Raw genomic sequence first — 44,078 nt, forward strand, 5'->3', positions numbered from 1 at the left:
CGGCGCCTTCGCCTGCGACACCGGGTCGGCGAGCGCCCGCTGTCGCGAGTTCGACAGCGTGTCGAAGGCCGCACGGACCCCGGCCTCCTGCAGTGCAGCCGCCAGGTCGTCGGGCAGGTCGATGACCCGGGGCTGCGTGTCGACGACGAGCGTGACCTCGACGGTGTCCCCGGCAGCGATCCCGGCGGACTCGCGGTGTGCTGCGGAGAGCGGCACCAGGAACTGCTCGTCCATGACCCCGACGGTGGACCGGTAGGTGTAGCCGCCGTTGATCGTGACGACCACGGGTGGGCGCTTCCCCGAGCCGAGCGCATCGATCACGGACGACGGGACCGGGAGCCCTGTTGCCGTCTTCCTCGCCAGCAGGACCGTCGTCGTGAACTGCATCCGTGCCTCCAGGCCGTGAACCGGAGCACGCACCGAGCGTGCCGCCAGGCGAGATCGTACCGGCGTACCCGCTGTTCCGCAGCCGTTCACCGGCGCAGCACGGGCCGGAAACCGGCCGCCTCCAGGATCGTCCCGGGCCGAGAACCGCGGCCCGACCCGAAGCACCCGCAGCACCCACCCGAAAGGCACCTCCCGTGCAGCACAAGCGCACCATCGCCGGCATCGCCCTCGCCGCAGCAGCGATCGTCACCCTCGCCGGATGCTCGGCCACGAGCTCGGCCAGCACGACGAAGGACGACACGAACTGGAAGACCGCCACGAGCGCCGAGGCCTCCGGCGGCATGGACGCCCTGGTGAAGGCCGCGAAGGCCGAGGGACAGCTCAACGTCATCGCGCTGCCGCCGTCGTGGGCCAACTACGGCAAGATCATCGACGGCTTCACCAAGAAGTACGACATCAAGATCAACTCCGCGAACCCGAACGGCTCCAGCGCCGACGAGGTCGCCGCGGTGAAGTCGCAGAAGGGGCAGTCCACCGCTCCCGACGTGCTCGACCTCGGCAACGCCGTGCTGCAGGAGAACCTCGACCTGCTGACGGACTACAAGGTCGCGAACTGGAGCGACATCCCGGACACGCTCAAGGCCAAGGACGGCGCCTGGACCCGCGACTACACGGGCCTGATGTCGATCGGTTACGACTCGTCGAAGATCACGGACGCCCCGAAGGACCTGTCGGACCTGCTCGGCTCCGAGTACAAGGGCAAGGTCTCCATCGCGGGCGACCCGACGCAGGCGAACCAGGCCGCATCGGCCGTGTACCTGGCAGCGCTCGAGAACGGCGGCTCGGCCGACGACATCACCAAGGGCGTCGACTACTTCGGCAAGCTCAAGCAGGCCGGCAACTTCCAGAACGTGCTGCCCACGCAGGCCACGGTCGCCTCGGGTGAGACCCCCGTGGTCATCCAGTGGTCGTACAACAACCTCGCGTGGGGCCCCGCAGCGGGTGCGAGTGGCAACAAGGACTGGAAGACCGTCGTGCCCGAGGGTCAGGCGCTCGGCTCGTACTACTCGCAGGCGATCAACAAGGACGCCCCGCACCCCGCCGCCGCTCGCCTGTGGCAGGAGTACATCGCGAGCCCCGAGGCGCAGAACCTGTACCTGCAGGCCGGTGCGTTCCCCGCGACGCTCTCCGCGATGGAGAAGTCCGGCAAGGTCGACCAGGACGCCCTGGACGCCGCCGGCGGTGCGCCGAAGGACTACGTCGAGCTGACCGACGACCAGGTGGCAGACGCCGCGAAGGTGCTGTCGGCCAAGTGGTCCTCCACGATGGGGTCCTGACCAGCATGACCACCGCATCGGCGGGCGCGCCCGCGCCAGCGGCGAGCGCGCCGGCGACGAGCGCGACGAGCCCCGTGCTCCCGACGTCTGCACGAGCGTCCGCCGATGCCACCCGCGGCGCCGGACCCCGTGTTCGGCGCCGCGTCGGCCTGGCCTGGCTCGGCCTCACCCCGTTCGCCGCGTACGTCCTGCTCTTCCTCGCCGTCCCCGCGGTGATCGCGGTCGGCAGCGGGTTCTTCACCGACGCCGGCGCGTTCACCCTCGCGAACCTCGCAGCGTTCGCCGATCCGTCCGTCCTGCGGGCCTTCGGCGGCTCGTTCGGCCTGTCCGCCGTGTCCGCCGTGATCGGCGCCGTCATCGGAGCGCTCGTCTGCTGGGCGCTGTCGGCACTGCGGCCCGACGGGCTCGTCCGTTCGATGATCGACTCGGCCGCGAGCGTCCTCGCCCAGTTCGGCGGCGTCATGCTCGCGTTCGCGTTCATCGCCACGATCGGCGTGCAGGGCCTCGTCACGACGTGGCTGGTGTCCCTCGTCGACGTCGACCGCAACGCGACCGGCGCCTTCCTCTACACGGTGCCCGGTCTCGTGATCCCCTACGTCTACTTCCAGGTGCCGCTGATGGTCCTCACGTTCATGCCCGCGCTCGAGGGCGTGAAGACGCAGTGGGGCGAGGCCGCCGCCACCCTCGGTGCCTCCCGCGCCACGTACTGGCGCCGGATCGCCCTGCCCGTGCTCGCACCGGCGTTCTGGGGCTCGTTGCTCCTGCTCTTCGCGAACGGCTTCTCGTCGTTCGCCACCGCCGCGGCGCTCATCTCGCAGGGCGGCATCGTGCCGCTCACGATCCGCACGCAGCTCACGAGCGAGACCCTCATCGGTCTGCAGAACGTCGCCGGGGTGCTCGCGTTCGGCATGGTCGTCGTGATGGCGGTCGTGATGGGCGCGTACTCGCTGCTGCAGCGCCGGGCTGCCCGGTGGCAGCGATGAGCGCGGCAACGCCGGTGGGCCCGTCGCGTCCGGCGGCGGTCGCGTCCGGTCGGACGGGAGGCCCGTCCCGCGTCGGCCGCTTCGGCACGGCCCCGTCACGGGGCACCGCCACCGCCGTGCTCACGGTCGTCGGTATCGTCTTCGCCGTCCCGCTGGCCGCGTTGGTGCAGTTCACCTTCCGCCAGGGCACCGACGACGGTCTGACCTTCGCGCACTGGGCCGCCATCGTCGACCCGGTCAACGCGTTCACCTACCAGCCGGTGTTCGACGGCCTCGGGGCATCCCTGCTCATCGCCGCCATCACCGTGGGCATCGTGCTGTTCGTCCTGCTGCCCGCCCAGATCATCACGGCGCTGCGGTACCCGAGGCTCCGCCGCGTGCTCGAGTTCGTCTGCATCGTGCCGATCACGGTCCCCGTCGTGGTGCTCGTCGTCGGCTTCATCCCCGTGTACCAGGTGGTCGCGCAGGTCTTCGGATCCGGCGCGTGGACGCTGGCCTTCGCGATCGGCATCGTCACGCTGCCGTTCGCGTTCCGCCCGATCGCCGCCGCCATCACCGCGACGGACATGACGGTGCTGTCCGAGGCTGCCCGGTCGCTCGGCGCCTCGTGGTGGACGGTCACCTGGCGGGTGCTCCTGCCGAACCTCCGCCGGGGCATCACCGCCGCGTGCTTCCTCACCATCACGGTGGTCCTCGGCGAGTACACGCTCGCAGCGTTCCTGTCCCGCACCACCTTCCAGACCGCCCTCGTGCTCGTGCAGCAGACCGACCCGTACGTCGCCGCGATCTTCTCCGTCGCGGCCCTCGTGTTCGGCTTCGTCCTGCTCGTCGTCATCGGCCGCATCGGGACCGGCCGTCGTGCCGGCCGTGCCCGCACCGTCCGCACCACCCGCGTCAAGGAGTCCGCATGACCGTCACCGCACCGGCAGCCCCGGCGTCCCTCGCCTCCACGGGCGCCGTCGTCGAGCTCGAGGCCGTCGAGAAGCACTACGGCACGCACCGGGCCCTGGCCGGACTGTCGCTCCGAGTCGAACCGGGCGAGTTCGTGTCCCTGCTCGGCCCGTCCGGCTGCGGCAAGACGACGGCGCTCCGAGCACTCGCCGGCCTCGAGGCCATCGACGCCGGAGCCATCCGAATCGACGGCCAGGACGTCGCCGCCACCCCGGTGAACAAGCGCGACATCGGGATGGTGTTCCAGCAGTACTCGTTGTTCCCGCACATGACGGTGCGGCAGAACGTCGCGTTCGGCCTCGAGATGCGCCGCGTCCCCGCCGCCGAGCGCAGGAGCCGCGTCGTCGAGGCGCTCGACATGGTGCACCTGGGCGAGTTCGCCGAGCGCTTCCCCCACCAGCTGTCGGGCGGTCAGCAGCAGCGCGTCGCCCTCGCCCGCGCCCTGGTCACGCGGCCCCGCGTCCTCCTGCTCGACGAGCCGCTGTCCGCCCTCGACGCCAAGGTGCGCGTCTCGCTCCGTGAGGAGATCCGCCGCATCCAGAGCGACCTCGGCATCACCACCGTGTTCGTCACCCACGACCAGGAAGAGGCGCTCGCCGTCTCCGACCGCATCGCCGTGATGAACGCCGGCGACATCGAGCAGATCGGCACGCCGGAAGAGCTCTACCGGTCCCCGTCGTCGGCGTTCACGGCGGACTTCGTCGGCCAGTCCAACCGGCTGCAGGGCGACCTGCGCGGCGGCGACGTGTTCGTGTACGGGTTCCGTGTGCCCGCGCTGGACGCCTCGGTCGCCGACGGGCCGGTGCTCGCCTACGTCCGACCGGAGGACGTCGCCTTCGCCCCGGAGGGCACCACCGGCACCGTCGTGTCGTCGAGCTTCCTCGGCTCGATCCGCCGCACCACCGTCCGGCTCGACGACGACACCGTCGTGACCGTGCAGCACGAGGTCGGCGACCGTCGCGCCGCCGGCGAGTCCGTCGCCGTCCGCCTGCTCGGCGCCCCCGTCGCGGTCGCCCCGCTCACGTAGCACCCGCCCCGCTGCCCCACCGCAAGTCTCGCGACAGGTGCGCCCAGACTCGGCCAGGGCGACAGTTCTCGCGACGAAACTGGCGAGAACAGTCGCTCACCCCGAGTCTCGGGGACGACGCGACGCGACGGGGCCGGGCGGTCAGCGCTGGAAGCGCGCCTCGCGCTCGTCGGACAGGGCGGCGGAGACGCGCGCACGCATGTTCGGGTGCATGTCCGGCAGGGCGTCGAGCCGGGCCCAGAACGCCTCGGTGTTCTCGCCGTCGGCGGGGTTCGGCGTGCCCGAGACGTACCGGCAGGCGAACACCAGGTCGAGGTACTGCGCCCGGTCGCCGTTCGCGTACGTCAACTCCGGCAGCACCTGCACCCACGCCAGCCGTTCGGCGACGGCGACGACGTCGGCCTCTTCCAGGACCTCGCGTTCGGCGGCGACGGCCGGTTCCTCGCCCGGGTCGATGATGCCGGTGACGGGCGTGAGCGCACCGTTGTCCGCACGCCGGACCACGAGGAGTTCGCGATCGTCCCCGTCGCCCCGGGTGACCACCGCCGTCACGCCGGTCATCCAGAGGGGATCGGTGCCGATCTTCGAGCGGAGGGACAGGACGAAGTCGGGGGTGGGCATGTCCCCACGCTACCGATCCCGCCCTGTCGGAGACTGGTCATGACCAGTAGCATGGGCGCGTGGAGATCATCATCCTGCCCACGCCGGCTGAGGTCGGTCGCGTCGCCGCGGCCAAGATCGCGTCCGTCGTCGCCAAGAAGCCGTCCGCCGTCATCGGTCTCGCCACCGGATCCAGCCCGCAGGGGATCTACACCGACCTGCAGCGCCGGGTCGGTGCGGGCGAGCTCTCGTTCGCCGAGGCTCGCGGGTTCGCCCTCGACGAGTACGTCGGCATCCCGCTCGAGCACCCGGAGTCGTACGCCAGCGTCATCGCGCGCGACGTCGTGGCGCCGCTCGGGTTCGACCCCTCGCGGGTGCGGGTGCCCGACGGTCGTGCCGACGACCTCGAGTTCGCGGCGAAGGAGTACGACGCCGCGATCCGTGCCGCCGGTGGGATCGACGTGCAGATCCTGGGGATCGGCGCGAACGGACACATCGGGTTCAACGAACCGACGTCGTCCTTCGCCTCGCGCACCCGGATCAAGACCCTGGCGCCGTCGACCCGTGACGCCAACGCGCGGTTCTTCGACTCGCCCGAGCAGGTCCCGACGCACTGCATGACGCAGGGGCTCGGCACCATCCTCGACGCCCAGCAGCTCGTCCTCGTCGCGCAGGGCTCCGCCAAGGCCGACGCGGTCGCCGCAGCGGTCGAGGGGCCGCTCAGCTCGTTCGTCCCCGGTTCGGCGCTGCAGCTGCACGAGCACGCGACGGTCGTCGTCGACGAGGAAGCCGCGGCCGGCCTGCAGCTCGCCGACTACTACCGCTACACGTACGCGAACAAGCCGGCCTGGCAGGTGTTCGAGTAGGACCGACGATCAGCCGTCTGCGCGCTGCCGGAACGCGGTGTGCAGGCGGCTGAGCCCGTCGTCCAGGGTCTCCGCCGAGCACCCGAAGTTCAGCCGCGCGAACCCCTGACCCTGGCGTCCGAACGCCGGGCCGGAGGCGAGTGCCACCTTCGCCTCGTCGACCAACAGTGCCGCGGGGTCGTCGCCCCACGGCAGGGCGCGCAGGTCCAGCCACGCCAGGTAGGACGCCTGCGGCTGCCGGTACTCCGCTCCGGGCAGGACGTCACCGATCCGCTCGGCCAGGGTGCGGCGGTTCGCGGCCAGTTCGGTGAGCAGTGACGCGAGCCACGGCCCTCCTTCGCTGAACGCGGCGACGCTCGCGGTGTACCCGAGGATCCCGGTGCGCTCGACGACCTCGGTCGGCAGGGCGTCGAACCAGGCACGGGCCCGCTCCGAGGCGCCGACGATCAGCGCGCACTTCGTGCCCGCGAGGTTCCAGGCCTTGCTCGCGCTCGTCAACGAGACCCCGATCGCGGCGGCCTCGGCGCAGGACTCCAGGAACGGCGTGAAGACCGCGTCGGCGTGCACGAGCGGCGCGTGGATCTCGTCCGAGACGACCACGGCGTCCCACTCGGCGGCGAGCTTCGCGAGTGCGACCAGCGACGCGCGGTCGTGCACCAGGCCGAGGGGGTTGTGCGGGTTGCAGAGCAGCACGGTGCGGGCCCCGTCGGCGAACGCCTGCGCGAGGCCGTCCAGGTCCATCCGCCAGCCTGCCGTGGTGTCGAACGGGTCCGCAGGGCCGTCGGGTGCGAGCAACGGGACGTCGGTCACGGTGCCGCCGGCTTCGGACACGTACTCCCAGAACGGTGGGTACACGGGTGGCATGATGACGACCTGGTCGCCGGGCTCGATGATCCGGCGGAGCATCTCGACCGCGGCGACCGACACGTCGGTGGTGGTGCGGACGAGGTCGGGGTCGACGCGCCAGGCCCACCGGCTCTCGGCGAAGTCCGCGAACGCCTCGGGCAGCGCACGACCGTGGCCGACGTACCCGGTGTCACCGTTGGTGACCGCGGCGACGAGGGCGTCGCGCACCGGTTCCGCGAGCATCGAGTCCATCTCGGCGACGAACATCGGCAGGACGTCCGGCGGGTACGCCGTGTACTTCTCGCTCGTACGGCTGCGGTGCGCATCGAACACGGAGACCATGACGCTCATGCGCCCATCCTGACAGTGCTCGCTGCCGCCCGGCAGGATGGACCCGTGGAACACCGCTCGCGTACCGTGCTCCGGGCCGTCCGTGACGCGGTGCTGGTGGTGGTCGGCAGTGTCGCGATCGGCGTGGTGATCGTGGTCGCCGGACTGGGATGGCTCGACGACATGCCCTACCGGGGTTCCTCGACCGAGGCGGCCTACGTCGCCGTCGCGGTCGCGGCGGTGACCGTCTGCGGGTTCGGCGCGCTCGTCGGCCTCGGCGTGCTCCGTGCGTCGGTCAGCTCGTCGGACGCAGGCCGGCGAGCAGGATCTCGACGTAGCGCTCCGGATCGCTGACCCGGGTGCCGCCGGCGACGGCCGCCTCGCGCAGCCCGCACAGCAGCCGACGGAGGTCGTCGGCGTCGACGTCCGTCCGGACGATCCCCTCGGTGCGTCCCCGCGCGAGCAACGCGTCGACGGACACGACCAGGTCGCCGGCGAGGGCGGCGGTGTCCGCACAGGAGAACCCGCCGTTCGTCAGCAGGTCGCCGAGGGCTGCGTCGTCCACCATGCTCCGGAACGCGGCCGTGACGACCCCGCGCAGCGCATCGGCTGCGTCCGGCAGCACGACGGCGTCGCGGACCTGGTCGAGCATGTCCTCGAGCGCATCGATCGCGAGCGCTTCGAGCAGGTGCTGCTGGCTCGGGAAGTGCCGGTAGGCGGTCCCGACCCCCACTCCGGCCTCGTGCGCGACGGCGTTGAGCAGGGCCGGTTCGCCCCGGTCGACGAAGGTGCGGGCGACGTCGAGCAGTGCCGTCCGGTTGCGCTGGGCATCGGAGCGCAGCGCCTCGGGTCGGGCCATCGCGATCGTCATGTGGACACTCTATCCGGTTGTGCTAGTGTTCCGGATGAATCATCCGATTTGGCACGGTGAGCGAGCAGGAGACGACGATGGACAGCTTCGAGTGGGAACTGGCAGCGATGCCCGACCAGCACGGCAGGACCGTGGTGGTCACCGGCGCGACCGGTGGGCTCGGGCTCGTCGTCGCCACGACCCTCGCGTCGGCCGGCGCCCGTGTCGTCGCCGGCGTGCGTGACCTCGACAAGGCGGCTCGCGTCCTCCCCGTGGGCTTCGACCTGGAGGCGCGACTCGTCGACACCGCGTCCGTCGCGTCCGTCACGGCGTTCGCCCGGCAGCTCGCCGAGGACGGCATCGTCGTGGATGCCCTCGTCAACAACGCCGGTGCGACGATCGGCACGTTCGGGCGTACCGACGAGGGCATCGAGCGCACCTGGGCGACGAACGTCGTCGGGCCGGCCGTGCTCGCCGAGGCGATGCTCCCGCTGCTCGGCGGGCCGTCGCCCCGCATCGTGCTCGTCGGCTCGAACCTGTCGCAGCGCACCCGCCGCGTGCCCGGTCCCGGCGGGGTCGACGGTCCGGACGACTACTCGCAGTTCGGTGTGTACACCGACTCGAAGACCGCGGCCGCTGCGCTGAGCGTCGACCTCGGTGAACGACTCCGTGCTGCCGGTTCGGACATCCGGTCGGTGATCGCGCACCCCGGCATCTCGGCGACGGGGATGAACGACCAGGCGGAGACCCTGACGCAGCGCCTCGGCGGCATGGTCGCACGCAGCCTGGCCCGGACCGCCACGGACGGCGCTCGTTCGACACTCTGGGCAGCCACCGCCCCGGACGTCACCGAGGGGGTGTTCGTCGGACCGGCACTCCGTCGTGGCGACCGGCGGCTGCACGTCGTGCCGGTGAAGGGCCCGGCGGCGGACCCGGCGTTCCGAGCTCGGGTGCGGGCGTTCGTGGACCAGGTCGCGGTGCGCGCCGGAGCCTGATCATCAGTTCACGTGGACAGGAGGTGCCGGACTGCCGCTTGCGCGATGCGCGGCGGCATCGCGTGGCCGCCGTCGAACAACTCGGTCTTCGCGACGCCTGGACGGAACGCGTCGAGGACGCGCTGCACGCCGGCGAGGGGGAACAGTCCGTCGTCCCGTCCCGCCGTGACGAGCACCGGTTGACGGACGGCAGACGCGACCAGGGGGACGTCGCCGGCGGCGGTCAGCCCCGGGACGAACCACGCTGGGTTGTGGTGGATCCGAGCGGCCTCGAACGAGGCCAGCGTCCCGAGCCCGCAGCTCACCACGCCCCGCGTGAACCGGGCGTCCACGGCGAGTGCGAACAGTGCCACCTGGCCGCCGAGGGAGTGCCCGATGACGCCGAATTCGGTGTCTGCGGCGCTCGTCTCGATCATCCAGGACGTCACCGTGGCGATGTCGTGCGAGTGCTTCGCCTGCAAGCTGCTGCCGTTCGCCACACGGAAGAGCGCGTCGAGACGTTCGTCGGCCGCCGGGTCGTCCGTCCAGTCCCGTCGGCGTTCCTCGAAGCCGATCAGATCGGGGATGACCACGCGTGCCCCGCCGCGAGCGAGCATCACGCCGTACGCGAGGCTCGGGTCCCCGACTCGTCCGGCGGCCTCGCTCTTCCCGGAGGCGAAGTCGCCCGCGTGCTGGTGGACGGCGATGACGTCTGTTCCGGTGCCGTGGTCCGGTGTCAGGACAAAGCACGGGATGGTGTCGCCGTCGGCGGTGTCCAGCTCGATGCGTGCCCACTGGACCGACCCGTCGCGACCGAGCGGTTCCAGACGGACTGCGACCGGACGGAGTTCGTCAGGGGACGGCAGCCCGAGCAGTTCTCGTACACGTCCTCGGGCCGGTTCGTCGGTCGTCGACACCATGCCCGGACGCTACCAGCGGCGATGGGACCTGCCGGTGAGTCCCGGACACGTCGACTGTGGTGAACAGCGGGAGGCCGCTCGGTGACGGATCGCGCGTCCCCCGTCCGAGGGGGCTAGCGTCGCCGACGTGAACCGTTCCCGCGTGCACCGTCGCCCGCTCGTCCGTCCGCTCCCGCTCGCCGCGGCGGCCACGATCGCCGCACTGCTGGGGACGGGGATCGTCGCCGCTCCGGCCGTCGCCTCGCCCTCGGGACAGGCAGTGCGGGCGGGCCGCACGGTCTCCGATCCCGCCCGGTACGTCGACCCGTTCATCGGCACGAGCGGCGACGGCAACACCTGGCCGGGCGCGACCGCCCCGTTCGGCATGCTCCAGTGGAGCCCCACGGGCACCGCGGGTGACCAGACCTCGACCCCGGTCGCGAACGGCTACTCGTACGACGTGGACCGGTTGCGCGGCTTCAGCCTGACGCACCTGAACGGCGCGGGCTGCGCACCGGGAGCCGCGGGCGACGTCCCGATCATGCCGGTCACGACCCCGATCACGACGTCGCCGTCGGCCGACTCCACCGACGCGGTCTACGCCGCCGGCTACTCGCACGACGACGAGTCCGCGAGCCCCGGTCGGTACAGCGTCGCCCTCGACAACGGCGTCCGCACCGACCTCGCCGTCACCACCCGGGCGGGCGTCGGCGAATTCGCGTTCCCCGCCGGGAAGGCAGCGAACCTGCTCTTCCGCACCTCGAACTCGATCAACGGCAGCGAGGCCGCGACCACCCGCGTCGACGCGCGCACCCGCACCGTCAGCGGCAGCGTCCTGACCGGCGGCTTCTGCAGCCGCCGGGCGAACGGCGGCGGGGCCACCAACCCCGACCGGCGCAGCTACTACCGCCTCTTCTTCACGGCCACCTTCGACAAGGCCTTCACGAGCACCGGCACCTGGCAGGACGGCACGGTCCGACCGGGAGGCACGTCCTCCTCCGGTGGGGAGGGCTACCTGACCGGCGCCGACCGTGCCGGACGCGGCTCCGGCGCGTGGGTCGGGTTCGACGCGCGTCGCGGTGCGACGGTGCACGCGAAGATCGGCATCTCGTACGTGAGCGCCGCAGGAGCGATCGCGAACCGCGACGGCGAGGTGACCCAGCGCTCCACCGTCGCCAGCGTGGCGGCCGGCACACGGGCCTCCTGGAACCGCGAACTGTCGCGTCTGCGCGTCGGAGGCGGCACCGCGGACCGCACCACCCAGCTGTACACGTCCGTGTACCACGCGCTCATGCAGCCGAACACGTTGAACGACCGCGACGGCCGCTACCTGGGGCCGGACCAGCGGGTGCACCGCAGGGACCGAGGGCACCGGGCCGTCTACGGCACGTACTCCGGGTGGGACCAGTACCGGGCGCAGATCCAACTGCTCGCACTGCTGCGGCCGGACGTCGCCGGGGACATGGCGCAGTCGATGCTGCGGTTCGCCCAGCAGAACGGCGGGGTGTGGGACCGCTGGCTCCACCTCGGGGCGCCGACGCACGTGATGACGGGTGACCCCTCGGCCGCGACCCTCGCCACCTGGTACGCGATGGGGGTCCGGAACTTCGACGTGCGAGCCGCCTACGCCTCGCTGAAGCACCAGGCGACCGTCGAGAACGCCGACGCCGAGAGCGACATCGGGTGCCCGGGCCAGTGCCTGGCGCAACGCCCGGCGCTCGACGAGTACCTGCAGCGCCAGTACGCCGCGAACGACGACTGCTCGTGCTGGGGCGGTGCTGCCGAGACGCTCGAGGACTCGATCTCCGACAGTGCGCTCGGGTACTGGGCGGGTTCCCTGGGGCTGCGTGCGGACGCCCGGATTTTCAGCGTTCGTGGCGAGTACTGGAAGAACACCTTCAACGCGGCCGTCGGCTACCAGGCCGCTCGTCAGGCCGACGGATCGTGGACTCCCGACTGGTCGCCCTCGACCGGCACCGGGTTCGCGCAGGGGACGAGCGCGCAGTACACCTGGCTCGTGCCGCAGGACGTGCAGGGGCTGTCGGCCGCGCTGGGTGGCGACGACGCGGCGGTCGCGCGACTCGACGCGTTCTTCCACGACAGCACTGGTGCGTTCGCGGTGACCGGCGGCGACGCCACGAAGTTCGACCCGACCAACGAGCCCGACATCCACACGCCGTGGATGTACAACGCGCTCGGCAAGCCGTGGAAGACGCAGGAGACCGTGCGCCGGGTCGTCGACGACGCCTACACGACCGGGCCGAGCGGGCTGCCGGGCAACGACGACCTGGGCACGATGAGCGCCTGGTACGTCTTCGCGTCGATCGGGTTGTTCCCGCAGACGCCGGGGCGGGCGGAGATGCTCATCGGGAGCCCCACGTTCAGCACGGTCGACATCCGGCGGTCGAGCGGGGAGCGGATCGTCGTGCGGGCCTCCGGCACGGCGCCCTACGTGCACGGTGCTCGGTTGAACGGGCGAACCCTCGAGAAGTCGTCGGTGCCGGCGTCGTTCGTGAACCGTGGCGGCACACTGTCGCTCCGGGTCGGGGACACGGCTGACACGACCTGGGCGACCGGGCAGCAAGGGCGCCCGATCGACCGCTGAGTCGGGCCGGACACGTCGGGGTCTCGCCCTCTGGTGGTGCGGTCAGCGGCTGGGTCTGCGCCGCGCGGTGCCGAGTGGCCGCGCGGTCTCCGCGCGTCGACGCTTCCATCGCGCGCGGCGCAGTTCGACCAGCAGGCCGACGGCCACGAGGGCGAGGCCGACCGCTCCGACCGTGCTCGCGCTCCGCACCTGTCGCTCCAGGGCGGCGCGAGCATCATCTCCTGCGAGCGCGACCGTCCAGTGGTGGTCGGGATCGTAGAGCACCTCGATGCGGCGCCCACGCTCGTAGACATCGGGATCACGCGTGGAGTACCGGCGCAGCGAAGCCGTGAACACGTCGCCGTCGACGGTCTGCTCGGTCACCGGCCAGTACTCGTCCCAGGAGCCGCCCCGGTATCCGCTGTGGTGCTCGTGCCTGACTTCGACGACGACCGCTTGCGCCGTTCGGCCGCGCTGCTGGAGGTCGGTGTTCTGCCGGAGCGAGGACACGTCGCCGGCCAGATGGAACACCGTCAGCAGGATGGCGAGGCCGCCGATGATCGTGAACCAGCGTGACCAAGTGTCGCGTGCGTACGTCCGGAGGCCTCGCCAGAACCGGGCCCACGTCAGTGGCTTGCGAGGGCGACGCTTCCGCGGTCGTCGTCTGCGCTGGTCCGGCTTCGCCTTCGTGCTTCCCCCTGCCACGGGAACCAGGGTACGGCGCTTGCGAGCACTCAAAGGCGGTCAGTATTTGCAATTCATACATCGCCGTTGACGCACTGTGCAGTACGGTTCTACGCTGCGAGAGAGCCCGGTCGGTCAGCTGAACCAGCGACAACACAGCGATCGGACGTGCTTCTCGAGGCGCCGGTCCGGGCGCCAGTCATCGTCTCCGGAAGGAACCGCAAATCATGACTGCTCTCAAGACCGTTCTCGCCGTCGTGCGTGCCGCGATCAGCGCCGCAGTCGTCATCCTGCTCAGCGCCATGGTCGTCACCACGCTCGCGGTCAGCACCGGCGGATCCGTCGCCGTCCCGGGCATGGTGGAGGCAACCGCGGGCTCGGGCGCCGATCTCGCCACGACGCAGCTGCACCCGGGCGCACCGATCTGGCTCATCGGCATCACGCTCGTCCTGACCACCGCGATCCTGTTGCTGCAGCGTCGACGGAACAGCCAGCACGCAGAGCCTTCCGGGGCGTGATCTGCGACAGAGGGGGACCACGATGACCAAACTCGCCGACTGGGAGACCGAGGGCGCCAAGGCCCGACCAGCGTCGCCGGACGAGCGGAACCGGGTACCAGCACCGGCCGCGCTCCGCGCCACGACCTGGATCGGCGTGCTGCTGCTCGTCGCGGCGGTCTTCGTGTTCGTCGGGGCGTCGTACATCGGCGTCCGCGAGGACGAAACCGAGGCGCACGCCCTCGCCCGACTCGTGATCGTCGTCGTCATCGGGTGCGCCGTCGCCGTGGTCGGCACGGTCGCCCTGCTGCTCCGGCTCGTCGCGGGAGCACTCGCCCGGCGGTGACCAGGTCAGCGCAGCTCGCGCCCGCCGCCCCACACCCGCTGCACCTCGAGCGCCGGTGACAGCGCCACGAGGTCGGCCGCGTACCCGGGCGCGAGCCGCCCCAGACGGTCGCCGAGCCCCAGCGCCCCGGCCGGCACGCTCGTCAGCGCCGCGACGGCCTCGGGCAGCGTCCGTCCGGCGAGCGAGACCGCGTTCCGCAACGCCACATCCTGCGTCAACGTCGACCCCGCGATGGTGTCGGTCCCGGCGACGTGCGCGACGCCGTCGGTCACGGTGACGTCGAGCGACCCCAGCCGGTACGAGCCGTCAGCAGCGCCCGCGGCGCCCATGGCGTCGGTGATGAGTGCCACCCGGCCCGGGGCAGCGCGGAGCAGGGTGTCCGCGACGACCGGGTGCACGTGCACGGCGTCGAGGATGAGCTCGAGCGTCACACGGTCGTCGGCCACCGCGGCACCGATCGGCCCCGGCGCGCGGTGGTGCAGCCCCGGCATCGCGTTGAACGCGTGGGTCAGCAGCGTCGCACCGGCGTCGAACGCGGCACGGGCCTGGTCGTAGGTGCCGACGGTGTGGCCGACGGCGACGGTGACCCCGGCGGCGACGAACCGGCGGACGGCGTCGAGCGCGCCCGGCAGCTCCGGCGCGATGGTGACCTGGCGGATGACGCCCTCGCCGGCCTCGAGCAGTGCGTCGACCGCTGCGGGGGACGGGTCGATGAGGAACGACTCGTTGTGGGCGCCCTTGTTGTGCGGGGACAGGAACGGCCCCTCCAGGTGCACGCCGAGCACGAGTGGGTCGGCCGCCATCACGGAACGGATCCGCGCGAGCGAGTCCGCGAGGGCGGGGACCGGGTTCGCGACGAGCGACAGGACCGAGCGGGTCGTGCCGTGCGACCGGTGCATCGCGAGCGACTCGGCGAACGAATCGTCCTCGTAGGACTCGGTCGCCCCGCCGTGTCCGTGCAAGTCGATGAACCCGGGCGTCAGGACCGCGTCGCCCAGGTCGACGACCTGGTCCGCCGTGGGGGCTTCGGGGCCGGCGCCGACCGCGTGCACCACGGCACCGGTCAGCAGGACCCAGCCGTCTGCAGTGGACCCGGCCGCGTCGACGACGCGGGAGGCGCGCACCAGGGTGCGCTGGGCCTCCCGGCCGGCCTGGAGGCCCGTGGCGGTCATGCGGTCTCCCTGCGGAACGCGATCACGCCGCTCAGGGCGGCGATCACGATGAAGACGAAGCCCACGATCGGCAGGCCGATGGAGATCCAGGTCGCGCCTGCGGCGATGACCAGGGCGACCTCGACGATCGTCTTGCCGACGATGTCGGTCTCGATCGGCGAGGCCGGCGAACGGAAGAAGTACCAGACGACGGCGGCGAACAGCGGAGCGCCGATCATGAACAGGTAGCCGGGCAGGGGGAGCTGCCACGACCAGTACCCCCAGAAGGCCAGGGAGAGCAGACCGAACGTGCAGACCAGGATGCGGAGTACGCGCCAGACGTCGAACGGCCGTCGCTGCCTGCCGGCGGGGGATGGGCCTGGGACTGCTTCCCAGTCGACGGGGGACTGCGGGGCGTTCGTCATGGTGCTGCCTACTTGAAGATGATGGTGCGGGCGCCGTCGAGCAGGACGCGGTCCTCAGCGATCCAGCGCACTGCCTGGGTGAGGGTGCGGGACTCTTCGTCCTGGCCGATGGAGACCAGCTCGGCGGGGTCCTTCGTGTGGTCGACACGGACGACGTTCTGCTCGATGATCGGGCCCTCGTCGAGGTCGCTCGTGACGAAGTGGGCCGTCGCGCCGATGAGCTTCACGCCCCGGGCGTGCGCCTGGCGGTAGGGGTTCGCGCCCTTGAAGCCGGGCAGGAACGAGTGGTGGATGTTGACCGCACGCCCCTCGAGCGCCGCGCAGAGCTCCGGCGACAGGATCTGCATGTAGCGGGCGAGGACGACGAGTTCGATGTCGTGCTCCTCGACCGCCTCGAGCACGCGGCGCTCCATGGCCGCCTTGCTGTCCGCGTCGGTGACGGGCCGGTGCTCGAACGGCACCGAGTAGAACGACGCGAGCTCGGACAGGTCCGGGTGGTTGGACAGCACGAGGGGGACCTCGATCGGCAGCTGCCCACCGCGCTGGCGGTAGAGCAGGTCGTTGAGGCAGTGGCCGGCCTTCGACACGAGGACGAGGGTGCGCAGCGGGCGACCGACGACGTCGAGCTGGACGCGGGCGTCGTAGCGGGCGGCGACGGGGGCGAGGGCCGCCTCGAAGGTCGCGCGGTCCACCGGCGCCATGACCTGCAGGCGCATGAAGAACGTGTTCGTGTCGACGCTCGAGAACTGCTGCGACTCGGTGATGTTGCCGTTGGCGGCGACGACCGCTCCGGAGACGGCGTGCACGATCCCGGGCTGGTCGTCGCAGACGAGCGTCAGGGTCCAGTGCGTGGGGGTCGGGTCGGTCACCGGATCAGGGTACCGGGCGCGGCGATGAGGCCGGTGCGGGGCGCCGGACGTCAGCGGCGGCGAGCGCGGAGGCGTCGGACGAAGTAGACCTCCATGCCGATCGCGAGCACCGTCACGACGATGCCCATGGTGACGTAGAAGGTTCCTCGGTTCGCGTTGACGATCGTGAAGACCGGTGCCGCGATGCAGATGATGCCGCAGATCACCACGTTCCAGATCGCGCCTGGTCTGGTGTCGCTGCTGAACCCGCCGCCGTGCGTCATGACCCCGACGCTACCGACGCGCGGGTGCGTCGGACCGGATCCGCTCACGAAGCGGGCATGGCGGCCGCAGTGCGGAGGCGGCGATCGGCCAGGGTCAGCACCGTCAGGAGCACCGCGACGCCGAGGATCACCCACGCCAGCACGTGCAGGTCCGGTGTGGTCGGGGCCTGGCCGAACACACCACCGATGAGCGACGAGGCCCCGATCGCCCCGATGTACACCGCCGTGCGGGACAGCCCGGCCGCGGTGCCGATGTACGCCGCGGGCACGAGCCGGTACAGCGCCGCCTGGTTCGACACCGAAGCCAGGGCCTGCGGGACGCCGAACAGCGCTGGCGCCAGCGCGAGCAGCACGACCGGCGACCCGGTGTGCAGGAAGAGCAGGAGTGCTCCGCCGACGATCGGCACGACGGCCGCGACGATCAGGGGTCCGCGCACGGCGGTCTTCCGGGCGACGACGAACGACGCGATCCCGGCCACGATCGCGGCGGGCAGCTGGATGTACCCGGCGACGTCGCTCGAGTACCCGGCGACCTCCTGCACCCACTGCGAGAACCCGTAGGTCATCGTGTACGCGAGCAGGTAGGTCAGGAAGAGCCGGACGTAGGTGCGCGACAGGGCGCCGTTCTGCGCGAGCATCCGGACGTCCACGAACGGTCGGACCGCGCGCAGCTCCCACAGCACCAGGGCGACGAGCAGCACGATCGCCACCGCGAGCAGCCACCACAGCCCCGCGGGCAGGTCGAGCAGGAACACGAGCAGCGCGGAGACGGCGCCCGTCATGAGCAGCATGCCGAACGGGTCGAGCGCCTGCAGGACGGGCAGGGCCTCGTCGTCACGGGGACGGAGACGGTCGGACGGCAGCCACATCGATGCCACGACGATGCCGAACGCCGCCAGGGGCACGTTCACCAGGAAGATCGCGTGCCAGCCGAACGCGGCGATCAGCGCGCCGCCGAGCGGAGGCCCGGCCGCCGCCGACACGAGCGAGGTGATCGACAGAGCCCCGAGCACGAGCGGCGGGGTCGGCTTCCCGATCCGTGCCGAGTGCTGTCGGAGGGTGGTGAGGGCTGCCGGGTAAGCCGACGAGGTCCCGATGCCGATGAGCACGCGGGCGAACACCGCGCCGCCGAAGCCGGTCAGGAACTCGGGCACCACCCCGGCGACGCCGACGATCACGAGCCCGGTCAGGAACACCTTCTTCGGGCCGAAGCGGTCGGCGAGCTTGCCCATCGTCGGCTGCGCGATCGCACTCGCCAGGTACAGGGCGGCGACGAGCCAGATCGCCTGTGCCGCGCCGATCCCCAGGTCGCGGGAGATCGGCGTGAGCGCGACGGACACCATCGTGGTGTTGATCGGGTTGAGCAGCGGCCCGACGAGCACCGGGATGAGGAGCTTCGGGCCGAAGCCACTGCCGGTGCTGCCCGGGGCGACGACGGGGGTGGGAGTGGTCGAGGTGGACGTGGGAGTGCTTCTTCCGGGGTCAGCGTTCAGTGAGCGGGGTGAGGATCGCGATCGCTCGGGCGACGGTGTCGCGGTCGGCGTCGGGCAGCGCGGCGAGCCGGTCGGTCAGGACGCGGGTGCGGGTGGTCCAGGCGTCCTCGCGGGCGCGGGCGCCCTGGTCGGTCGCGCGGACGAGCGCACGGCGGCCGTCGGCGGGGTCTGGACGTCGTTCGACGAGGCCGAGGTCCTCGAGCGCCTGGACGGTCGCGCCCATCGACTGCGGCCGGACGCCCTCGGCGCGGGCGAGCTCGGCGACCGTGCTCTCGCCGTACCGCAGCAGGCGGCCGAGGGTGGCGGTCTGGGACGCCGTGACCTCGTCGGCCTTGCCGGTCAGCAGCGTGCGACGGATCCGGCCGTAGAGCGTCAGCAGGTCACCGGCGAGCACGGTCGGATCGGGTGATTCCATACCAGAACGGTACTACTTCGACAGCGCAACTTGCAAGGCTGCCTTGCGAGTCCTGGGCCCTCCGCTCCGGATCGGCTCAGCGCTCGAACACGATGCGGCGCTTCGTCACCACGAAGCCGGCCCGTTCGAACGCCCGGCGCATCGGGGTGTTCGCCGCGTCCGTCGTGCCGACCACCTTCGGCTCCCCGGCCTCTGCGTGCACGCGCAGCCCCTCGGCGAGCAGCCCGTCGACCACACCGCGCCCCCGGTGCTGCGGCAGCACGCCGATGAAGCTGACCGCCGCGTCGTACGCCGTCCGCGTCGCCAGGACGAACCCGACCACCAGGCCGTCGGGGTCGAGCGCGACCCGCCAGCCGTCGCGCGACCCCGGCAGCGAGCGGTAGAACTCGAGGTCGTCGGCGGCGGCGCCCCGCGGGCCGAGTTCGTCAACCGACGCAACGGTGTGGGCGTCGAGGCTCCCCACCGCGACGCGGGCGAACAGGTCCCCGAACTCGTCGTCGCCACCGGACCGGAAGCGCAGCGAGGACGGCGCCGGCAGCTCGCGATCCGGCGTCCACGCCACACTCACCCGCTCCGTCGACTGTCCGAGCCCCGCCGAGCGGGCGGCCGCCGCGCGCCACGACATCGCGGCGACGGCCTCGGGGTCGTCGTGCCAGTCCACCGCGACGTCGACGATCCACTCCGGCCGCGCGCCGAACGCAGCGGTCCCCGCGGTGATCAGCCCGGCTGCGATCGCCACCCGATCGCCGTCGGGCACGTCCGGAGCCACCAGCAGGTCGTCGAGGGTCGACGGCACCTCGGCGTCCGCGCCACCCCACCAGAGCGCCAGTGCCACCGGACGGCCGTCGCGCTCGGCCAGCCACGACCACCCCGGGCGGTAGTTGTCCGTGCCGGACTCGGCACGGTACCGGTCCGGACCGATCCACGCGACCGGTTCCGACGTCGAGAACGCGAGCAGGGCCTCCCGGTCGTCCTCGGTGGTCGCGCGGAAGGCGACCGTCACCGCGGGTCGGTCATCGTCGTGATCAGGTGCTCCTGCACGTAGCCGAGCCAGTCGTAGACGTCGCGCAGGCCGACGCCCGCGTCGGCCTCGACGGAACGCTCGTCGTCGTCGGCGTCGACGATCCCGAGGCGGTCGGCGATCGTCAGCCGCAGGTCGGTCAGCGTGCGGAGCCACGCCTGCTCGTCCTCGGGGTCGAGGGCTCCGTCGCGGGTCCCCGTCAGCCACTCGTGCACGGTCGTCGCGTTCGTGGTCTTCTGCGCCAGCAGGTCCGACTGCGTGTACTTCCGGAACTCCGCGCTGGCGTCGTCGTCGTCCGGGTAGGCGTCCGGGAACATCCGTGCCGCCACCGGGTCCGCCGTCAGGTCGCCGTCGAGCACCTGGCGCAGCTGCTCGGTCAGGGACGTGAGCAACCCGCGCTCGCCGGAGGACATGCCGAGGTGGACGCCGTCGGCCCGGCGGACGAAGGGGATCACGCTTCGGGGGCCTTGTCGACGGTCGCCTGCAGGCCGTAGCCGTGCATCGACTGGACGTGGGCCTCCATCGCCTCGCGCGGACCCGTCGCCACGATGGCCCGACCCTCGGTGTCGACCTGGTGCATGAGTCGCTCCGCCTGCTCGCGTCCGAAGCCGAAGTGCCGCTGGAAGACGTAGGTGACGTAGGACATCAGGTTCACCGGGTCGTCCCACACGACGGTGACCCACGGGGTGTCCGCGCGGGCACTGGTGCGTTCGTCCGGGGTGGTCCGTTCGTCCACGTCGGGCGAGGTCAGCGTCATGCATCCAGGGTGACACAGGGCGGGCGGCTCGGTACGATCGTCACGTCGCGACTGGCGTTGGATGGGTCACCATCGGGGAGCGACACCTGACACGGTGCGCGGCCGTACGCCTGGGCTGCACCGACCGATCGTCCGTGCGCGACCTCACCGGTCGTCGCCAACCCACGTAGGAGAACCGTGTCCATCACCGATCTGCCCGCCGTCGACGGCTCCGTCGACACCGACCGCGCAGCCTTCAACGCCCCGCTCACCGAGGTCGACCCCGAGATCGCCGCCGTCCTGCAGCAGGAGCTCGGCCGTCAGCGCGACACCCTCGAGATGATCGCGTCCGAGAACTTCGTTCCGCGTGCCGTGCTCGAGTCCCAGGGCTCCGTCCTCACCAACAAGTACGCCGAGGGCTACCCGGGCAAGCGCTACTACGGCGGCTGCGAGTACGTCGACGTCGCCGAGCAGCTCGCCATCGACCGCGCCAAGGCGCTCTTCGGTGCCGAGTACGCCAACGTGCAGCCGCACTCGGGTGCGACCGCGAACGCGGCCGTCCTGCACGCCATCGCGTCGGCCGGCGACACGATCCTCGGCCTCGAGCTCGCGCACGGCGGTCACCTGACCCACGGCATGAAGCTCAACTTCTCCGGCCGCATCTACAACGCCGTCGCGTACGGCGTCGACCCCGAGACGTTCGAGGTCGACTACGACGACATCCGCGCGAAGGCCATCGAGCACCAGCCGAAGGTCCTCATCGCCGGCTGGTCCGCGTACCCGCGCCAGCTCGACTTCGCGAAGTTCCGCGAGATCGCGGACGAGGTCGGCGCGAAGCTCTGGGTCGACATGGCGCACTTCGCCGGCCTCGTCGCCGCCGGTCTGCACCCGTCCCCGGTCCCGCACGCCCACGTCGTCTCGTCGACCGTGCACAAGACCCTCGGCGGCCCCCGCTCGGGCATCATCCTGTCCAACGACGAGACGCTGTTCAAGAAGCTGAACTCCGCGGTCTTCCCGGGTCAGCAGGGTGGCCCGCTCATGCACGTGATCGCCGCCAAGGCCACCGCGTTCCTGCTCGCCGGCACCCCGGAGTTCAAGGCCCGCCAGGAGCGCACCATCCGCGGTGCCCGCTTGCTCGCGGATCGGCTCACGCAGCCGGACGCCCGCGCGGCCGGCATCGACGTCCTGACCGGTGGCACCGACGTGCACTTGGTGCTGGTCGACCTGCGCACCTCCGAGGTCGACGGCAAGCAGGCCGAAGACCTGCTGCACGAGGTCGGCATCACCGTGAACCGCAACTCCGTGCCGTTCGACCCGCGTCCGCCGATGGTCACCTCGGGTGTCCGCATCGGCACGTCGGCGCTCGCCACGCGTGGCTTCGGCGACGCCGAGTTCACCGAGGTCGCGGACATCATCGCGCTGACCCTCATGCCGAACCCGGACATCGCAGCGCTCTCGGCCCGGGTGAAGACCGTGACCGACGCGTTCCCGCTGTACGCGTGAGCGGTTCTGTGGCTGCTGCGCTCCCGCGCGAGCACTGGGCTGGTGAGGGCGCTGCCGTCCGCATCGACGGCACCGCCCTCGCCGCCCGGACCCTCGACGAACTGCGCGGCCGCATCGACCGGCTGCACGAGCACGGCATCCGTCCGGGGCTCGGCACGATCCTCGTCGGCGAGAACCCGGGTTCGCTGTCCTACGTCGCGGGCAAGCACCGCGACTCGGCGCAGATCGGGCTCGACTCGCACCGCATCGACCTGCCCGCGACGGCGTCCGCCGCGGACATCCGTGCCGCGATCCTGCAGATGAACGACGACCCCCGGGTCACGGCGTTCATCGTGCAGCTCCCGCTGCCGGAGGGCATCGACCCGACGCCGATGCTCGAGCTGATGGACCCGTCGAAGGACGCCGACGGCCTGCACCCGACGAACCTCGGTGAGCTCGTGCTCGCCGTGCCCGGTGGCGCCGGCACGATCGACGCGCCCCTGCCCTGCACCCCGCGGGGCATCGTCGCGATGCTCGAGGCGTACGACATCCCGATCCGCGGCGCGCACGTCACGATCATCGGGCAGGGCCTGACGGTCGGCCGGCCGCTCGGTCTGCTGCTCACCCGACTCGAGGCCACCGCCACCCTGACCCACTCCCTGACGGCGGACGTTGCCGCGGAGTGCCGTCGCGCCGACATCGTCATCGCGGCAGCCGGGGTCGCCGGGCTCGTCAAGCCGGACTGGGTGCAGCCCGGCGCGGCCGTGATCGACGTGGGCATCACCCGCGTCGTGAACGACGAGACGGGCAAGGCGAAACTGCACGGGGACGTCGACCCCGCCGTCGCGTCCGTGGCTGGGTTCATGTCGCCGGTGCCCGGCGGCGTCGGGCCGATGACCCGCGCGATGCTCATGAAGAACGTGGTCGAGGCTGCGGAGCGCCACCTGAAGTAGGTGCGGCTGGCCGTGCGGCGCGCGGGCCTGCTGGCGTCCGTTCGTACCGCCGTCGGTCCGTACCGGCGTCCGTTCGTACCGCCAAAGCGACAGAATCCCGCGAACAGTTCGCGGGATTCTGTCGCTTTGCCGGGGCTGTTGCGTCCAGAGACGGCCGGGAGGCGCGGCTCGCCCCCGCCCCGCGCGTTCTGGGGACGGGTGCGGAACCGGCCCCAGTGCTACGGTCGCCGCATGGGGGAGAACGTCCAGACCACGCCCGTGATGGCGCATGCCGGTCGGAAACTGCGTCCGCGTGCGTGGGGACTCGCACTCGTCGGGATCGTCGCACTGGTGCTGTCCCCGAACCTGGTGCTCTGGAGCACGTCGTCGGGGTACGGCGGGGTCGACGCAGACGACAACTGGATCGACAACGGCGGCAAGGTCCTCGAGACCGCGCCGGTCACGGTGCAGGTCGAGGGGCACATCGCGCCGGCCGCACTCGCACTGCTGCTGCTCGTGGTCGTCGTCGGGATCGTCCTGCCGCCGACGCTCGCGCGCTCCGGGCACCGCGCCCTCGGCGACATCGTCCGGTACTCGGCGTACCTGGCCGTCCCGGTGTGCATCGTCGTCGGCGTGCTGGTCTACACGGTGTGGCAGAGCCAGGTCGTGATGGACCAGGTGCAGCACGAGGTGCTGCACCCGCACGGCTTTCCGTGGGGCGGCGTCACCGTCACCACGGGGCACATGACGCGCTGACGCCCGAGTCTCGGCTGCGCTGCCCCGAGTCTCGCGGTAGGCGACCGTTCTCGGAGGCTGCGCCGCGAGGACCGTCGCCCAGCCCGAGTCTCGCGGGCGCCCGCCCGAGACTCGGCGCAGGGCTCAGTCGCGGCGGGCGCCCTGCGCGGCGTGCACCGTGAAGACGTTCGGCTCGCGGTAGCCGGCCTCGGCGAAGGCGGCGGTGACGGCCTCTGTGATCGCACCACGCGATTCCTGGTCGACCAACGCGATCGCTGCACCGCCGAACCCGCCACCGGTCATCCGCGCACCGACGGCACCGTGCTCGACCGCGGTCGCGACGGCCAGGTCGAGCTCCGGCACGGAGATCTCGAAGTCGTCGCGCATCGACTCGTGCGACGCGACGAGCAGCGAACCGATCGCACGCGGACCCTGTTCGCGCAGCGTCCGGACGGTGTCGAGGACGCGCTGGTCCTCGGTCACGACGTGGCGCACGCGGCGGAAGGTCTCGTCGTCGAGCAGCTCCTGCGCACGGGGCAGGTCGTCGACGCTCAGGTCACGCAGGGCCTCGACACCGAGCACCTGCGCACCCTTCTCGCACGAGGCCCGACGCGCTGCGTACCCACCGGTGGCGTGGGCGTGCTCGACCCGGGTGTCGATGACCAGGACCTCGAGACCGTTCGCCTCGAGCGCCAGGTCGACCACGGCGGTGTCGAGCGTGCGGCAGTCCAGGAACACGACGGCGTCCTGCTCGCCGAGCAGGGAGGCGGACTGGTCCATGATCCCCGTGGGCGCACCGACGGCGTGGTTCTCGGAGTACTGGCCGACGCGCGCCAGGGTCTTGCGGTCGAGGCCGAGCTCCCACAGGTCGTTGAAGGCGAGTGCGACGCCGCACTCGATCGCTGCGCTGGAGGACAGGCCCGCGCCGACGGGGACGTCGGACTCGATGAAGACGTCGAACCCGGTCTTGTCCGACAGGTCCGCGCCGGCCTGCTCGCGGAGCGCCCAGGCGATCCCGAGGACGTACGCTGACCAGCCGGTCATGTTCGACGGGTCGAGGTCGTCGAGCGACAGCTCGAGCACGGTGCCGGCGTCGAACGCGGACGAGACGCGCAGCAGACGGTCCGGCCGCGGAGCGATCGACGCGGTGGTGCGCCGGTCGATCGCGAACGGCAGGACGTACCCGTCGTTGTAGTCGGTGTGCTCACCGATCAGGTTGACCCGGCCGGGGGCGGAGTACCGCACCGACGGCTCGTACCCGTAGACCTGCTGGAACGTCATGCTCGCTCGATTCCCTGTCGGATGAACTCGGCTGCCTTCTCGGGCACGAGGTCCCCGATCCAGGCGCCCATGGCGGCTTCGCTGCCGGCCAGGAACTTCAACTTGTCCGCCGCCCGACGCGGCGACGTGATCTGCAGCATGAGCCGCACGGTGTCCCGCCCGACGTGCACCGGCGCCTGGTGCCACGCGGCGATGTACGGGGTCGGGTCGTCGTAGAGCTTGTCGATGCCCCGCGTCAGGCGCAGGTGCATGTGGGCCAGTTCGTCCTTCTCGGCTTCGGTCAGACCGGCGAAGTCGGGGACGTGGCGGTGCGGCAGCATGTGGATCTCGACGGGCCAGCGTGCGGCGAACGGCACGAACGCCGTGAAGTGCTCGCCCTGCAGCACGACCCGGTCCGAGGCCCGCTCGTTCGCCAGGTGCTGCTCGAACAGGTCCGGTCCGAAGCGCTCGATCGAGTCGAGCAGGCGCTGCGTGCGGGGCGTGATGTACGGGTACGAGTAGATCTGCCCGTGCGGGTGGTGCAGCGTGACGCCGATCGCTTCGCCGCGGTTCTCGAACGGGAAGACCTGCTGGATGCCGGGCATGGCGGAGAGCGCGGCGGTGCGGTCCGCCCAGGCCTCGACCACGGTGCGGGCACGCGACTCGGAGATCGACGCGAAGGACCCCTCGGTCGCGGGGGAGAAGCACACGACCTCGCACCGGCCGACGCTGCGCAGCTGCCGGTTCAGTCCGACGTCGCTGAGCGAGTCGAGCGATCCGGGTGCGTCATCGGCCTCGAGCGCCGGACCGAACGACGGTGACCGGTTCTCGAACACGGCGACGTCGTAGGTGCTCGGGATCTCGGACGGGTTCTGCGGTGTCTGCGGCGCGAGCGGGTCCTGGTCAGCCGGCGGCAGGAACGCACGGTTCTGTCGGCTCGCGGCGATGGAGACCCACTCGCCGGTCAGGACGTCCTGGCGCATCCGCGCGGTCTCGGGCCGAGGGTCGAGCGCACGCTCGTCGATGGCACGCTCAGCGGGCAGGGCGCTGTCCGCATCGTCGAAGTAGAACAGGTCGCGGCCGTCCGCGAGCTTCGTCACGCGCTTGGTGATCACCGGAACAGCCTAGCGCCGATCCGAAGCGTTGCGAAAGTCTTCGGAAGCAAGCGAAACTAGAGCCGTGACCGACGACGACCTCTCCTTCCTGGCTGGATCGCTACCAGCACCGCTGCGACAGGACCGCATCGTCTCCATCGTCGAGGGCGCACCCGGCATGGTCCGGACCGCCGCGCTGGCCGCGTCGCTCGGCACGAGTGAGGTGACGGTCCGGCAGGACCTCGCGGTCCTCGACCAGGAGGCCCGGATCCGCCGAGTGCACGGTGGAGCGGTCCGCCTCGGGGCTGGGTCCACCGAACGCCCCTTCGAGGAGACCGCGGTCGAGCACCAGGTGGCCAAGGCCGCCATCGGCCGCGCGGCCGCAGCGCTCGTGCGCTCCGGCGAGTGTGTCGTGCTCGACGTCGGTACCACCCCGGCCGCGGTCGCCGAGGCGCTCGTCGCGCGCACGGAGCTGTCCGACGTCACCGTGGTCACGAACTCGCTGACGACCGCCCTGGCCCTCGAGCGCGCCGTGCCGCGGTTCACCGTGATCGTCACCGGCGGCACCCTCCGACCGCTCCAGCACTCGCTCGTCGCGCCGTTCAACAACACCCTGTTGCCGGTGATCGCCGCCGACGTCGTGTTCCTCGGCGGCACCGGTGTCGACGTCGCGCACGGCCTGACCAACGTCAACCTGCCCGAGACCGAGGCGAAGCGGGTGCTCGCGGCCACCGCTCGGCGTACGGTCGTGGTCGCGGACGGGTCGAAGTTCGGCCGGGCCCACATCGGGGTCGTCCGCGCGCTCGAGGACATCGACGTCGTCGTCACCGCCGAGGCCGAAGCCGACGCGGTCGCCACGATCCGGGCGGCCGGCGTCGAGGTCGTCGTCGCGGACGGCGAGGACACAGCCGGAAGGAACCACACCCCATGACCGCAGCACCCACCGGTGGCCAGTACCGCCTGCACCACGCCGGACCGGACGGCGTCGTCGAGGCCGTCGTGACCGAGGTCGCCGCCGGCATCCGAGAACTCCGCGTCGCCGGCTTCGACCTGACCGAGCCGTTCCCCGTCACCGAGCAGCCGCCGGGCGCCAACGGCATCGTGCTCGTGCCGTGGCCGAACCGCGTCGCCGGAGGGGTCTGGGAGCTCGACGGCAAGCGACAGCAGCTGGACGTCTCGGAGCCGAAGTACGGCAACGCCTCGCACGGACTGCTCCGCTTCGCGCCGTACCGCGTGGTGTCGCAGACCGAGACGGGCATCGTGCAGGAAGCCACGATCCACCCGCAGCACGGCTGGCCGTTCACCCTCGAGACCCGGGTGCGCCACGAGCTCGTCGACGACGGCATCCGGGTGACGCACGAGATCACGAACCGCTCCGGAGCCCGCGCACCCTTCGCCGTGGGGGCGCACCCGTACCTGCGTGCCGGTGACACCCCGGCCGACGACCTCGTCGTCACGCTCGACGCCGCCACCGCCTTCACCGTCGACGAGCAGAAGGTGCCGAACGGGTCCGTGTCGGTGGAGGGCACTTCGTTCGACCTGCGACGGGGACTGCGTGCCGGTGATGCGGATCTCGACACCGCGTACTCCGACATCACCCCGGACGCCGACGGCGTCCGCCACACGACGCTGCACGGCCCCGAGGGTGACGGCGTGCAGCTCTGGCAGGACGCGTCGTTCCCGTACGTGCAGGTGTTCACCTCGCGCGAGTACCCGCGTGGTGACGCCAAGGGCCTGGCCGTGGCGGTCGAGCCGATGACCGCTCCGGCCAACGCCCTGAACTCCGGCGAGGGCCTGCGGTGGCTCGAGCCCGACGAGACCTGGACGGGTACCTGGGGCATCCGCCGCGTCTGGTCCTGACCGTCGTCGTGCACCGAGCAGGCCCCGTCGGATGTCCGGCGGGGCCTGCTGCGTTCGTGGCGTGGAGCTGCTGTCAGCCGCGGCGCATGCGGAGTGCCTCGACCGCGAGTGACTCGCTGGCGTAGCGGCCGACCTCGTGCGCCCAAGCCGGGTCGTCTCCGCGCAGGGCGATGAAGTCCTTGCGCTGTCGGCACACGTAGCCGAGCACCGCGGTGGCCGTCGCGACCTCGATGAAGTCCTTGCGGATGTGCCGGGTCGTGACCTGCGCGTTGCGGCGGAGCGTGTCGAGCAGGAGCTCGTTGCTCATCGTCGTGTTCGTCGCTGCTGCGAGCTCGACGATGCGGCGCGCGTCCCCGGTGGTGCTGGTCGGCGTGGCTTCGATGGGCTCGATCACGGTGTACCCCGTTCGTTCGTGGTGGTGCGGTGCTGCAAGATCCGGTGATCGGATCCGGGAACGACACTATCGGCGGCAGCCCAACAGTCGGCTGTGCGCGGGCTGATGTGTGCAGGGGATCTGCCATGAGCCAGCTGGGGGCGACTTGTACCCCGAAGCCGAGGTCAGGCGCAGCGTTCGTCCTCGGGCACAGCGAGGGCGTCGAGGGAGTCCGAGACCCGTTCGGCCATGTACTGGTAGCCGGCGTCGTTGAGGTGCCCGCCGTCGATCGCCGCGTAGCCCGGGCTGTTCGCCGCGGTGAACCACTGCCCGGCGAGCGGGTCGATGAACGGCACACCCGCTGCTGCAGCCCCTGCGGAGACCGAGGCGGCGACCCCGACGTTCGCCTTCGCCCGCGGCATCGGCGCTGACGGCCCGAGCGCCACGACGACCGCGTCCGGCCAGGTCTGTTCCGCGGCGCGGAGGGTCTGCTCGACCCGGGCCTGCAGCGTCGACGAGTCGACGAGCCAGTCGTTCTGGCTGCCCTGCACGATGACGAGCTGCGGAGCGTCGGTCGTGGCGTGCCGTTCGAGGCGGGGGCCGAACGTGTAGTGCGAGGACCCGGTGCGCCCGGTGTCGACGTAGCCCGTTCCCGGGTAGCCGTCGATGGTGGCCTTCCAGTCCCGGTCGGCTGCGAGGTCCTGCGCCCATCCGTGGACGCCGCTGGTCGAGCCGCGGCCGGTGGTGTACGAGTCGCCGACGATCAGGACGTGCGAGCCAGGGGCGATCGCGTCCGCGACCTCGGCGGAGGAGACGCTCGACGACGTCGTGACGGGCTGGCATGCACTCGACACGGTCGGCAGGATGACGAGCAGCCCGCTGACGCCGAGAGCCATGGCTCCGAGCGCGATGCCGGGGAGGAGTCGTCGTGCCACCCGCCACATTCTAGACAACGGACGCACGGACCAGGCTGATGGTGGGCCCCGTGGGGCTCGAACCCACGACCCTCGGATTAAAAGTCCGGTGCTCTACCAACTGAGCTAGAGGCCCTCACCCGCAAGGCTAGCGGGTGAGGGCCTCTGGGAAGAACCTGGTGTCGCCGGTCAGCCGCGGCGCCCGGTGAGCGTCCGCAGCAGCCACAGGACGACGGCCACGATGAGCAGCACGATGCCGACCCACAGCAGGAACTTGAGGCTCGCGGTGAAGCCACCGACGAACAGCAGGATGACCGCGATGACGGCCAGGATGATGAGCAACGGGTTCATGGGGGAGTCCTCTCCTTCACGTTCGGGAGGAGCGCCTCCCGACGAGACACCGTACCCGCGGCGCTGCCGTTGCGTTCTGGGCGAACGGAGGGCGGGCGTGTCACCGGCCGTGCCTACACTGACGCGGTGCCTCGCGATCACCACCGTCCTGTCCACTTCACCGATGCCGAGTTCGCCGCGATCCAGGGCGGCGAGGACCCGGCCGTCGTGAACCGTGTCGCGCACGAGACCGCGAACGCGCTGCTGCACCGGGTGCGTCAGGACCCGGACCCCGCTGTGGTCGAGCGGCTCGTCACCTACACGGACGTGCACGGCATCGACGCGATCGCCGAACTCTGGGCGCGGGTGGGTGCGCACACCCTGCCGGGTGCCCTGTGGCGGGTGTACCTCGTCCGCACGGTGATCCGGCAGAACCCGGAGGAGATCGCGTACTTCTTCCAGCGCGGCACCGAGCGCATCGGCACGATCGACCAGGCGGTCGCGGGGGCCGAGCAGCCGACCGGTCCTGCCGAGATCCTCACCCTGGCGGACCGCATCCTGCACGGGCTGTACACGGGTGACTTCGCCGTGGCGCTCGACCGTGGGGCGGCGTTCTGCCGGCTCACCGCGGCCGGTGCGACTGCGGTGGCGGACGACTCCGACCTGACCGCGACCGGCCGCGCGAGCGAACTGACGCGGCGGGCGCTCCGTCTCACGGAACTGGCGGCCGACCTGACCGAGGCGGCGGCGCTCTGGCGTCGCGAGAGCCTGGACTAGCGAGCGAACGCGCCGGACCCGCATCGGGCCTCCCGGCAGAACGCCGCAGGGCAGAACGCGGAAGGCAGAACGCCGCAGGGCAGAGAAGAACCGGGCCGCAGAAGCGCCTCTCGGCGCGAGGCCGCTCGAAGCGGCGAATTTTGGAGCCCGGGGCTTGCTGCGGCCCGGCGACGTCAACTCTACGACGCGTCGGCTGAGTCCGCTGCCCTGTTCACTCTCGGTGGACAGATCCGGACCCGGGCGTGCCCGGCAGACGGCCGGTCGCGGCGTCTCCACAACTTCTCGGCATCCGATCCAATCCACCACGGGCACCGCGCCGAATCATCAGCGTGACGGACTTGATGACCGTCACGAACGCGAGAGGCCCGGCGTGACCCGGACCGGTATCCGCCGGTCAATTCCCTGTGGGTCACGCTGGCCTCTCGTCTCGACCGCACGACGCGGCGGCTCCGTCCTACCCGGGGCGGGACCGCAGCACAGCACCACCAGCACCACCGCACCACGCAGCACCCCTGACAGAACGGCCACAACCGGTCGCCGAAGCACCCGAGAGGAGGGAAACCTGCAATGCTTGCCCTCGTGGATAGCGACACCGAACGCTGGAGCTCGTCAGAGCCAGCCCCGGCATCGCCGGACGACCTCTTGGCGCGGGTTGCCTCCGGTGACCAAGCCGCCTTCGCGGACCTCTACGACGTCCTCTCCGGCCGGGTCCTCGGACTCGTGACGCGGCTCCTCCGGGACCGCGCTCAGTCCGAAGAGGTCACGCAGGAGGTCTTCCTCGAAGTCTGGCAACAGGCCACCCGGTTCGACCGGAAGCGCGGGACCGCCTCCAGCTGGGTCCTGACCATGGCGCACCGCCGAGCGGTGGACCGGGTCCGGGCGTCGCAGGCCTCGCACGACCGGGACACGAAGATCGGTATCCGCGACCTCGAGTCCGGTTTCGACCAGGTGTCCGAGTCGGTCGAGATCCGCATCGAACACGAGCGGGTCGGCCGGGCACTGGCCAAACTGACCGAGTTCCAACGGCAGGCCGTGCAGCTCGCGTACTACGGAGGCTTCTCGCACAGCGAGATGGCCGAACAACTCGGTGTCCCCATCGGCACCGTCAAGACCCGTCTCCGTGACGGGATGATCCGACTCCGAGACGAGATGGGGGTGACCTCATGACCGAACGACACGACGACCCCGCCCTGCTGACGGGTTCCTACGCACTCGACGCGCTGTCCGACGATGAGCGCATGCTCCTCGAGGACGTCCTCACGACGTCGCCCGAACTCCAGGCCGAGGCCGACTCGCTGCGCGAGACCGCGCTGCAGCTGGCCTTCGCCGCCGCGCCGATCGAGCCCCCGACGTCGCTCCGCGCGTCGCTGCTGGCCCAGATCGCCACGACCCCGCAGGCTGCACCACTGGCCGACACGGCGGTCGACCAGACCTCGGTCGCCGAGACCACCTCCGTCCAGGAGGCCCGTCCCGAGCCCGCCAGGCACGTCGCCTCGATCGCCGACGGCTCCACCACCGGTGGTCGTGCGACCTCCGAGGCCCGCCGCCGCTGGTTCCAACGTCCGGCAGCCATGCTCACCAGTGCTGCTGCGGTCGCCGTGGTCTTCCTCGGTGTCGGCCTGGGGGTCGGCGTCGCGAACGGCCCGGCCGACGGACCGGGCACCGGCACCACGCAGGCGTCGAGCGGCCTCGACCGCATCTACGCGGCGTCGGACTTCCAGCGCAGCACCACCAAGGTCGAGGGCGGTGGCACGGCCACGGTCGTGTGGTCGAGCGACCTCGGCAAGTCCGCGGTCATCCTCGACGGTGTCGCCCAGGCACCGAAGGGCAAGACGTACGAGCTCTGGTACATCGGCTCCGAGAACGAGGGCGGCACGATCAAGTCGGCCGGTCTGGTCGACGGTGTCGCCGACGGTGTGCACTCGGCCGTGCTGAAGGGCTCGATGTCCGACGGTGCGACGATCGGCATGACGGTCGAGCCGGCCGGTGGTTCGGAGCAGCCGACCACGACGCCGATCATGGCGGTCCCGACCACCTCGGCCTGACCCTCCCGGAAGGTGCCCACGCGATCGATGCGTGGGCACCTTCCGTCGTTCCACGAGGCGATCGACGCGTGAATCGTCGGAACATGCGCACGCAACGTCTGCGTGCGCATCGAGCGACGAACCACGAGGCGATCGACGCGTGGATCGTCGGAACATGCGCACGCACCCACCCACCCACGCCGTGCGGCACCCAACCCCGCCGGCCCCGCACCCAACGCGACCACGAAGGCCCGGTGCGCGTCCGTGGCGGACGTGCACCGGGCCTCCCGATCGTCCGTCAGCACGACGGACGGCAGCGGATCAACCGAAGCGACCCGAGACGTAGTCCTCGGTGGCCTGGACGGACGGGTTCGAGAACATCGTCGCGGTGTCGTCGAACTCGATGAGCTTGCCCGGCGCACCGGTGCCGGCGATGTTGAAGAACGCGGTCTTGTCGCTGACGCGCGAGGCCTGCTGCATGTTGTGCGTGACGATGACGATCGTGAACTCCTTCTTGAGCTCCTCGATCAGGTCCTCGATGGCCAGGGTGGAGATCGGGTCGAGCGCCGAGCAGGGCTCGTCCATCAGCAGCACGTCGGGCTGCACCGCGATGGCGCGGGCGATGCAGAGACGCTGCTGCTGTCCACCGGACAGGCCCATGCCGGGCTTGTCGAGGCGGTCCTTGACCTCGTTCCACAGGTTCGCGCCCTGCAGGGAGCGCTCGACGATGTCGTCGGCCTCGGACTTCGAGACACGCTTGTTGTTGAGCTTCACGCCCGCGAGCACGTTGTCCTTGATGGACATCGTCGGGAACGGGTTCGGACGCTGGAAGACCATGCCGACCTGGCGACGGACGAGCACCGGGTCGACCCCGGGGCCGTACAGGTCGTCGCCGTCGATCTTGACCGAGCCCTCGACCCATGCGCCGGGGATGACCTCGTGCATGCGGTTCAGGGTGCGGAGGAAGGTGGACTTGCCGCAGCCGGACGGGCCGATGAAGGCGGTGACTGTGCGGGGCTCGATGGTGATGTCGACACCCTCGACCGCCTTGAACTTCGAGTAGTAGACGTTGAGGCCGTCGACCTCGATGCGCTTGGACACGTTGATCCTTCTGGTGGGTGGGGAAGTGGGTTCGCTAGCGCGAGAGCTTGGGGGCGAAGAGTCGGGTGACGAACCGGGCGAGCAGGTTGAGCGCCATCACGATGAGGATGAGCACCAGCGCGGCGGTCCAGGCACGGTCGACGAACGGCTGCGGGTTGGCGCCCTGCTGCGAGTACTGCGTGTACGCGTACACCGGCAGGGTCATCATCGGGTCCTTGAACAGGTCGTAGTTCATGCTCGCGGTGAAGCCGGCGGTGACGAGCAGCGGAGCCGTCTCACCGATGACGCGGGCGATGGAGAGCATGACGCCGGTGGTGATGCCGGCGAGCGACGTGGGCAGGACGACCTTGAGGATCGTGAGGTACTTCGGCACCCCGAGGGCGTACGACGCTTCGCGGAGCTCCATCGGGACGATCTTCAGCACCTCTTCGGTGGAGCGCACGACGATCGGGATCATCAGCACCGACAGGGCGACGGAGCCGACCAGTCCGAACCGGGCGCCCGGGCCGAGGAACAGCGCGAACAGCGAGTAGGCGAACAGACCGGCGACGATCGAGGGGATGCCCGTCATGACGTCGACGAAGAACGTGATGCCCTTCGCCAGTGCGCCGCGGCCGTACTCGACCAGGTAGATCGAGGTGAGCAGACCGATCGGCACCGAGATGAGCGCCGCGAACAGGGTGATCTCGAGCGTGCCGACCAGCGCGTGGATCGCGCCGCCGCCCTCGGAGATCACGCCGCGCATCGAGTACGAGAAGAAGTTCGCGTCGAAGCGGGCCAGGCCGTCGGCGATCACGGTCCAGAGCAGCGACACCAGCGGCAGGACCGCGATGACGAAGGCGGTGATGACGAGCGACGTGATCAGTCGGTTGACGGCCTGACGACCGCCCTCGACGATGCGCGAGACGACCACGATCAGGACGTCGAACAGGACGGTGCCGAGGAACAGGGCGGCGACGACGTTGAAGTCCTTGACCGCGCCGCCGGCGTTGAGCAGGGCGAACACGGCCACCAGGGCGACCCAGCTGCCGACCAGCAGCAGCCACGGCACCGAGCGGTGCAGCTTGCCGTTGGCGTAGACGTTGCCGGCGGTGCCGGTCTGACGGAGCGCGAGGGACATCGGGTGCGACCTCTCAGCTGACCCGCGTGCGGACGATGTACCGCGCGAGCATGTTGATGACCAGGGTGATGACGAACAGGATCAGGCCCGTTGCGATCAGGGCGTTCAGGGCGGTTCCCGATGCCTCGGCGAACTGCAGCGCGATGTTCGCGGCGATCGTCGAGGGGTTCTGCGAGGTCAGCATCTGGAAGGTGACGTTCGTCGAGACCGACAGCACCAGGGCGATCGCCATCGTCTCGCCCAGGGCACGTCCGAGCCCGAGCATGATCGCGGAGACGATGCCGGACTTCGCGAACGGCAGCACGGACAGGCGGATCATCTCCCAGCGCGTCGCACCGAGGGCCAGGGCGGCTTCCTCGTTGAGCGTGGGCGCCTGCAGGAAGATCTCGCGCATGACCGCCGTCATGATCGGGATCGCCATCACGGCGAGGACGATCGACGCGGTCAGGATGGTACGGCCGGTGCCGGACACCTGGCCGGAGAAGAGCGGGAACCAGCCGAGGTACTCGTTCAGGAAGGCGTAGAACGGCTTCACGAACGGTGCCAGCACCACGATGCCCCAGAGGCCGTAGACGACCGACGGGACCGCGGCGAGCAGGTCGATGACGTAGCCGAGCACCGGCGCGAGGCGTCGCGGTGCGTAGTGCGAGATGAACAGGGCGATCCCGAGCGCGAGCGGGACCGCGATCACGAGCGCGATGAGCGCGGACCAGACGGTGCCGAAGACCAGGGGGCCGACGTAGTCCCAGAAGTTCGTGGCGTTGTTCGGCAGGTCGCCGACCTTGGCGGCGAACGCCGGGATGCTCTGCCAGACGAGGAACGCGGCGACGAGCACGAGCACGAAGAGGATGAGGCCGCCGGCGATCACCGAGGCGGCGGAGAACACCCGGTCGCCGACGCGGACGACGGCCTTCGGCTTGGTCGGGGTGACGGTGGCCCCTGGCTGGGCCGGTGCGGTCGTCATGGGACTCCTGTCGGAGGAACGCCGGGGGAGGCGACGGGTTCGGGTGGTGGAGCGTGGAGCGGGGTGCCGGTCGGACGGGCGCTGGCGGTGGAGCCGGGCTGCTCACGTCGCGACGAGCAAGGGCCCGGACGCCGGTCAGGTGGGTGGGACCGGCGTCCGGGCGCTTGGGGGTCTTACTTGATGGAGTCGACCGCGGCAGCGGCCTTGTCGGCCAGGTCGGACGACAGGGCGGCCGACTTGGCCTCCTTCGCCGCAGCGTCCTGGGCGTCGCCGGAGACGACGTAGTTCAGGAAGCCCTTGACCAGGTCGGCCTTGTCCGAGTCCTTGTACTCCTGGCACGCGATGGCGTAGGAGACGAGGACGAGCGGCCAGGCGCCGTCAGCGGTGTCCTTGCGGTCGATGTCGATCGCGAGGTCGTTGTCCTCGCGGCCGGTGGCGACCTTCGAGTCGGCGACGACCTGTGCGGCGCCGTCGGCCGAGATCTCGGTGGCCTTGTCGCCGACCATCAGCTTCGCCTTGTCGAGGTCACCCGCGCCGGAGTCGTCGATGTAGGTGATCGCGTTGGTGGCGCTGCCCATGGCGGAGGCGACACCGGAGGTGCCCTTCGCGCTGTCGCCGACCGAGTACGGGAAGGTCTGGCTCGGCTCTTCGGTCCAGACGTCGCCGGCGTTCGCGGAGACGTACTCCGAGAAGTTCTGCGTGGTGCCCGAGTCGTCGGAGCGGTGCACGACCGTGATGTTCGCGTCCGGCAGCTTCGCGTCCTTGTTCAGCGAGGCGATCTGCGAGTCGTTCCACTTGGTGATCTTGCCCGAGAAGATGCCCGCGATGGTCTTCGCGTCGAGGGTCAGGTCGCTGACGCCGTCGACCTTGTAGGCGATCGCGATCGGGGAGATGTAGACCGGGATGTCGATGGCCTTGGTGTCGGCCTTGCACAGGTCGAAGGAGCCCGAGAGCTCCTCGTCGTTCAGTGCTGCGTCGGAGCCGGCGAAGTCCGCGGCGCCCGAGATGAAGTTCTTGCGGCCGGCGCCCGAGCCGTCGGGCGAGTAGTTCACCGTGACGCCCTTGGCGACGTCCTGGAAACCGGCGGCCCAGGTGGCCTGCGCGGTCTGCTGGGCGGAGGAACCGGAGCCGGTCAGGGTTCCGGTGAGGCTCGAGGAGCCGGAGTTGCTCGAGGAGGACTCGGTGCTGCCCGCGTCCTCGTTCGCCGCGCACGAGGAGAGCACGACTGCGCCGGCGATCGCGATTGCTGCGATCGAACCGATTCGCTTGATGTTCACAGGGGTCCCTTCGGGGATGGGGTGCAGTGGGACCACTGCGGTCCCTGGGCCGGTGCCGACCCGGGAGCGACTGTAGGGACGCGAGGTGACGGGGATCACGCGCGTTGGTGAACGGAAGGTGAACGAGGGGTTGTGCCGACCGGGAGGCGCGGATCGCGTTCCGGGCGCGGCGGACGCCCGGCCCGTGGCCGGGTGCAGGGCGTGCGGTCGCTACGCCGGGATCGTGTTGCGGTGCGTCTCGACGGCGACGAGCGTCTCGCCGGCGATGTGCATCACCGAGAAGTCGCCGACCGACAGCATCGCGGCGCGGCGCAGGTCGAACCGGCCCGAGTCGTCGGCGGTCGCGGTGGCGATCCGGGCGATGATGTCGGGGAGCACCGGGCCGTGTGAGCAGAGCACCGTGCTCTTGCCCTTGTCGAGCCGACGGCGGACGACGCCCTTGACGTCGGCGGCGCCGCGGTCGTGGGCGTCCTGGCTGATGTCGGGGGTGCTCGAGACGCCGAGCTTCGTGGTGGCGGACAACGGTTCGACGGTGGCGAGGCACCGGGCCGCCGTGCTGCTCACGATCTTCTTCGGGCCGAACGCGGCGACGGGCGACGCGGCGGCCTTGGCCTGCGAACGACCGACGGGCAGGAGCGGACGGGTGGCGTCCGGGCCGTTCCAGTCGGAGCCGGGCACGGTCTTCGCGTGCCGCAGCGCGATCAGGGCGAACGTACGGTGGTGGCCGGCGGCGGCGCGCTCGGCGAACCGGTCGAGGATCGCCACGTCGCGTTCGTACGTCAGGCGGTTGCGGGCGTCGTCGATCGTGACCCACTCGAGGGCGGCGACCTCGTGGTTCGGGGTGAAGTCACCCGCGCGGGCGTACTCCTTCGACGAGACGCGCGCAGCCCAGTAGTGCACGACCTTGTCGCGACCGTTCGGCAGCACGTACTCCGCGGTGCCGAGCGGTGCACCGAGGTGCACGCGGTACCCGGTCTCCTCGTCGATCTCGCGCACGGCGGTCGTCGGGACGGCCTCGCCCGGGTCGACCTTGCCCTTGGGCAGTGAGACGTCCTTGTGGTGGTCGCGGTGGATGAGCAGCACGAGCGGCGTGCCGTCCTGTTCGCGCCAGACGACCGCGCCGGCGGCGAGGACGGGGCCCGAGGGACCGCCGCTCACCGAGTGGAGCGCTTCCGAGCCGAGATCTTCCGCATCGTCACATTCTGCACGTCTTCGAGCGGGCGACCGTCATCGTCGGTCGAGTGGCGGGTCCACTCACCGTCGGACTCGAGGTGCCACGAGCTCGCGGTGTCGGCCATCGCCAGGTCGAACATCGCCAGCACCTCGTCGATGTGGTCCGGTGCCGTCAGCCGCACGAGCGCCTCGACGCGGCGGTCGAGGTTGCGGTGCATCATGTCGGCGCTGCCGATGAACACCGCCGGGTCGCCGTCGTTGTGGAACGCGAACGCACGGGAGTGCTCGAGGTACCGCCCGACGATGCTCCGTACCCGGATGGTGTCGCTCACGCCTTCCATCCCCGGCTTGAGCGAGCAGATCCCGCGCACCCAGACGTCCACCGGCACGCCCGCCTGGCTGGCCAGGTACAGGGCGTCGATGATCTGCTCGTCGACCATCGAGTTGACCTTGATCCGGATGCCGGACGGCTTGCCGGCGCGGGCGTTGTCGGACTCGGTCTGGATCCGCTTGAGCAGCCCCTTGCGCAGGTGCAGCGGCGCGACGAGCAGCCGCTTGAACTTCTTCTCGATCGCGTAGCCGGACAGCTCGTTGAACAGGCGCGTCAGGTCCTTGCCCACGGTGTCGTCGGCGGTGAAGAGGCCCATGTCCTCGTAGATCCGCGAGGTCTTCGGGTTGTAGTTGCCCGTGCCGATGTGGCTGTAGTGCTTGAGCGTGCCGCCCTCTTGCCGGATGACGAGGACGAGCTTCGAGTGCGTCTTCAGCCCGACCAGGCCGTAGACGACGTGCACGCCGGCCTTCTCGAGCTTGCGGGCCCACGTGATGTTGTTCTGCTCGTCGAAGCGCGCCTTGATCTCGACGAGCGCCAGGACCTGCTTGCCCGCGGCGGCCGCGTCGATCAGGGCCTCGACGATGGGGCTGTCACCCGAGGTGCGGTACAGCGTCTGCTTGATCGCGAGCACGTGCGGATCGGCTGCGGCCTGCTCGAGGAACGCCTGCACGCTCGTCGCGAAGGACTCGTACGGGTGGTGCACGAGGACGTCGTTCGCCTTGATCGCGCGGAACAGGTCGGGCTTCGTGTTCGGCTCACCGGGCTGGAACTGCACCGGGGTCGTCGGCACGTGCTTCGGGTAGTGCAGGTCCGGGCGGTTGATCTTCGAGAGCTCGAACAGGCCACCGAGGTCGAGCGGCGACGGCAGCCGGAAGACCTCCTGCTCGGTGATGTCGAGTTCGCGCACGAGCAGGTCGAGGGTCACCGGGTCCATGTCCTCGGTGATCTCGAGGCGGATGGGCGGACCGAACCGGCGACGCAGCAGTTCGCGCTCGAGGGCCTGGATGAGGTTCTCGGCCTCGTCTTCCTCGATCTCGACGTCCTCGTTGCGGGTGACCCGGAACACGTGGTGCTCGAGCACCTCCATCCCCGGGAACAGGTCGTCGAGGTGGTTCGCGATGAGGTCTTCGAGGGGGATGAAGCGCATCCGGCCGGAGTTGTCGTCCGGCAGCTTGATGAAGCGGGAGAAGTTCTGCGGCACCTTGAGGCGCGCGAACTCCTGGCGCTGCGACTTCGGGTTGCGGACCCGGACCGCCAGGTTGAGCGAGAGCCCGGAGATGTAGGGGAACGGGTGCGCCGGGTCGACCGCCAGGGGCATGAGCACCGGGAAGATCTGCTCGTTGAAGTACTCGCGCATCCGGAGCCGGTCGGCTTCGTCGAGGTCGGACCAGTGCTCGACGTGGATGCCGGCGGCGTCGAGGTCGGGCTTGAGCGACCCGATGAACGCCTGGGCGTGCCGGTCCTGCAGCTCGTGCGCCTTCTTCGCGATGTCGCGCAGGACGTCGCTCGGGGCGCGGCCGACGTTCGTCGGCACGGCGATGCCGGTGTCGATGCGGCGCTTCAGGCCCGCGACCCGGACCATGAAGAACTCGTCGAGGTTGGACGCGAAGATCGCCAGGAAGTTCGCCCGCTCGAGCAGGGGCTGCGTGCGGTCCTCGCCCAGCTCGAGCACGCGCTGGTTGAAGCGCAGCCAGCTCAGCTCGCGGTCGAAGTAGCGGTCCGACGGCAGCGACTCGTGCTCGATCTCGACGACCTCGTCGAAGTCGTCGAGGTCGGGTGCGACGGATTCGCCGTCGAGCTGCGGTTCGGTGTCCATGTCCACATCCTGCCACCAGGGCCTCTCGGTCGGAGGGCCTCCGGTGGACGCTGTGGAAACCGCGGGTGAACGAGCGGGTGTGGAGGGGTGCTGGTCGGATGCCTAGTGCTCGGACGTCGGCGCGGCGTACTGCACGTCGATCGCGTACTGCTCGAACCCGGATCGCCGGTAGAGCGCCAGCGCGGGCTCGTTGTCGCCCTCGACGTACAGTGCGGCGGCGGTCAGCCCACGCCCGGTCAACCGAGCAGTCCCCGCGCGCATGAGCACCCCACCGAGCCGCTGTCCCTGCAGGTCGGGCCGGACGGCGACGGCGTAGAACTCGCCGATGCCGTCCTCGACCTTGAGCCAGCACGAGCCGGCCAGCTGCCCGGAGGCGTCGCGGAGCAGCAGCAGGTCCTCGCCGGAGAACCAGGCGTCCGACTCGCGGGCGTGCAGGTCGTCGAGCGTCATCCGGCCCTGCTCGGGGTGGTGCGCGAAGGCCGCGGCGTTCAGGGCGAGCCAGTCCGCCTCGTCCTCGGTGCCGGGCCGGAACGCGGAAAGGCTGTACCCGGCCGGCACGTCGACGGACGGACGGTCGGCCTCGTCGATCGGCGCCCGGAGCTGCAGCAGGGTGCGGACCGCGCGCCAGCCGAACCGATCGGCCAGGGCCCGCGCTGCGGGGTGGTCCCCGTGTGCCCAGGCGAGCACGGGAGCGGCCCCGCCGCCCAGCGCGAGCGCCTGCGTGACGAGGGCGGTGCCGGTGCCGCGGCCACGGGCCTCCCGGTCGACCACGAGTTCCAGCTCGCCGTCACGGACCACGGCGACCCCGTCGTCGACGGAGAAGACCGTCGCGCGTCCGGCGCGGACGTCGACCAGGGTCTGGTCCGAGAACGGCGGTGCTTCACCGGGCACGACGAACCGAGCGAGGTCCGGCACTACTGGCCCATCAGGCGCTCGGCCTCGTCGTCGTAGACGTTGAAGCGGTACCCGACGTTGCGGACCGTGCCGATGAGCGACTCGAGGTCGCCGAGCTTGGCGCGGAGACGTCGGACGTGCACGTCGACCGTTCGGGTGCCACCGAAGTAGTCGTAGCCCCAGACCTCGCTGAGCAGCTGCTCGCGCGTGAAGACCCGGGACGGGTGCGTGGCGAAGAAGCGGAGGAGCTCGAACTCCTTGAACGTCAGGTCGAGCGGCCGGCCGCGGACCTTCGCCGAGTAGCTGGCCTCGTCGATGACGACACCCGACGCCTGGATCTTCGAGCTGGACTGCCCCTTGGCCGCACGGCCGGCGGACAGGCGGATGCGGGCGTCGATCTCGGCGGGTCCGGCGCTCTCGAGCACCACGTCGTCGACGTTCCACTCGCTGTTGACGGCGGTCAGGCCACCCTCGGTCACGACGAGCACGATGGGCGTCGTCGAGCCGGACGAGGCGAGGATCTTGCACAGGGCCTTCGCGCTGACCAGGTCGGTGCGGGCGTCCACGAACATCAGGTCGCTCTGCGGCGCGTTGACCAGCTGTGCGGCCTCGGCCGGCACGTGACGGATCCTGTGGCTCAGGAGACCGAGGCTCGGCAGGACGTCGCCGGGCGCGGTCGAGGTGAGTACCAGGAGCTGTGCCACAGGACCTCCGCAGGTGGATGACGTCGTGGACACATCCTAGTGATGCTCGGGAAGTCCTCATCCGGCCGGACGGTTTGCGCGGCAACCCGCAAGCGCGCGCCGGGCGTGACCCCTGTCATGATGGAACGCGTGACCCAGCCAGTGCAGCCCACCGACCAGCGGCGCCTCAAGCTGACGTCCGTCCTGCCGGTCTGGATCATGGCCGTCGTCGGGGCGGTGCTCGTCCTGACGCTCGCCGAGCGCGACGCCTTCGCCTGGCTGCTGCTCGTGTTCGTCGCCTGCGTGATGGTGAGCTTCGTGCTCCAGCTCATCACCGCGACGAAGGACGGGCTGGTCGAACGGATCAGCATCGCGTCGTCCGGTGCCTTCGTCGTGGTGCTCGTCACCGCGGTGGTGCTCCTGGCGCGTTGAGCCGAGCCGCGTAGACTCCGGGGCATGGATTCGCTGCTTGCGCTCGAGCTGTTCTACGTGGGCCTCCTCGGCCTGGCGTCGCTCGCGATCGCGTTCATCTCGGTCGTCGTCGTCGTGAAGCTGTTCAAGGGTCAGCGTTGATCGAGCTCCCCGAGGGCCTGGCGCCCGAACTGGTCCCGTTGTCGTGGCTCGTCGGCGTCTGGGAGGGCACCGGCGTCGTGGAGTACCCCGTCGGTGACGAAGAAGCGCCCCGCACCTACGAGTTCGGCCAGCGCGTGAGCTTCAGCCACGACGGACTGCCGTACCTCAACTACTCGTCCACCACCTGGCTGCTCGACGACGACCACACCCCGCTCGCCGCCGAGATGGGCTACTGGCGGATCGACCGTCCGACCGAGCCCGGTGACCGTGGCCCCGCGATGCTCCTGGGCGAGGGGCCGACCCCGTTCAGCACCGTCGAGAGCGTCGAGGCGCTGCGCAACACCACCGACGGCTTCGACGTCGAAGCCGCGATCGTGCACCCGACGGGCGTCAACGAGCTCTACGTCGGCCGTGTGCTCAAGGGTCGGATCGACCTGGCCACCGACGCCGTGATGCGCTCGCCGAACGCGAAGGACTACTCCGCCGCGACCCGCCTGTACGGCCTGGTCGAGGGCAAGTTGTTCTGGGCGTGGGACATCGCCGCGCTCGGCCGCGAACTCACCTCGCACGCCTCGGGGCAGCTCGCGAAGGTCGACTGATGTCGGCGTTCGCAGTGCGCGACGGCTTCGTCGCGTCAGCGCAGGGCCCTGCTGCGCACTTCGGCAACCCCCTGGGCGAGCAGCGGCTGCTGGCCCGTGGCCGCGCGGTCGTCGATCTCGGCCTCGGTGTCGTGACCGTCTCCGGCCCGGACCGCCTGTCGTGGCTCAACTCGATCACCTCGCAGCAGCTGACCGGTCTGCCGACCGGCGTCAGCACCGAGACCCTCGTGCTCGACCAGTCCGGCCGGGTCGAGCACGCCGCCCGCGTGGTCGACGACGGTGCGGTCGCGTGGCTCCTCACCGAGCCCCAGGACGCCGCACCGCTCGCCGCCTGGCTCGACTCGATGCGCTTCATGCTCCGGGTCGAGGTCGCCGACCGTTCGGCCGACTTCGCGACCCTCGGCTGGTTCGGCGAGGCCGCCCCGTTCGCGTCGACCGTCCTGCCGGAACCGCCCGTCGTCGAGTGGGTCGACCCCTGGGCGACCGTCACGCCCGGAGGGTGGAGCTACGCCGACCAGGAGGCCCACCCCGGCTCCGACTGGACCCTCCGCATCGCCGTGGTCACGCCCGGCACCTCGGCCGCGATCGCTGCGTCGGACGAACCCGTCGCGGGGCTGCTCGCGTACGAGGCACTGCGGATCGCCGCCTGGCGTCCGACGCTGTCCGACGCGGACGAGCGCACCATCCCGCACGAGCTCGACTGGCTCCGCTCCGCCGTGCACCTGACGAAGGGCTGCTACCGCGGGCAGGAGACCGTCGCGAAGGTGCACAACCTCGGGCACCCGCCGCGTCGGGTCGTGCAGCTGCACCTCGACGGCTCCGACGCCGTGCTGCCGGCTCCGGGCACGCCCGTGATGCTCGGCGACAAGCAGGTCGGGCGGCTGTCGGCCTCGGCGGTCCACCACGAGCTCGGCCCGATCGGGCTGGCCGTGGTCAAGCGCTCCCTCGACCCCACCGCGACGCTGACCCTCACCGCCGACGACGTCGTGGTGACGGCGGCGCAGGAGACCATCGTCCCGCCGGAGGCCGGCGCCACGGCGAACGTCCCGCGGCTGCCCCGGCTCGGAGCCGTCAAGCGGTCCTGACGGTCGTCGCCGCTGGTCGCCGGTTGCCTGTCGCCGGTCGCCTGGGTCGCCTGGGCAGGTTCCGACAGTCCACGAGTTGATCGACCGGTGTTTCGTCGGGTGATGCGCACGCATCGTGTGCGCCTGCATGTTCCGACATTGCACGCG

The 44,078-nt window shown here is 70.8% G+C and carries 49 protein-coding genes, 1 tRNA gene and 1 riboswitch; of the genes, 21 read left to right on the top strand and 29 right to left on the bottom strand.

What is annotated here, in order from left to right; translation table 11 throughout:
• On the bottom strand, nucleotides 1-387 hold a 387-nt coding region (locus OGL88_RS14650; RefSeq protein WP_263091921.1), incomplete at its 3' end, for a YdeI/OmpD-associated family protein.
• 194 nt (nucleotides 388-581) lie between these two features.
• Between OGL88_RS14650 and OGL88_RS14655 the strand changes: the two genes are divergently transcribed.
• From OGL88_RS14655 to OGL88_RS14670, 4 genes are read left to right on the top strand one after another with little or no spacing between them, the layout of a single operon-like run.
• On the top strand, nucleotides 582-1,724 hold the full coding sequence (locus OGL88_RS14655; protein WP_263091922.1) for an ABC transporter substrate-binding protein: 1,143 nt from the start codon (nucleotides 582-584) through the stop codon (nucleotides 1,722-1,724).
• 5 nt (nucleotides 1,725-1,729) lie between these two features.
• Entirely contained in the window at nucleotides 1,730-2,707 is a 978-nt protein-coding gene (locus tag OGL88_RS14660; protein ID WP_263091923.1) for an ABC transporter permease, read from the top strand.
• Nucleotides 2,704-3,618 carry an ABC transporter permease gene (locus OGL88_RS14665; protein ID WP_263091924.1) on the top strand — a complete coding sequence of 305 codons (915 nt, stop codon included), beginning with the start codon at nucleotides 2,704-2,706 and terminating at the stop codon, nucleotides 3,616-3,618. Before OGL88_RS14660 ends, OGL88_RS14665 begins: the two co-directional genes overlap by 4 nt.
• Complete coding sequence (locus OGL88_RS14670; RefSeq protein WP_263091925.1) at nucleotides 3,615-4,685, top strand: ABC transporter ATP-binding protein; 1,071 nt, start codon at nucleotides 3,615-3,617, stop codon at nucleotides 4,683-4,685. The genes OGL88_RS14665 and OGL88_RS14670 overlap by 4 nt, the downstream gene beginning before the upstream one ends.
• A 141-nt stretch (nucleotides 4,686-4,826) precedes the next feature.
• Here OGL88_RS14670 and OGL88_RS14675 read toward each other — a convergent pair whose 3' ends face one another.
• Nucleotides 4,827-5,306: an NUDIX hydrolase gene (locus OGL88_RS14675; RefSeq protein WP_194647422.1), complete on the bottom strand. Its 480-nt coding sequence runs from the start codon at nucleotides 5,304-5,306 to the stop codon at nucleotides 4,827-4,829.
• Nucleotides 5,307-5,365: 59 nt separating this feature from the next.
• Here OGL88_RS14675 and nagB point away from each other — a divergent pair, with 59 nt between their 5' ends.
• The gene (gene nagB, locus OGL88_RS14680) at nucleotides 5,366-6,151 is read left to right on the top strand and encodes a glucosamine-6-phosphate deaminase (RefSeq protein WP_263055196.1); all 786 of its coding nucleotides are present in this window, start codon (nucleotides 5,366-5,368) and stop codon (nucleotides 6,149-6,151) included.
• A 9-nt stretch (nucleotides 6,152-6,160) separates the two neighbouring features.
• Here nagB and OGL88_RS14685 read toward each other — a convergent pair whose 3' ends face one another.
• Nucleotides 6,161-7,348, bottom strand: coding sequence for a MalY/PatB family protein (locus OGL88_RS14685; protein ID WP_263055195.1), 1,188 nt, complete (start codon nucleotides 7,346-7,348; stop codon nucleotides 6,161-6,163).
• 45 nt (nucleotides 7,349-7,393) lie between these two features.
• Here OGL88_RS14685 and OGL88_RS14690 point away from each other — a divergent pair, with 45 nt between their 5' ends.
• The gene (locus tag OGL88_RS14690) at nucleotides 7,394-7,681 is read left to right on the top strand and encodes a hypothetical protein (protein ID WP_263055194.1); all 288 of its coding nucleotides are present in this window, start codon (nucleotides 7,394-7,396) and stop codon (nucleotides 7,679-7,681) included.
• Here the strand turns inward: OGL88_RS14690 and OGL88_RS14695 are convergent.
• Nucleotides 7,623-8,198 carry a TetR/AcrR family transcriptional regulator gene (locus tag OGL88_RS14695; RefSeq protein WP_123671477.1) on the bottom strand — a complete coding sequence of 192 codons (576 nt, stop codon included), beginning with the start codon at nucleotides 8,196-8,198 and terminating at the stop codon, nucleotides 7,623-7,625. The genes OGL88_RS14690 and OGL88_RS14695 overlap by 59 nt on opposite strands.
• A gap of 77 nt (nucleotides 8,199-8,275) precedes the next feature.
• Here OGL88_RS14695 and OGL88_RS14700 point away from each other — a divergent pair, with 77 nt between their 5' ends.
• Nucleotides 8,276-9,172, top strand: a complete 897-nt coding sequence (locus tag OGL88_RS14700; RefSeq protein WP_263055193.1) for an SDR family NAD(P)-dependent oxidoreductase — start codon at nucleotides 8,276-8,278, stop codon at nucleotides 9,170-9,172.
• 8 nt (nucleotides 9,173-9,180) lie between these two features.
• On the opposite strand, the gene OGL88_RS14705 is transcribed toward OGL88_RS14700, so the two are convergent.
• Nucleotides 9,181-10,071 (bottom strand): alpha/beta hydrolase family protein, encoded by an 891-nt coding sequence (locus OGL88_RS14705; protein WP_263055192.1) that lies wholly within the window; start codon nucleotides 10,069-10,071, stop codon nucleotides 9,181-9,183.
• A 127-nt stretch (nucleotides 10,072-10,198) separates the two neighbouring features.
• Between OGL88_RS14705 and OGL88_RS14710 the strand changes: the two genes are divergently transcribed.
• Nucleotides 10,199-12,655 (top strand): GH92 family glycosyl hydrolase, encoded by a 2,457-nt coding sequence (locus OGL88_RS14710; protein ID WP_263055191.1) that lies wholly within the window; start codon nucleotides 10,199-10,201, stop codon nucleotides 12,653-12,655.
• A 42-nt stretch (nucleotides 12,656-12,697) separates the two neighbouring features.
• On the opposite strand, the gene OGL88_RS14715 is transcribed toward OGL88_RS14710, so the two are convergent.
• Complete coding sequence (locus tag OGL88_RS14715) at nucleotides 12,698-13,339, bottom strand: DUF3592 domain-containing protein (RefSeq protein WP_263091926.1); 642 nt, start codon at nucleotides 13,337-13,339, stop codon at nucleotides 12,698-12,700.
• Nucleotides 13,340-13,545: 206 nt separating this feature from the next.
• Here OGL88_RS14715 and OGL88_RS14720 point away from each other — a divergent pair, with 206 nt between their 5' ends.
• Together OGL88_RS14720 and OGL88_RS14725 are read left to right on the top strand one after the other, a co-directional pair.
• Entirely contained in the window at nucleotides 13,546-13,836 is a 291-nt protein-coding gene (locus tag OGL88_RS14720; RefSeq protein ID WP_214547297.1) for a hypothetical protein, read from the top strand.
• A 22-nt stretch (nucleotides 13,837-13,858) separates the two neighbouring features.
• Nucleotides 13,859-14,161: a hypothetical protein gene (locus tag OGL88_RS14725; protein WP_263055189.1), complete on the top strand. Its 303-nt coding sequence runs from the start codon at nucleotides 13,859-13,861 to the stop codon at nucleotides 14,159-14,161.
• Nucleotides 14,162-14,166: 5 nt separating this feature from the next.
• Here the strand turns inward: OGL88_RS14725 and nagA are convergent, their stop codons facing one another.
• From nagA to clpS, 9 genes are all read right to left on the bottom strand, one after another.
• The gene (gene nagA, locus OGL88_RS14730; protein WP_263055188.1) at nucleotides 14,167-15,333 is read right to left on the bottom strand and encodes an N-acetylglucosamine-6-phosphate deacetylase; all 1,167 of its coding nucleotides are present in this window, start codon (nucleotides 15,331-15,333) and stop codon (nucleotides 14,167-14,169) included.
• A complete protein-coding gene (locus OGL88_RS14735; protein ID WP_263055187.1) occupies nucleotides 15,330-15,737 on the bottom strand; it encodes a YrdB family protein in 408 nt (135 codons plus the stop codon). Before OGL88_RS14735 ends, nagA begins: the two co-directional genes overlap by 4 nt.
• Before the next feature lie 8 nt (nucleotides 15,738-15,745).
• On the bottom strand, nucleotides 15,746-16,606 hold the full coding sequence (gene purU, locus OGL88_RS14740) for a formyltetrahydrofolate deformylase (protein ID WP_205463260.1): 861 nt from the start codon (nucleotides 16,604-16,606) through the stop codon (nucleotides 15,746-15,748).
• A 50-nt stretch (nucleotides 16,607-16,656) separates the two neighbouring features.
• Nucleotides 16,657-16,869 carry a hypothetical protein gene (locus OGL88_RS14745; protein WP_263055186.1) on the bottom strand — a complete coding sequence of 71 codons (213 nt, stop codon included), beginning with the start codon at nucleotides 16,867-16,869 and terminating at the stop codon, nucleotides 16,657-16,659.
• Between the two features lie 44 nt (nucleotides 16,870-16,913).
• Nucleotides 16,914-18,251 (bottom strand): MFS transporter, encoded by a 1,338-nt coding sequence (locus tag OGL88_RS14750; protein WP_263055185.1) that lies wholly within the window; start codon nucleotides 18,249-18,251, stop codon nucleotides 16,914-16,916.
• Between the two features lie 100 nt (nucleotides 18,252-18,351).
• Nucleotides 18,352-18,777 (bottom strand): MarR family winged helix-turn-helix transcriptional regulator, encoded by a 426-nt coding sequence (locus tag OGL88_RS14755; protein ID WP_263055184.1) that lies wholly within the window; start codon nucleotides 18,775-18,777, stop codon nucleotides 18,352-18,354.
• A gap of 76 nt (nucleotides 18,778-18,853) precedes the next feature.
• The gene (locus OGL88_RS18105; RefSeq protein WP_263055183.1) at nucleotides 18,854-19,780 is read right to left on the bottom strand and encodes a GNAT family N-acetyltransferase; all 927 of its coding nucleotides are present in this window, start codon (nucleotides 19,778-19,780) and stop codon (nucleotides 18,854-18,856) included.
• Nucleotides 19,777-20,253 (bottom strand): DUF2017 domain-containing protein, encoded by a 477-nt coding sequence (locus tag OGL88_RS14765; RefSeq protein WP_263055182.1) that lies wholly within the window; start codon nucleotides 20,251-20,253, stop codon nucleotides 19,777-19,779. Before OGL88_RS14765 ends, OGL88_RS18105 begins: the two co-directional genes overlap by 4 nt.
• Nucleotides 20,250-20,555: an ATP-dependent Clp protease adapter ClpS gene (gene clpS / locus OGL88_RS14770; RefSeq protein WP_185020990.1), complete on the bottom strand. Its 306-nt coding sequence runs from the start codon at nucleotides 20,553-20,555 to the stop codon at nucleotides 20,250-20,252. Before clpS ends, OGL88_RS14765 begins: the two co-directional genes overlap by 4 nt.
• Before the next feature lie 37 nt (nucleotides 20,556-20,592).
• Nucleotides 20,593-20,678, top strand: a riboswitch (ZMP/ZTP riboswitch).
• Nucleotides 20,679-20,732: 54 nt separating this feature from the next.
• Between clpS and glyA the strand changes: the two genes are divergently transcribed.
• The 3 genes from glyA (at nucleotide 20,733) to OGL88_RS14785 (ending at nucleotide 23,704) form a co-directional block, all read left to right on the top strand.
• Nucleotides 20,733-22,037, top strand: a complete 1,305-nt coding sequence (glyA, locus tag OGL88_RS14775) for a serine hydroxymethyltransferase (protein ID WP_374114451.1) — start codon at nucleotides 20,733-20,735, stop codon at nucleotides 22,035-22,037.
• Between the two features lie 8 nt (nucleotides 22,038-22,045).
• Nucleotides 22,046-22,969 (top strand): bifunctional 5,10-methylenetetrahydrofolate dehydrogenase/5,10-methenyltetrahydrofolate cyclohydrolase, encoded by a 924-nt coding sequence (locus OGL88_RS14780; RefSeq protein WP_263055181.1) that lies wholly within the window; start codon nucleotides 22,046-22,048, stop codon nucleotides 22,967-22,969.
• 231 nt (nucleotides 22,970-23,200) lie between these two features.
• Nucleotides 23,201-23,704: a hypothetical protein gene (locus OGL88_RS14785; RefSeq protein WP_263055180.1), complete on the top strand. Its 504-nt coding sequence runs from the start codon at nucleotides 23,201-23,203 to the stop codon at nucleotides 23,702-23,704.
• 123 nt (nucleotides 23,705-23,827) lie between these two features.
• On the opposite strand, the gene galK is transcribed toward OGL88_RS14785, so the two are convergent.
• Together galK and galT are read right to left on the bottom strand one after the other, a co-directional pair.
• Complete coding sequence (galK, locus tag OGL88_RS14790; RefSeq protein WP_263055179.1) at nucleotides 23,828-24,964, bottom strand: galactokinase; 1,137 nt, start codon at nucleotides 24,962-24,964, stop codon at nucleotides 23,828-23,830.
• Entirely contained in the window at nucleotides 24,961-26,058 is a 1,098-nt protein-coding gene (galT, locus tag OGL88_RS14795; RefSeq protein ID WP_263055178.1) for a galactose-1-phosphate uridylyltransferase, read from the bottom strand. The genes galK and galT overlap by 4 nt, the downstream gene beginning before the upstream one ends.
• Nucleotides 26,059-26,122: 64 nt before the next feature.
• Between galT and OGL88_RS14800 the strand changes: the two genes are divergently transcribed.
• Both OGL88_RS14800 and OGL88_RS14805 read left to right on the top strand, forming a co-directional pair.
• A complete protein-coding gene (locus OGL88_RS14800; protein ID WP_263055177.1) occupies nucleotides 26,123-26,968 on the top strand; it encodes a DeoR/GlpR family DNA-binding transcription regulator in 846 nt (281 codons plus the stop codon).
• Nucleotides 26,965-27,897, top strand: coding sequence for an aldose 1-epimerase family protein (locus OGL88_RS14805; protein WP_263055176.1), 933 nt, complete (start codon nucleotides 26,965-26,967; stop codon nucleotides 27,895-27,897). The genes OGL88_RS14800 and OGL88_RS14805 overlap by 4 nt, the downstream gene beginning before the upstream one ends.
• A 73-nt stretch (nucleotides 27,898-27,970) precedes the next feature.
• On the opposite strand, the gene OGL88_RS14810 is transcribed toward OGL88_RS14805, so the two are convergent.
• From OGL88_RS14810 to OGL88_RS14825, 4 genes are all read right to left on the bottom strand, one after another.
• Nucleotides 27,971-28,291, bottom strand: a complete 321-nt coding sequence (locus OGL88_RS14810) for a hypothetical protein (protein ID WP_263055175.1) — start codon at nucleotides 28,289-28,291, stop codon at nucleotides 27,971-27,973.
• Nucleotides 28,292-28,455: 164 nt separating this feature from the next.
• Nucleotides 28,456-29,205 carry an SGNH/GDSL hydrolase family protein gene (locus tag OGL88_RS14815; protein ID WP_263091928.1) on the bottom strand — a complete coding sequence of 250 codons (750 nt, stop codon included), beginning with the start codon at nucleotides 29,203-29,205 and terminating at the stop codon, nucleotides 28,456-28,458.
• A 39-nt stretch (nucleotides 29,206-29,244) separates the two neighbouring features.
• Nucleotides 29,245-29,320: transfer RNA gene (locus OGL88_RS14820), tRNA-Lys, on the bottom strand.
• A 53-nt stretch (nucleotides 29,321-29,373) separates the two neighbouring features.
• Nucleotides 29,374-29,535, bottom strand: coding sequence for a DUF2207 domain-containing protein (locus OGL88_RS14825; RefSeq protein WP_146249745.1), 162 nt, complete (start codon nucleotides 29,533-29,535; stop codon nucleotides 29,374-29,376).
• A 126-nt stretch (nucleotides 29,536-29,661) separates the two neighbouring features.
• Here OGL88_RS14825 and OGL88_RS14830 point away from each other — a divergent pair, with 126 nt between their 5' ends.
• The 3 genes from OGL88_RS14830 to OGL88_RS14840 all read left to right on the top strand — a co-directional run bounded on the left by OGL88_RS14830 (nucleotide 29,662) and on the right by OGL88_RS14840 (nucleotide 32,336).
• Nucleotides 29,662-30,291, top strand: a complete 630-nt coding sequence (locus OGL88_RS14830) for a DNA-directed RNA polymerase subunit beta (protein ID WP_173168866.1) — start codon at nucleotides 29,662-29,664, stop codon at nucleotides 30,289-30,291.
• A 567-nt stretch (nucleotides 30,292-30,858) separates the two neighbouring features.
• Nucleotides 30,859-31,458 carry an ECF RNA polymerase sigma factor SigK gene (gene sigK / locus OGL88_RS14835; protein WP_263055173.1) on the top strand — a complete coding sequence of 200 codons (600 nt, stop codon included), beginning with the start codon at nucleotides 30,859-30,861 and terminating at the stop codon, nucleotides 31,456-31,458.
• Nucleotides 31,455-32,336 carry an anti-sigma factor gene (locus tag OGL88_RS14840; protein WP_263091929.1) on the top strand — a complete coding sequence of 294 codons (882 nt, stop codon included), beginning with the start codon at nucleotides 31,455-31,457 and terminating at the stop codon, nucleotides 32,334-32,336. Before sigK ends, OGL88_RS14840 begins: the two co-directional genes overlap by 4 nt.
• A 300-nt stretch (nucleotides 32,337-32,636) precedes the next feature.
• Here OGL88_RS14840 and pstB read toward each other — a convergent pair whose 3' ends face one another.
• The 8 genes from pstB to OGL88_RS14880 all read right to left on the bottom strand — a co-directional run bounded on the left by pstB (nucleotide 32,637) and on the right by OGL88_RS14880 (nucleotide 41,695).
• Nucleotides 32,637-33,416 (bottom strand): phosphate ABC transporter ATP-binding protein PstB, encoded by a 780-nt coding sequence (gene pstB / locus OGL88_RS14845; RefSeq protein WP_111085283.1) that lies wholly within the window; start codon nucleotides 33,414-33,416, stop codon nucleotides 32,637-32,639.
• A 34-nt stretch (nucleotides 33,417-33,450) separates the two neighbouring features.
• Entirely contained in the window at nucleotides 33,451-34,536 is a 1,086-nt protein-coding gene (gene pstA, locus OGL88_RS14850) for a phosphate ABC transporter permease PstA (RefSeq protein WP_205463242.1), read from the bottom strand.
• A 13-nt stretch (nucleotides 34,537-34,549) separates the two neighbouring features.
• Nucleotides 34,550-35,500 carry a phosphate ABC transporter permease subunit PstC gene (gene pstC / locus OGL88_RS14855; protein WP_205463241.1) on the bottom strand — a complete coding sequence of 317 codons (951 nt, stop codon included), beginning with the start codon at nucleotides 35,498-35,500 and terminating at the stop codon, nucleotides 34,550-34,552.
• A gap of 173 nt (nucleotides 35,501-35,673) precedes the next feature.
• A complete protein-coding gene (locus OGL88_RS14860; RefSeq protein ID WP_205463240.1) occupies nucleotides 35,674-36,777 on the bottom strand; it encodes a phosphate ABC transporter substrate-binding protein PstS in 1,104 nt (367 codons plus the stop codon).
• 210 nt (nucleotides 36,778-36,987) lie between these two features.
• Entirely contained in the window at nucleotides 36,988-37,935 is a 948-nt protein-coding gene (locus OGL88_RS14865; RefSeq protein WP_205463239.1) for an NUDIX hydrolase, read from the bottom strand.
• Entirely contained in the window at nucleotides 37,932-40,097 is a 2,166-nt protein-coding gene (locus OGL88_RS14870) for an RNA degradosome polyphosphate kinase (RefSeq protein WP_123293277.1), read from the bottom strand. The genes OGL88_RS14865 and OGL88_RS14870 overlap by 4 nt, the downstream gene beginning before the upstream one ends.
• Nucleotides 40,098-40,199: 102 nt before the next feature.
• Nucleotides 40,200-41,012: a mycothiol synthase gene (gene mshD / locus OGL88_RS14875; protein WP_263055172.1), complete on the bottom strand. Its 813-nt coding sequence runs from the start codon at nucleotides 41,010-41,012 to the stop codon at nucleotides 40,200-40,202.
• Nucleotides 41,012-41,695, bottom strand: a complete 684-nt coding sequence (locus tag OGL88_RS14880; RefSeq protein WP_123293289.1) for a winged helix-turn-helix domain-containing protein — start codon at nucleotides 41,693-41,695, stop codon at nucleotides 41,012-41,014. The genes mshD and OGL88_RS14880 overlap by 1 nt, the downstream gene beginning before the upstream one ends.
• 129 nt (nucleotides 41,696-41,824) lie before the next feature.
• Between OGL88_RS14880 and OGL88_RS14885 the strand changes: the two genes are divergently transcribed.
• The 3 genes from OGL88_RS14885 (at nucleotide 41,825) to ygfZ (ending at nucleotide 43,931) form a co-directional block, all read left to right on the top strand.
• On the top strand, nucleotides 41,825-42,106 hold the full coding sequence (locus OGL88_RS14885) for a hypothetical protein (RefSeq protein ID WP_214547251.1): 282 nt from the start codon (nucleotides 41,825-41,827) through the stop codon (nucleotides 42,104-42,106).
• Between the two features lie 137 nt (nucleotides 42,107-42,243).
• Nucleotides 42,244-42,846 carry an FABP family protein gene (locus OGL88_RS14890; RefSeq protein WP_111085252.1) on the top strand — a complete coding sequence of 201 codons (603 nt, stop codon included), beginning with the start codon at nucleotides 42,244-42,246 and terminating at the stop codon, nucleotides 42,844-42,846.
• A complete protein-coding gene (ygfZ, locus tag OGL88_RS14895) occupies nucleotides 42,846-43,931 on the top strand; it encodes a CAF17-like 4Fe-4S cluster assembly/insertion protein YgfZ (protein ID WP_263055170.1) in 1,086 nt (361 codons plus the stop codon). Before OGL88_RS14890 ends, ygfZ begins: the two co-directional genes overlap by 1 nt.
• Nucleotides 43,932-44,078: the final 147 nt, after the last annotated feature.

Source organism: Curtobacterium sp. RIT-PI-V, assembly GCF_025642935.1.
Classification (GTDB): Bacteria; Actinomycetota; Actinomycetes; order Actinomycetales; family Microbacteriaceae; genus Curtobacterium.

Excerpts from the sequence above, each read along its gene's own strand:
- OGL88_RS14695 (WP_123671477.1), bottom strand. The coding sequence starts at position 8,198 with ATGACGATCGCGATGGCCCGACCCGAGGCGCTGCGCTCCGATGCCCAG.
- clpS (WP_185020990.1), bottom strand. The coding sequence starts at position 20,555 with ATGACGCTGACCTCGCCCGACGTGGACGAACGGACCACCCCGGACGAA.
- OGL88_RS14660 (WP_263091923.1), top strand. The coding sequence starts at position 1,730 with ATGACCACCGCATCGGCGGGCGCGCCCGCGCCAGCGGCGAGCGCGCCG.
- OGL88_RS14705 (WP_263055192.1), bottom strand. The coding sequence starts at position 10,071 with ATGGTGTCGACGACCGACGAACCGGCCCGAGGACGTGTACGAGAACTG.
- sigK (WP_263055173.1), top strand. The coding sequence starts at position 30,859 with ATGCTTGCCCTCGTGGATAGCGACACCGAACGCTGGAGCTCGTCAGAG.
- OGL88_RS14735 (WP_263055187.1), bottom strand. The coding sequence starts at position 15,737 with ATGACGAACGCCCCGCAGTCCCCCGTCGACTGGGAAGCAGTCCCAGGC.
- OGL88_RS14685 (WP_263055195.1), bottom strand. The coding sequence starts at position 7,348 with ATGAGCGTCATGGTCTCCGTGTTCGATGCGCACCGCAGCCGTACGAGC.
- OGL88_RS14870 (WP_123293277.1), bottom strand. The coding sequence starts at position 40,097 with ATGGACACCGAACCGCAGCTCGACGGCGAATCCGTCGCACCCGACCTC.
- OGL88_RS14745 (WP_263055186.1), bottom strand. The coding sequence starts at position 16,869 with ATGACGCACGGCGGCGGGTTCAGCAGCGACACCAGACCAGGCGCGATC.
- pstC (WP_205463241.1), bottom strand. The coding sequence starts at position 35,500 with ATGACGACCGCACCGGCCCAGCCAGGGGCCACCGTCACCCCGACCAAG.
- OGL88_RS14675 (WP_194647422.1), bottom strand. The coding sequence starts at position 5,306 with ATGCCCACCCCCGACTTCGTCCTGTCCCTCCGCTCGAAGATCGGCACC.
- OGL88_RS14785 (WP_263055180.1), top strand. The coding sequence starts at position 23,201 with ATGGGGGAGAACGTCCAGACCACGCCCGTGATGGCGCATGCCGGTCGG.
- OGL88_RS14720 (WP_214547297.1), top strand. The coding sequence starts at position 13,546 with ATGACTGCTCTCAAGACCGTTCTCGCCGTCGTGCGTGCCGCGATCAGC.
- OGL88_RS14725 (WP_263055189.1), top strand. The coding sequence starts at position 13,859 with ATGACCAAACTCGCCGACTGGGAGACCGAGGGCGCCAAGGCCCGACCA.
- OGL88_RS14700 (WP_263055193.1), top strand. The coding sequence starts at position 8,276 with ATGGACAGCTTCGAGTGGGAACTGGCAGCGATGCCCGACCAGCACGGC.
- OGL88_RS14840 (WP_263091929.1), top strand. The coding sequence starts at position 31,455 with ATGACCGAACGACACGACGACCCCGCCCTGCTGACGGGTTCCTACGCA.
- OGL88_RS14665 (WP_263091924.1), top strand. The coding sequence starts at position 2,704 with ATGAGCGCGGCAACGCCGGTGGGCCCGTCGCGTCCGGCGGCGGTCGCG.
- OGL88_RS14825 (WP_146249745.1), bottom strand. The coding sequence starts at position 29,535 with ATGAACCCGTTGCTCATCATCCTGGCCGTCATCGCGGTCATCCTGCTG.
- ygfZ (WP_263055170.1), top strand. The coding sequence starts at position 42,846 with ATGTCGGCGTTCGCAGTGCGCGACGGCTTCGTCGCGTCAGCGCAGGGC.
- OGL88_RS14670 (WP_263091925.1), top strand. The coding sequence starts at position 3,615 with ATGACCGTCACCGCACCGGCAGCCCCGGCGTCCCTCGCCTCCACGGGC.
- OGL88_RS14755 (WP_263055184.1), bottom strand. The coding sequence starts at position 18,777 with ATGGAATCACCCGATCCGACCGTGCTCGCCGGTGACCTGCTGACGCTC.
- nagA (WP_263055188.1), bottom strand. The coding sequence starts at position 15,333 with ATGACCGCCACGGGCCTCCAGGCCGGCCGGGAGGCCCAGCGCACCCTG.
- OGL88_RS14805 (WP_263055176.1), top strand. The coding sequence starts at position 26,965 with ATGACCGCAGCACCCACCGGTGGCCAGTACCGCCTGCACCACGCCGGA.
- pstA (WP_205463242.1), bottom strand. The coding sequence starts at position 34,536 with ATGTCCCTCGCGCTCCGTCAGACCGGCACCGCCGGCAACGTCTACGCC.
- galK (WP_263055179.1), bottom strand. The coding sequence starts at position 24,964 with ATGACGTTCCAGCAGGTCTACGGGTACGAGCCGTCGGTGCGGTACTCC.